The organism is Mediannikoviicoccus vaginalis, assembly GCF_928097925.1.
Taxonomy (GTDB): domain Bacteria; phylum Bacillota; class Clostridia; order Tissierellales; family Peptoniphilaceae; genus Mediannikoviicoccus; species Mediannikoviicoccus vaginalis.
The window spans coordinates 1,211,099-1,268,769 of sequence record NZ_CAKMRI010000001.1; the positions used below are offsets into that span (position 1 = coordinate 1,211,099).

59 protein-coding genes (1 of these 59 cut by a window edge) are annotated in these 57,671 nt (G+C 31.5%); 39 read left to right on the forward strand and 20 right to left on the reverse strand.

What is annotated here, in order from left to right:
- The 4 genes from fdhF to L6651_RS05650 all read left to right on the forward strand — a co-directional run.
- Positions 1 to 586: the end of a formate dehydrogenase subunit alpha gene (gene fdhF / locus L6651_RS05630; protein WP_255784639.1), read on the forward strand. 2,156 nt of this gene lie to the left of the window's left edge; only the last 586 of its 2,742 coding nucleotides appear in the window; its start codon lies off the left edge, out of view; its stop codon occupies positions 584 to 586.
- 116 nt (positions 587 to 702) lie between these two features.
- The gene (locus L6651_RS05640; RefSeq protein ID WP_237037018.1) at positions 703 to 1,008 is read left to right on the forward strand and encodes a hypothetical protein; all 306 of its coding nucleotides are present in this window, start codon (positions 703 to 705) and stop codon (positions 1,006 to 1,008) included.
- A 42-nt stretch (positions 1,009 to 1,050) separates the two neighbouring features.
- The gene (locus L6651_RS05645; protein WP_237037019.1) at positions 1,051 to 3,549 is read left to right on the forward strand and encodes a hypothetical protein; all 2,499 of its coding nucleotides are present in this window, start codon (positions 1,051 to 1,053) and stop codon (positions 3,547 to 3,549) included.
- Positions 3,528 to 4,364 (forward strand): ATP-binding cassette domain-containing protein, encoded by an 837-nt coding sequence (locus L6651_RS05650; protein ID WP_237037020.1) that lies wholly within the window; start codon positions 3,528 to 3,530, stop codon positions 4,362 to 4,364. The genes L6651_RS05645 and L6651_RS05650 overlap by 22 nt, the downstream gene beginning before the upstream one ends.
- Positions 4,365 to 4,395: 31 nt before the next feature.
- Here the strand turns inward: L6651_RS05650 and L6651_RS05655 are convergent, their stop codons facing one another.
- The 4 genes from L6651_RS05655 to L6651_RS05670 form a co-directional block, all read right to left on the reverse strand.
- Positions 4,396 to 5,601 (reverse strand): FprA family A-type flavoprotein, encoded by a 1,206-nt coding sequence (locus L6651_RS05655; protein WP_237037021.1) that lies wholly within the window; start codon positions 5,599 to 5,601, stop codon positions 4,396 to 4,398.
- 9 nt (positions 5,602 to 5,610) lie between these two features.
- On the reverse strand, positions 5,611 to 6,438 hold the full coding sequence (locus L6651_RS05660) for a tRNA 2-thiocytidine biosynthesis TtcA family protein (RefSeq protein ID WP_237037633.1): 828 nt from the start codon (positions 6,436 to 6,438) through the stop codon (positions 5,611 to 5,613).
- A gap of 91 nt (positions 6,439 to 6,529) precedes the next feature.
- On the reverse strand, positions 6,530 to 7,006 hold the full coding sequence (gene rlmH, locus L6651_RS05665; protein ID WP_237037022.1) for a 23S rRNA (pseudouridine(1915)-N(3))-methyltransferase RlmH: 477 nt from the start codon (positions 7,004 to 7,006) through the stop codon (positions 6,530 to 6,532).
- A gap of 3 nt (positions 7,007 to 7,009) precedes the next feature.
- Entirely contained in the window at positions 7,010 to 7,798 is a 789-nt protein-coding gene (locus L6651_RS05670; RefSeq protein ID WP_237037023.1) for an MBL fold metallo-hydrolase, read from the reverse strand.
- A 107-nt stretch (positions 7,799 to 7,905) separates the two neighbouring features.
- Between L6651_RS05670 and L6651_RS05675 the strand changes: the two genes are divergently transcribed.
- Together L6651_RS05675 and L6651_RS05680 are read left to right on the forward strand one after the other, a co-directional pair.
- Entirely contained in the window at positions 7,906 to 8,448 is a 543-nt protein-coding gene (locus L6651_RS05675; RefSeq protein WP_237037024.1) for a CinA family protein, read from the forward strand.
- A gap of 503 nt (positions 8,449 to 8,951) precedes the next feature.
- The gene (locus L6651_RS05680; RefSeq protein ID WP_237037025.1) at positions 8,952 to 10,049 is read left to right on the forward strand and encodes a family 43 glycosylhydrolase; all 1,098 of its coding nucleotides are present in this window, start codon (positions 8,952 to 8,954) and stop codon (positions 10,047 to 10,049) included.
- Between the two features lie 35 nt (positions 10,050 to 10,084).
- Here the strand turns inward: L6651_RS05680 and rsmG are convergent, their stop codons facing one another.
- From rsmG to rpmH, 8 genes are all read right to left on the reverse strand, one after another.
- A complete protein-coding gene (gene rsmG / locus L6651_RS05685; protein ID WP_237037026.1) occupies positions 10,085 to 10,792 on the reverse strand; it encodes a 16S rRNA (guanine(527)-N(7))-methyltransferase RsmG in 708 nt (235 codons plus the stop codon).
- Complete coding sequence (mnmG, locus tag L6651_RS05690) at positions 10,776 to 12,683, reverse strand: tRNA uridine-5-carboxymethylaminomethyl(34) synthesis enzyme MnmG (RefSeq protein WP_237037027.1); 1,908 nt, start codon at positions 12,681 to 12,683, stop codon at positions 10,776 to 10,778. The genes rsmG and mnmG overlap by 17 nt, the downstream gene beginning before the upstream one ends.
- A 1-nt stretch (position 12,684) precedes the next feature.
- The gene (gene mnmE, locus L6651_RS05695; RefSeq protein ID WP_237037028.1) at positions 12,685 to 14,049 is read right to left on the reverse strand and encodes a tRNA uridine-5-carboxymethylaminomethyl(34) synthesis GTPase MnmE; all 1,365 of its coding nucleotides are present in this window, start codon (positions 14,047 to 14,049) and stop codon (positions 12,685 to 12,687) included.
- 77 nt (positions 14,050 to 14,126) lie between these two features.
- The gene (gene jag / locus L6651_RS05700) at positions 14,127 to 14,972 is read right to left on the reverse strand and encodes an RNA-binding cell elongation regulator Jag/EloR (protein WP_237037029.1); all 846 of its coding nucleotides are present in this window, start codon (positions 14,970 to 14,972) and stop codon (positions 14,127 to 14,129) included.
- 12 nt (positions 14,973 to 14,984) lie between these two features.
- Positions 14,985 to 15,713, reverse strand: a complete 729-nt coding sequence (locus L6651_RS05705; protein WP_237037030.1) for a YidC/Oxa1 family membrane protein insertase — start codon at positions 15,711 to 15,713, stop codon at positions 14,985 to 14,987.
- Between the two features lie 14 nt (positions 15,714 to 15,727).
- The gene (gene yidD / locus L6651_RS05710) at positions 15,728 to 15,940 is read right to left on the reverse strand and encodes a membrane protein insertion efficiency factor YidD (RefSeq protein ID WP_237037031.1); all 213 of its coding nucleotides are present in this window, start codon (positions 15,938 to 15,940) and stop codon (positions 15,728 to 15,730) included.
- The gene (gene rnpA / locus L6651_RS05715; protein ID WP_237037032.1) at positions 15,940 to 16,278 is read right to left on the reverse strand and encodes a ribonuclease P protein component; all 339 of its coding nucleotides are present in this window, start codon (positions 16,276 to 16,278) and stop codon (positions 15,940 to 15,942) included. The genes yidD and rnpA overlap by 1 nt, the downstream gene beginning before the upstream one ends.
- Positions 16,279 to 16,306: 28 nt before the next feature.
- Positions 16,307 to 16,441, reverse strand: coding sequence for a 50S ribosomal protein L34 (rpmH, locus tag L6651_RS05720; RefSeq protein WP_055077886.1), 135 nt, complete (start codon positions 16,439 to 16,441; stop codon positions 16,307 to 16,309).
- A gap of 453 nt (positions 16,442 to 16,894) precedes the next feature.
- On the opposite strand from rpmH, the gene dnaA reads away from it, so the two are divergent.
- From dnaA to L6651_RS05795, 15 genes are all read left to right on the forward strand, one after another.
- Positions 16,895 to 18,283, forward strand: coding sequence for a chromosomal replication initiator protein DnaA (gene dnaA / locus L6651_RS05725; protein WP_237037033.1), 1,389 nt, complete (start codon positions 16,895 to 16,897; stop codon positions 18,281 to 18,283).
- 233 nt (positions 18,284 to 18,516) lie between these two features.
- Entirely contained in the window at positions 18,517 to 19,617 is a 1,101-nt protein-coding gene (dnaN, locus tag L6651_RS05730) for a DNA polymerase III subunit beta (protein WP_237037034.1), read from the forward strand.
- On the forward strand, positions 19,617 to 19,823 hold the full coding sequence (gene yaaA, locus L6651_RS05735; protein WP_237037035.1) for a S4 domain-containing protein YaaA: 207 nt from the start codon (positions 19,617 to 19,619) through the stop codon (positions 19,821 to 19,823). Before dnaN ends, yaaA begins: the two co-directional genes overlap by 1 nt.
- 9 nt (positions 19,824 to 19,832) lie before the next feature.
- Positions 19,833 to 20,948 carry a DNA replication/repair protein RecF gene (gene recF / locus L6651_RS05740; RefSeq protein ID WP_237037036.1) on the forward strand — a complete coding sequence of 372 codons (1,116 nt, stop codon included), beginning with the start codon at positions 19,833 to 19,835 and terminating at the stop codon, positions 20,946 to 20,948.
- Between the two features lie 11 nt (positions 20,949 to 20,959).
- On the forward strand, positions 20,960 to 22,873 hold the full coding sequence (gyrB, locus tag L6651_RS05745; RefSeq protein ID WP_237037037.1) for a DNA topoisomerase (ATP-hydrolyzing) subunit B: 1,914 nt from the start codon (positions 20,960 to 20,962) through the stop codon (positions 22,871 to 22,873).
- A 23-nt stretch (positions 22,874 to 22,896) separates the two neighbouring features.
- Complete coding sequence (gene gyrA / locus L6651_RS05750) at positions 22,897 to 25,317, forward strand: DNA gyrase subunit A (protein WP_334301422.1); 2,421 nt, start codon at positions 22,897 to 22,899, stop codon at positions 25,315 to 25,317.
- Between the two features lie 11 nt (positions 25,318 to 25,328).
- Positions 25,329 to 25,637 (forward strand): STAS domain-containing protein, encoded by a 309-nt coding sequence (locus tag L6651_RS05755; protein ID WP_237037038.1) that lies wholly within the window; start codon positions 25,329 to 25,331, stop codon positions 25,635 to 25,637.
- Positions 25,638 to 25,640: 3 nt separating this feature from the next.
- Positions 25,641 to 25,985 (forward strand): ATP-binding protein, encoded by a 345-nt coding sequence (locus tag L6651_RS05760; protein WP_237037039.1) that lies wholly within the window; start codon positions 25,641 to 25,643, stop codon positions 25,983 to 25,985.
- 5 nt (positions 25,986 to 25,990) lie between these two features.
- Entirely contained in the window at positions 25,991 to 26,773 is a 783-nt protein-coding gene (locus L6651_RS05765) for a SigB/SigF/SigG family RNA polymerase sigma factor (RefSeq protein ID WP_237037040.1), read from the forward strand.
- Positions 26,760 to 27,791: a cell wall-binding repeat-containing protein gene (locus L6651_RS05770; protein WP_237037041.1), complete on the forward strand. Its 1,032-nt coding sequence runs from the start codon at positions 26,760 to 26,762 to the stop codon at positions 27,789 to 27,791. Before L6651_RS05765 ends, L6651_RS05770 begins: the two co-directional genes overlap by 14 nt.
- Positions 27,792 to 27,811: 20 nt before the next feature.
- Complete coding sequence (locus tag L6651_RS05775) at positions 27,812 to 29,197, forward strand: aminopeptidase (RefSeq protein ID WP_237037042.1); 1,386 nt, start codon at positions 27,812 to 27,814, stop codon at positions 29,195 to 29,197.
- Between the two features lie 154 nt (positions 29,198 to 29,351).
- On the forward strand, positions 29,352 to 30,110 hold the full coding sequence (locus L6651_RS05780; RefSeq protein WP_237037043.1) for an acyl-CoA dehydratase activase: 759 nt from the start codon (positions 29,352 to 29,354) through the stop codon (positions 30,108 to 30,110).
- On the forward strand, positions 30,110 to 30,904 hold the full coding sequence (locus L6651_RS05785) for a 2-hydroxyacyl-CoA dehydratase family protein (protein WP_237037044.1): 795 nt from the start codon (positions 30,110 to 30,112) through the stop codon (positions 30,902 to 30,904). The genes L6651_RS05780 and L6651_RS05785 overlap by 1 nt, the downstream gene beginning before the upstream one ends.
- Positions 30,905 to 30,917: 13 nt before the next feature.
- Entirely contained in the window at positions 30,918 to 32,201 is a 1,284-nt protein-coding gene (locus L6651_RS05790) for a double-cubane-cluster-containing anaerobic reductase (protein WP_237037045.1), read from the forward strand.
- A complete protein-coding gene (locus L6651_RS05795; RefSeq protein WP_237037046.1) occupies positions 32,191 to 32,454 on the forward strand; it encodes a putative Se/S carrier protein in 264 nt (87 codons plus the stop codon). Before L6651_RS05790 ends, L6651_RS05795 begins: the two co-directional genes overlap by 11 nt.
- 27 nt (positions 32,455 to 32,481) lie before the next feature.
- Here L6651_RS05795 and L6651_RS05800 read toward each other — a convergent pair whose 3' ends face one another.
- Positions 32,482 to 33,201, reverse strand: coding sequence for a YoaK family protein (locus tag L6651_RS05800; protein ID WP_237037047.1), 720 nt, complete (start codon positions 33,199 to 33,201; stop codon positions 32,482 to 32,484).
- Positions 33,202 to 33,331: 130 nt separating this feature from the next.
- On the opposite strand from L6651_RS05800, the gene L6651_RS05805 reads away from it, so the two are divergent.
- Both L6651_RS05805 and L6651_RS05810 read left to right on the forward strand, forming a co-directional pair.
- Positions 33,332 to 34,084, forward strand: a complete 753-nt coding sequence (locus L6651_RS05805; RefSeq protein WP_237037048.1) for a DUF1287 domain-containing protein — start codon at positions 33,332 to 33,334, stop codon at positions 34,082 to 34,084.
- A gap of 52 nt (positions 34,085 to 34,136) precedes the next feature.
- The gene (locus L6651_RS05810) at positions 34,137 to 35,696 is read left to right on the forward strand and encodes an ABC transporter transmembrane domain-containing protein (RefSeq protein WP_237037049.1); all 1,560 of its coding nucleotides are present in this window, start codon (positions 34,137 to 34,139) and stop codon (positions 35,694 to 35,696) included.
- Positions 35,697 to 35,727: 31 nt separating this feature from the next.
- On the opposite strand, the gene L6651_RS05815 is transcribed toward L6651_RS05810, so the two are convergent.
- From L6651_RS05815 to L6651_RS05840, 6 genes are all read right to left on the reverse strand, one after another.
- On the reverse strand, positions 35,728 to 36,009 hold the full coding sequence (locus L6651_RS05815; protein WP_237037050.1) for a DUF5960 family protein: 282 nt from the start codon (positions 36,007 to 36,009) through the stop codon (positions 35,728 to 35,730).
- Positions 36,006 to 36,356: a hypothetical protein gene (locus L6651_RS05820; protein ID WP_237037051.1), complete on the reverse strand. Its 351-nt coding sequence runs from the start codon at positions 36,354 to 36,356 to the stop codon at positions 36,006 to 36,008. Before L6651_RS05820 ends, L6651_RS05815 begins: the two co-directional genes overlap by 4 nt.
- Positions 36,353 to 37,765: a Y-family DNA polymerase gene (locus tag L6651_RS05825; RefSeq protein ID WP_237037052.1), complete on the reverse strand. Its 1,413-nt coding sequence runs from the start codon at positions 37,763 to 37,765 to the stop codon at positions 36,353 to 36,355. Before L6651_RS05825 ends, L6651_RS05820 begins: the two co-directional genes overlap by 4 nt.
- A 20-nt stretch (positions 37,766 to 37,785) precedes the next feature.
- Positions 37,786 to 38,343, reverse strand: a complete 558-nt coding sequence (locus L6651_RS05830; RefSeq protein ID WP_237037053.1) for an ImmA/IrrE family metallo-endopeptidase — start codon at positions 38,341 to 38,343, stop codon at positions 37,786 to 37,788.
- A 28-nt stretch (positions 38,344 to 38,371) separates the two neighbouring features.
- A complete protein-coding gene (locus L6651_RS05835) occupies positions 38,372 to 38,785 on the reverse strand; it encodes a helix-turn-helix domain-containing protein (protein WP_237037054.1) in 414 nt (137 codons plus the stop codon).
- A gap of 462 nt (positions 38,786 to 39,247) precedes the next feature.
- Complete coding sequence (locus tag L6651_RS05840; RefSeq protein ID WP_237037055.1) at positions 39,248 to 40,240, reverse strand: helix-turn-helix domain-containing protein; 993 nt, start codon at positions 40,238 to 40,240, stop codon at positions 39,248 to 39,250.
- Between the two features lie 159 nt (positions 40,241 to 40,399).
- Between L6651_RS05840 and L6651_RS05845 the strand changes: the two genes are divergently transcribed.
- The 3 genes from L6651_RS05845 to L6651_RS05855 are packed head-to-tail and all read left to right on the forward strand — an operon-like array spanning position 40,400 to position 43,695.
- Entirely contained in the window at positions 40,400 to 42,154 is a 1,755-nt protein-coding gene (locus L6651_RS05845; RefSeq protein ID WP_237037056.1) for an ABC transporter ATP-binding protein, read from the forward strand.
- Complete coding sequence (locus tag L6651_RS05850) at positions 42,138 to 43,361, forward strand: ABC transporter ATP-binding protein (protein ID WP_331473708.1); 1,224 nt, start codon at positions 42,138 to 42,140, stop codon at positions 43,359 to 43,361. Before L6651_RS05845 ends, L6651_RS05850 begins: the two co-directional genes overlap by 17 nt.
- Before the next feature lie 43 nt (positions 43,362 to 43,404).
- Complete coding sequence (locus L6651_RS05855) at positions 43,405 to 43,695, forward strand: CD1845 family protein (protein WP_000583243.1); 291 nt, start codon at positions 43,405 to 43,407, stop codon at positions 43,693 to 43,695.
- A 320-nt stretch (positions 43,696 to 44,015) separates the two neighbouring features.
- Here L6651_RS05855 and L6651_RS05860 read toward each other — a convergent pair whose 3' ends face one another.
- A complete protein-coding gene (locus L6651_RS05860) occupies positions 44,016 to 45,185 on the reverse strand; it encodes an IS110 family RNA-guided transposase (RefSeq protein WP_002838080.1) in 1,170 nt (389 codons plus the stop codon).
- 284 nt (positions 45,186 to 45,469) lie between these two features.
- Between L6651_RS05860 and L6651_RS05865 the strand changes: the two genes are divergently transcribed.
- The 13 genes from L6651_RS05865 (at position 45,470) to L6651_RS05925 (ending at position 56,721) form a co-directional block, all read left to right on the forward strand.
- A complete protein-coding gene (locus L6651_RS05865) occupies positions 45,470 to 46,447 on the forward strand; it encodes a replication initiator protein A (RefSeq protein WP_237037057.1) in 978 nt (325 codons plus the stop codon).
- A gap of 14 nt (positions 46,448 to 46,461) precedes the next feature.
- Positions 46,462 to 47,319 carry an ATP-binding protein gene (locus tag L6651_RS05870; protein ID WP_202502806.1) on the forward strand — a complete coding sequence of 286 codons (858 nt, stop codon included), beginning with the start codon at positions 46,462 to 46,464 and terminating at the stop codon, positions 47,317 to 47,319.
- 14 nt (positions 47,320 to 47,333) lie between these two features.
- On the forward strand, positions 47,334 to 47,825 hold the full coding sequence (locus L6651_RS05875; RefSeq protein ID WP_004829707.1) for a PcfB family protein: 492 nt from the start codon (positions 47,334 to 47,336) through the stop codon (positions 47,823 to 47,825).
- Positions 47,826 to 48,013: 188 nt separating this feature from the next.
- On the forward strand, positions 48,014 to 48,217 hold the full coding sequence (locus L6651_RS05880; protein ID WP_019107276.1) for a hypothetical protein: 204 nt from the start codon (positions 48,014 to 48,016) through the stop codon (positions 48,215 to 48,217).
- A gap of 44 nt (positions 48,218 to 48,261) precedes the next feature.
- On the forward strand, positions 48,262 to 50,064 hold the full coding sequence (locus L6651_RS05885) for a VirD4-like conjugal transfer protein, CD1115 family (RefSeq protein WP_112889299.1): 1,803 nt from the start codon (positions 48,262 to 48,264) through the stop codon (positions 50,062 to 50,064).
- A 156-nt stretch (positions 50,065 to 50,220) separates the two neighbouring features.
- Entirely contained in the window at positions 50,221 to 51,084 is an 864-nt protein-coding gene (locus L6651_RS05890; RefSeq protein WP_058259928.1) for an Abi family protein, read from the forward strand.
- 190 nt (positions 51,085 to 51,274) lie between these two features.
- Positions 51,275 to 51,598, forward strand: a complete 324-nt coding sequence (locus L6651_RS05895; protein ID WP_002842079.1) for a single-stranded DNA-binding protein — start codon at positions 51,275 to 51,277, stop codon at positions 51,596 to 51,598.
- Entirely contained in the window at positions 51,599 to 51,814 is a 216-nt protein-coding gene (locus tag L6651_RS05900) for a Maff2 family mobile element protein (protein ID WP_002838961.1), read from the forward strand.
- 1 nt (position 51,815) lies between these two features.
- The gene (locus L6651_RS05905; RefSeq protein WP_237037058.1) at positions 51,816 to 52,679 is read left to right on the forward strand and encodes a VirB6/TrbL-like conjugal transfer protein, CD1112 family; all 864 of its coding nucleotides are present in this window, start codon (positions 51,816 to 51,818) and stop codon (positions 52,677 to 52,679) included.
- Between the two features lie 17 nt (positions 52,680 to 52,696).
- Positions 52,697 to 52,954: a hypothetical protein gene (locus L6651_RS05910; protein WP_050198402.1), complete on the forward strand. Its 258-nt coding sequence runs from the start codon at positions 52,697 to 52,699 to the stop codon at positions 52,952 to 52,954.
- On the forward strand, positions 52,954 to 53,292 hold the full coding sequence (locus L6651_RS05915; protein ID WP_002838958.1) for a PrgI family protein: 339 nt from the start codon (positions 52,954 to 52,956) through the stop codon (positions 53,290 to 53,292). The genes L6651_RS05910 and L6651_RS05915 overlap by 1 nt, the downstream gene beginning before the upstream one ends.
- Positions 53,289 to 55,784: a VirB4-like conjugal transfer ATPase, CD1110 family gene (locus tag L6651_RS05920; RefSeq protein WP_237037059.1), complete on the forward strand. Its 2,496-nt coding sequence runs from the start codon at positions 53,289 to 53,291 to the stop codon at positions 55,782 to 55,784. Before L6651_RS05915 ends, L6651_RS05920 begins: the two co-directional genes overlap by 4 nt.
- Complete coding sequence (locus L6651_RS05925; protein ID WP_036764311.1) at positions 55,756 to 56,721, forward strand: DNA-methyltransferase; 966 nt, start codon at positions 55,756 to 55,758, stop codon at positions 56,719 to 56,721. The genes L6651_RS05920 and L6651_RS05925 overlap by 29 nt, the downstream gene beginning before the upstream one ends.
- Positions 56,722 to 57,671 lie beyond the last annotated feature (950 nt).

The following is a 57,671-nucleotide window of genomic DNA, read 5'->3' on the forward strand; positions in this document are numbered from 1 at the left end:
AGCTGCAGTATCCTATGCAGGTATGACCTATGAAAGAATAGACAAAAACGGTCTACAATGGCCATGTCCAACAGTTAAACATCCTGGAACAAAATATCTACACAAAGGTATCTTTGCAAGGGGCGTTGGTAAATTAATGCCAGCAGAACACAGGGACCCTGCAGAATTAGTTTGCGACGAATATCCAATCTTACTTGCAACAGGTAGAATGTTATATCACTACAATGTTATGACTAGAAAGTCAGACACATTAAACAACATCAGGCCATGTGAACTTGCAGAAATTCATCCAAAAACTGCTAAAGAATATGGACTAGTTGAACATGATGTAATAGAAGTTAAGTCAAGAAGGGGTAAACTTTGGACAAGAGTTACAGTTACAGACAGAGTTAAACCAGGTATGCTTTGGATGACATTCCACTTCTGGGAATCTCCAGTTAACGAACTTACAAACGACGCATACGATCCAATTACAAAGACTGCAGAATATAAGGTTGCAGCGGTAAATATTAAAAAGTCCGATCATGAACCAGACAATTTAGTATTACCAGATTATTTGGACGACGTTGAACTTGTAACAGAATAAAATAAAACTGTCGGGAATCTTCTCGACAGTTTCGTTTTATTATTTGATAAATTTTATTTATTATGATAAAATTTAATTAATGGTAGTGAGTAGGAAGTATATATAAGGAGAAAAAAATGAAATCTAAATATAAAATTTTATTATTAGCTGCAATACTGTTATTACCATTGCAAACATTTTCATTTGCTGGTGAAACAACTCTTAACGAAAATAAATCTGCTACTGCAGCATATCAAAAATGGATCGTTGTAGAAAAAACATATAGAAAAGGCACAAAGATTCCTGAATATATAAGCTATAATGATGGATTTCTTGCAGGTAGATTAAAAAGACGAAACATAGTAAATTTAAATAATACTTGGGTTACTTACAAATTTAGTGGTTACTGTCACTGTATAAGTGATTGTCCAAGTATGAGATAGTATATTTAAACTTCCTACTCTTACCACCAATAAGGAGAAATTATGATTGCAAAAAGATTTTTTCAAAACAAGCTACATATCTATCTTCTAATAATATCTGTTATTTTAAGTTCTTTTGTGTTCACTTTAGCAAAAAATAATTTTGCTTCTAAAGAAAGCGAAGTCTATTTATTATTAGAAATTGAAGTTTATAATTTCCTTCAAGAAAATCTGTCCCAAAATGATTTAAACTCCATTGTCTTTGAGCAATATGAAAATGTTATTCCTGACTACAAAAAAGAAGATAGTAAAACAATTGAACAAATAGATTATTATTTAACTCTAAAAGAGATGTTATCAAATATTCAATCCTCTTTTTCTGGTGAGGAAGTTCCTGAGTCTAAATTTGCTGATGCTGTTCCAGCATCGGATATGGATAAGGAAGATTTCATAAAGGGACAAGAAAAGCTTATTAATCTTTACAAAGATACTTCTAAAAAAGATTATAATATTCTTGATGCAAGCTTTATGGACTTTGTCATAAAGAGATATGACAATCTAGAATCAAATGATTTTCAAGTTATTGATGAGAATAAATTATACTTTAACTCATTGATTGCTTCAAAATCTAATAAAATATTTAATATCCCACTTTTAATACTATTATCATTGATTGGCGCCTATGTGTTGAATCAAGACAAAATTTCACTAAGGCTTAATAATAATTTGTTTTTACTTAAACTGAAATCCCTAATATTTTATATAATTACACTTATTTTGTTTAGCTTAAGTGTGTTGTTTTTTATTCTAATTTTGACATATATTTTTGGAGATGGACTTGGAAAATTTGATTACTACTATTTTAATCCACAGAGTATAAATGGAAGCACTGTGTACATAACCGAAAAACCATTTCATATATTTTTATATAAAGGGACAATATTCATAATTTTTACCACTATCTGTTCAATATTTCTTAACTTCCTTTTTAAACTTTTAAATAAACTATATTTTAAAGTTTTGGTTTTGATTTTTTCAGCTTTAATAGCAATTGAACAGATATCCAAATCTAAGTTACTGAACTTTTCTTTAATCAAACTAAATCTCTTTAATCTTTCGAATAATTATAATTTTTCAAGTTTGAGTAGAGGAGATATTATTACTATTATTTTATGCTTTACTTTTGCAATAATCATCTTATTTGTATCTGTTAAGCTTGAAATTAAAGACTTTATGTCAAACTTAAAGGGCATTTATTTGAAGAATCCTTTTACCTTAAGTTATTATATAAAATATCCTATTGTTAAAAGTTTTCCATATTTGTTATTAATATCCCTTCTTTTTATACGAGGAGTTTCTTTAAATAACGAAAAATATATTGAAAACTTCAACCATTACTTTAAAATAAATTTTAAACTTTATAATAATACCTATAATAATGAAAAGAAAAATCTTGATAATTATCATGAATTATTCAACTCTTCTCGTAATCTAACTGATGAAGAAAGAGAAAATCTTGATGAATATAGCAAATTGGAATTGGATTACTATGAAGAAGGTGAAATACAAACTCAAAAAGCTATAGTAGAAGATTCAAAAATGAGTCTGGATCATTATTTATCTTTTAAAAATCGATTTAATGACCCAAAAAAGTATTATTATATGGAAAAGGTCACATTGAATAAAGATTCTAATAGCAAATTTAACCCTTATTTAAAAGATATGACTTCTTCTGAGCATACTCTAAAATTAAATGAAAGTTTTGTTAGCGAATATGAGAAGAGGAAAGCTCCTGTTCCTGATACATTTTTAACTCCAATATTTTCTAACTTTGACTCTAATAGGTATTTGAGTTTAGATTATTTATTTAAAGATTATTTAGACTATGGTACTATTAAGGATAATTCTTCCTTTGGAAATCTTTATAATTTTTACCATCTAAAGCTAAGCTTGTTATTAGTACTAACTATTCCTCTGTTTACTTCCATATTTTTATGGAGAAAGAATCATATAGTCTTCAACATCTCTTTGAAAAAAGATTTTACAAAAAGTTATGTAGAAGCTTTTGTTGGAAGTTTTATTCCTGGAGTTGTAATATATTTTATCATTATGGGATTAATATTTATATTATCAGGAATATTTTATAAAATAGGATACTTTAATTATCCTGTAGCAATAACTTTTAAAGACAGCTTCAAATTTTATTCTATTGGAAAGTACATCTTGCTAAATGCTTTATTTTCCACCATAGTAATTTTAGCGATTAACTCATTGCTTGTATTTTTTAGCTTAATTTTTAATAATAAAACTACTATTGGAATCTACTTTTCCATAGTTCTTATTGGGATAATTATAAGCTTTTTAACAAAATATTCTCTTATACTGCCTACAACTTACTTAGATAGTGACTTTGTCCTTTCAGGTTTCCTAAGATCATATCATGGTACAAATGGATATAGTTTTATTCTAGGTTTGATTATACTTATATTTTGTTCAGCTTTATTGAATCTACTTAGCATTAAAAAATTGAGGAGAAATGTATGCTTGAAATTAGAAATTTAAATTTTAACTATGAAAATAAAAAAGTTTTGACAAATGTATCTTTTAATTTAGATAAAGGTATTAAAGCTCTAGTAGCTCCAAATGGCGCAGGTAAAACAACATTACTAAACTGTATCTCTCAGAAACTTTCAGCTAAGGGAAATATTATGATTGACGGAAAAGACTTTAACAATAGAGAAATCCTAAAGCATTTGACTTTTTTAGGTGACCATACAATTTTGGATAGGGAAATGACTTTATATGATTATTTGAATTATATTGCTAAGATCTATGGAATATCTAAAAATAAAATTAAGGAGATAATGGACCTAACAGATGTATCACATTTTTGTAATGATAAGATTAAAACCTATAGTTTAGGCATGAAAAACCGATCTATGATAGCATTGTCAATTCTTCCAGATACAAAATTTGTTTTATTGGATGAACCTCTTTCTGGTCTAGATCCAGGATCTGTAAAGAAAATGAAATCTCTATTGCTAAAATTAGCTGAAACTAAAGGAATAATTTTATCCTCACATATTTTAGATGATGTAAATGATTTAACTGAAGATATACTTTTTTTAAAGGATGGAGAAATAATAGAATATCACTCTTATGCATTAGATTCTTTAAAATTAATTACAGATAATGATTTAAAAGCTATTGATTTGCTTAAGTCAAAGGATTTGTTGAAAATAGGAAATGAATTAATAATAAGTAATAAGAATTTAAATGATGTATTGGGGATACTTGTCGAAAATAATATTGAAATTTCTAGTATTTTAAATCTAAGAGACTCTTTAAAAAATGAATATTTTGAAATGTTTACTTAGGGAGATAGCGATTATCTCCCTAAGTTTTTTATTATTTTTCAAGAACTTTTTCAGCCATTTCCTTAGCCATTTTTCTTAGTCCTTCTAGGTCTTCTTCGTGCATTGTTCCTCTTGCTTCTACAATGGTTTCTGTTAAGTCAAAAGCACTTCCTTCTGCAAAAGCCTTTAGGTCCTTAACTGCTCCACCGCTCCATCCATATGAACCGAATATTCCAAGAGCATGGTTTTTAATCTTATTGTGTTTCAATAGATTTAGTAGATTGTACATATTTGGATATACTGAGTTGTCATATGTTGCTGAACCTAGTATAAGTCCTTTGTACTTCCAGATTTCTGAAATTATATACGAGAAGTGAGTCTTTGAACAGTCGTATACCTGTACATTTCTAACTCCTTCTTCTGCTAAGAACTGTGCAAGGTGGTCTGCCATGGATTCTGTATTTCCATACATTGAACCATAAACTATAACAACTCCTTCTTCTGTTTCGTAGTTTGACCATTTTCTATAATCTTCTATGATTATTTCTGGGTTCTTTCTCCATACGAAACCATGAACAGGACAAATTATATCAATATCTAGTCCTTGAACTGCCTCCACTGCCTTTGCAGCAACCATTGAATACTTTCCAACGATATTTGCATAGTATCTTCTTGTTTCTGATTGGTAAACTGAATAGTCCGCTTGGTCGTCAAATATTGCTCCGTCCAATGTACCAAATCCACCAAATATATCTTGTGAGAACAGCACTTTGTCAGTTGGTTCATAACTTACCATGGACTCTGGCCAGTGTACCATTGAAGTCATTACAAAGTTAAGTTCTCTCTTACCAAGTTTTAATACGTCTCCATTATTTACTTCCATAAACTTTTCGTCTGAAAGTTCTAGTTCTAGTAAATCGTATAACATTGTTCTAGTTCTCTTATTTCCAACGATTACAACATCGGGATAAGCTTCCAAAACTTCTTTAATGCAACCTGAGTGGTCAGGTTCCATATGTTGCACTACAAGATAGTCTAGGGTTCTTCCATCTAAAATATTTCTAATATTTTCAATGAATCCACCGGACTTATTAATTCTAATAGTGTCTAAAAGAGCTGTCTTTTCATCTTTAATCAAATAGCAGTTATATGATACCCCTCTAGGTAGTGGTAACATATTTTCAAATAACTCTGTTTCCCTATCGTTTGCACCTATATAGTACAAATCTGATAGGATTTCTTTGCATATACTGTTCATAATACCCTCCTAATAATTATCTAAAAATGAATGTTTTCCATCTTCATTTATATACCCAAGTATTCTGTCCATATCTACATTTTCGCAAGATCTAAATATATTTATTGCAACATTTGTGAAGCCGTCATCCTCAAGTTGTTTAATAAGATCTTTAATTTTATGTCTTGTTGAACCAATCTTTTTTGCAGCCACCATACATGCACAGTTCATTGGCATAAGGCCTGTATAGGTCATCCATCTTATAATACTCTCTTCTCTTACAAGGTACATTGGCCTTATAATTTCCATATCGTCAAAGTTTTGAGCCTTTAGTTTTGGCATCATCGTCTTAAAATTACCTGCACAGAGTATGTTTAACATATTTGTCTCTATAACGTCGTCAAAGTGATGTCCCAGGGCAAGTTTATTGCATCCAAGTTCCTTTGCCTTTGCATATAGTGAACCCCTTCTCATCCTTGCACACATGTAGCATGGATAGTCTGAAGAGATTTTATCTGCCACCTTGAAAATATCCGAGTCGTAAATAGTTACAGGAATATTTAGGTATTTGCAATTTTCTTCTAAAAGAACTCTTATGTCCGGATGATATCCAGGGTCCATTGCAAGAAATTCCAGCTCAAAGTTGTTCTTACCATTCTTTTGTAACTCTTGAAATAACTTTGCCAAGAGCAAGCTGTCCTTTCCACCGGATATGGCAATGGCGATTTTATCATTGTCCTGAATTAAATCGTATTCCTTGATTGCCTTAATAAACTTGGACCATATATGTTTTCTGTATCTTTTAATAATGGCTCTCTTTATGTCTTCCAATGATTTTAACTCTTCCGTTACAACCATTTGAGGACAAAAGCCATTTTGTAAACCATTTTCTGCCAAATTAACACCTCAACATTAGTATACCATGAATTGTTGCTTAACTAAATAAGCCCTACTTGTGGTAGGGCTCGTTTTTAGAAATTTTAATCCATCTATAAATTTGTTCAAATAATATTAGCTTCATCAACTGATGTGGAAAAGTGAACTTAGAAAAAGATAGCTTTAAATCGGCTCTATTTTTGATTTTCTCACTTAGTCCATATGATGAACCGATTATATAGACGAAGTCGTTATAACCGTCAATTTTAAGCTCCTCAAGCTTTTTAGAAAAATCTTCGCTGTCATATTGCCTTCCTTTAACATCCAGTGCAATAACATAGTCTCTGTTGTTAATCTTTGATAATATTTTTTCAGCTTCGTCATCTAATGCCTTTTCAATATTGGAACTACTTTCATCAGTTATTAATGTTTCTTTTAATTCAATTTCCTCTAGATTAGCATATGACTTAATTCTCTTTTTAAACTCAGCTATACCATCTTTTATATAGTTTTCCTTTATGCTTCCAATTGTGATTATTTTAACATTCATATTCTATAACTCAATCCTATTACTAACACCATTTCTATCTGCAACATTTAAAGAAATATCTCTATTTATATCTAGTCCTAAATCAGTCAAATGATCTGAAACCGTGTTATAGGCTATACTTGCTGTATTATTTTCTCCACTTAAATGTGCAAGAATCACTTTTTCTCCATTTCCAGTAAGAACCTCTTCAAGGGTGTATGCGCAGTCTAAGTTTGAAAGATGCCCTTTTGTTGAAGCAACCCTTCTCTTTAAAGCTGGTGTATAAGGTCCATTCATAAGCATAATCGGATCGTGATTTGACTCTATAAACAGTACATCTGAACCAAGCAGCTGTCTCTTTATCCGTTCATTTACAGTACCGGTGTCCGTCATTATAGAGATTTTCTTTTTCCCATGATTAATTGCAAAGCCACAGCTGTTGGCAGCGTCATGAAAAGTACTAAATGGATGAATATCCAAATCTCTTAGAGTAAAATCATAATCATTTTTAAAGACTAAAATATTATTGTCTTTAATTGGACCTATCTTTTTAATCATAGCTATCCAAGTCTCTTCATTTGCAATAATCGGTATGTTGAAGCGTCTACTCATAACGCCAGCTCCCTTTATATGATCATTGTGTTCATGAGTTACAAGGATTGCATCTATTGTCTCAGGTAGTACACCTGCATCTTTAATTAAAGCTTCCAGTCTTTTTCCTGTAAAGCCTGCGTCTACTAAAATTCTTGTTTTATCAGTTTCAATTAATAAGGAATTTCCTGAAGAGCCACTGGAAAGTGATGTAAACTTCATTTGTATCAACTCCTATTTTGTCCATTCACCATTATATAACATGCCAGTCAATATAACAAAGGTTTTTAAATTAAAAGAACTGAGTTATAATCTAATTGGGTGATAAAATGAAATACACAATATTAAAGGAAATAAAAGAATTTGAAAGTTCATTAAATTTAGAAGAATCTTTTGTTCCTTTTTTAATAGATAATAAAATAACCGTTTCAACGGGAGAGTCATTAACCGCAGGATTAATAACAGCTTCCATAGCAAATATTGCTGGAGCAAGTAGTGTATTGGAAATGGGAGCTATAACTTATACAGAAGAAGTTAAAATGAAACTATTAAATGTTTCACGTGAAACATTAGAGAAACATACTGCTGTAAGTTTTGAAGCTGCCGTAGATATGTTACGAGGACTAACTGCAATCTCTAAGTCTACTTTAAATATTGTTGCAACAGGATATGCTGGACCTGGTGAAAATAGTGGATTGGTATATCTTGGAATAGGATATAAAGACTCAGAAAATATTTATCGACTAAGGATTAAAGGGTCGAGAAATGAAGTAAGAAGAAAAGTTGTTAATCTTTCTTTTTATTTAAGTGAAAAAATAATAAAGAATTATGAAGGAAGTAAATTAAATGTAGGCAAAGTGTTTCTTGTCTAATCTATTTATGTTTCACGTGAAACATTTGGTGGAGAAAATTAATTATTGTTTCATGTGAAACATTTAAATAATTTTTATATACTTTTTGTTTCATGTGAAACATTTTTTTAAATTAAGAAAATTATTCTAAAATGCAAAATATTATCTTTCAAGTTTTAATCTTTTTATCTAACTTCTGATTTTTATCCACAAATTTGATGTATGTAAAAGGTAATTATCCACATAAAAATAAATGTGAATCTTAGTCAAAATAAATCAAATTTTTTATCGTTATTTTTACGATTATCACAAATGTGTATTTTTAGCTCTTTGTAGCTCCTTTTATTTAATTGAAATTATAATCAGTTTTTATATGTTTGAATCACACTTATCAACAAACTTATCCACATAGTTATCCACATGGTTATGCCTTGATTATCCACATACTTATCCACAATTTAATCTTAATAATTTTGTAATATCTTAAAACATCAATATATGATATCCTTTAATGGGTGATACATTTGAAAAAGAAAAGATTTTTATTTGTCGGAGCTCTATCTCTTATAATTATAGCTGGCTCCCTTTATATAAATAAACATGATTCAATTTATGATAAGAAAAATAAAATAGTTAATGTTGATTCAAGTGAATCAAAAATTGAACCTACCAATGTTTCTCCAACCGAAGAAAAGGATTATGTAGGATCTAAATTAGTCAACGAGGGTCTTTTATTAAATGCTTCTAATCATTTAGATATTCCAACTTATGTGGAGACAGACAATCAGTCTATACATCCGTCAATTATCCACGATGGAACTCGAAAATTTGGTTATGAATACATTATGGCATTTACACCATATAGTTTTTTAAATGACTCTACTGAAAACCCAAGTATTGTGGTGTCTGATGATGGGGTGAACTTTAAACCACTTCCCAATGTGAAAACACCTCTTGCAATGCCAGGACAAGACTGTCATCTTTCAGATGTTTGTCTATTTGAAAAGGACGATACTTTAGAGCTTTGGTATAGGGAGTCTAATAAGAAAACGAGACTTTCAAGAATTTTAAGGATGACTACTAAGGATTTAAAAAGTTTTACAGATCCTGAAGTTATAATGGACTTTGGTACAAGTGGCTATGGCCTTGGAGCACCTTCTATCATATACGAAGATGACACTTACAAAATATACTATCGTAAGAATATGAATATAGGGGAGGATGCCTATGTCTATACTGAGTCCAAGGATTTAAAAACTTTTACTCCCGTTGTTCCCATGAATATGGAAAAGGGGTCTTGGACTAACTATAATCCTTGGCATTTGGAAGTACAAAAGATAGGGGATACCTACTACTGCTTAACCATGGATTGTCCCGATGGAAAAATGGATACATCTGCATTATTTGTCCTTACATCGAAGGATGGAATAAATTTCACAAATCCAATTAAAATATTGGAACCTTCTGAATCGGGTTTTGATAACTGGCTTATATATAAATCTACTTTTATGGTAAAAGACGATACAGTATATTTATATTATTCATCCATTGATAAGTTGAAGCGTTCTTTTATTTCACTGCTTAAGGGACCTGACTTCAAACATCTTTCTCCCATAGAATAAAATAACCCTCAAGGGCACGCCTTTGAGGGTCTTTTTTATAATGGTTTATTTTTTGGTTTTCCTCCACCTCGTGGATATTTCTTTGGGGTAGGGGATATCTTTTTTATTACTACAAGAGTTCTATCCGAGTCTTCATAGTCAAGTTGATACTCTATTATATCTGCAATCTCTCCACCTAATAATTTTATAGCATTTTTCGCTTCTTCAGCTTCTTCCTTTCCACTTGGCCCCTTCATGGATATAAAGTATCCACCAACTTTTACAAATGGTAAACTATACTCTACCAATGTATTAAGTCTTGAAACTGCCCTTGATATGGCGTAGTCATACACTTCACGATACTGTTTTTGTCTACCAAGTTCTTCAGCTCTTCCATGGATTGCTTCTATATTCGATAATTCCATTTTATATATAGTATCTTTTAAAAACTTTATTCTTTTATTAAGTGAATCTAAAAGTGTTATATCAAGATCCTCTCTATAAAATTTCATAGGAAGTCCTGGAAATCCTCCTCCAGTACCTATATCAATAACTTTGGCATTTTCCTTAAATTCTATTTTCTTCATTGGAAGAAGGGAGTCTAAAAAGTGTTTATAATTTACTTCTTCCTCTTCGGTAATTGAAGTTAAATTTAAATACTTATTGGTTTCAAGAAGAGTCTGTCTAAACTGTTCAAACTTTTCTGCGCATTTATCTGTTAGCTCTATGCCTTCACTTTCCATTACTTTAATTAGGCTGTTCATTTTTGTTCCTCTTTCTACTTTCAAGATATATAAGGATTACATTTATATCTGCCGGGCTAACTCCAGAAATTCTGCTAGCCTGTCCCAATGAGTCTGGTCTTATTTGATTTAACTTCTGTACAGCCTCGTTGGAAAGCCCCTTTAGCTCAGAATAATCATTAATAAAGCTTATATCTTTTCTCTCAAGCTTTTTAAATCTTTCGATTTGTTGCTTTTGCTTTTCAATATAGCCTTCATATTTAATATGGGTTTGCACTTGAATCTTTATTTCCCTATCAAGTTCAGGCGCTTTTTTGTCAAAGACTCTTACCTTTTCATAATCAAGCTCTGGTCTTCTTATAAGCTCTGTTAAGCTAAGGGATTTTTGAAGTTTTGTAGAACCAAGGCTTTCGATTATTTTATTATTTTCTTCACTTGGGTTTACCCTTATGGAGTCAAGCCTTTTAAGTTCGTCTTCAACTGCCTTAAGTCTACTGTTGGTCTTTTCCATTCTCTCTTCTGAAACAAGGCCTATGTCATAGCCATACTTGGTAAGTCTAAAGTCTGCATTGTCCTGTCTAAGTGTTAGACGATACTCCGCCCTTGATGTCATCATTCTATATGGTTCGTTGGTTCCCTTTGTAACTAAGTCGTCAATTAAAACTCCTATATAGGCATCGGAGCGGTCTAATATAAATGGTTCTTTGTCATTTAACTTTAAATATGCGTTTATTCCAGCCATAAGTCCCTGTGCCGCCGCCTCTTCATATCCTGATGAGCCATTTATTTGTCCAGCAAAGTACAGTCCATTTATATCTTGGTGTTCCAAAGTTCTCTTTAAGATTGTAGGGTCGATGCAATCGTACTCTATTCCATAGGCAGATCTCATAAATTTCATATTTTGAAATCCTATAATGGTCTTATACATCTCTTTTTGAACATCTTCTGGTAATGTTGAAGACACACCTTGAATATACATTTCCTTAGTATCAAGGCCTTCAGGTTCAACAAATACTTGATGCTCGTCCCTTTCGCTAAATCTAACGACTTTATCTTCAATTGATGGACAATATCTTGGTCCAACTCCCTTTACAATACCTGCATACATTGGGCTTCTATGCAAATTGTCCTCAATTATCTCCTTAGTTTCCTTTGTGGTGTAAGTTAAATAGCAATGCTCTTGCTCTCTACTCATATCTTTGCCAAAGTTCATAAATGAAAATGGTATTATCTCTTCATCTCCCGGCTGAACTTCCATTACAGAAAAGTCTAAACTATCTCTGTGAACCCTTGCTGGAGTTCCCGTCTTAAATCTTCTAAGCTCTATGCCTAGTTCTTTTAATGAATCGGAAAGTAGCTTTGAAGATTTTAAGCCATGGGGTCCCGACTCTGTTTGAAGTTCTCCTTGGAGAATAAGTCCCTTAAGATATGTGCCCGTTGCAAGGATTACTATCTTTGTTTCATAAATGGCACCATTTAGTGTCTCCACTGAAACAACTCTTTTATCTTCCACATTTATCTTGGTGATTTCCCCTTCCACAAGGTCTAAGTTCTCTGTGTTTTCAAGCACCTTTTTCATTTCTCTATGGTAGGCTGGTTTATCAGCTTGCACCCTCAAGGAGTGTACCGCCGGCCCCTTTGAGGTGTTTAACATTCTAGACTGAATAAAGGTCTTATCTATAATTAGAGCCATCTCTCCACCAAGTGCGTCAATTTCTCTAACTAGATGACCCTTGCCAGTACCACCTATATTTGGATTACATGGCAGGTCCGCCACGGAATCCAAACTCATTGTCATTATTACCGTTTTAAGTCCAAGTCGTGCCGTTGCAAGGGCTGCTTCCGTTCCCGCATGGCCTGCACCTACAACAATCACGTCTACTGGTTCTTCTTTATATTTTTTTATTTCCATCTTATTTCCCAATACAAAAATCTCTAAATATTTTATCTAATACGTCATCTTCAATGGTTTCTCCAGTGATTTCTCCAAGAATTTCCCATGAAGATCTCAAATCAAGTTCTATACAGTCAATTGGAACTTCCATCTCCAAGTCATCAAGGGATGACTTTAAATAGTCCATTGCCTTTTTAATTATATCCCTATGTCTTACATTGGTAACCAAAAGGTCTGCAGAGGATTTAATATCCCCTTGGTAAAACATATTAATAATCTCTTTTTCCAATTCCTCAATTCCCTTGTTTTCCTTAATGGAAACTTCAACCACAGGAATATCACTGTCAATATCTAAATGCTCTATGTCGAACTTTCTTTCCAAATCCGACTTGTTTAGTAGAACTATGGATCTGCGTTTTGAAAGTAATTCCATAATTCTCTTGTCGTCTTCTTCCACCTGCTTTGAAAGGTCAAATATTGCAATTATAAGGTCCGCAGTCTTAGCATAGTCCAAAGATCTATCCACACCGATTTGCTCAACAATATCTTCACTGTGTCTAATACCTGCGGTGTCTGAAATTTTTAACATTATGCCATCAAGGTCAATGTACTCCTCAATAACATCTCTTGTAGTACCTGGAATATCTGTAACTATGGCCTTGTTCACCTTTGCCAGGGAGTTTAGTAGTGAAGACTTACCAACATTTGGCTTTCCTATAATGGTGGTGTTAATACCATCCCTTATAATCTTTCCCTTATTGGATGAATTATATAACTTTTCAAGTCTTTCTAAGACTTCCCTGCCCTCTTTTAAGATAATATTTTTGTCCGGCTCTTCCTGCCCATCTTCTGTAAAGTTTATGGTGTATTCCACCCTTGCAAGTTGATCTAGTATCTTATCTCTAATTTCCTTAATCTCTTTTTTTAGAGAACCTCCCAGCTGGTTCATAGAGGCTTCGTAGGACTTGTCGGTCTTTGCCTTAATCAAATCTATAACCGCCTCCGCTTGTGATAGGTCAAGTCTTCCATTTAAAAAGGCCCTTTTAGTAAATTCGCCTCTATCCGCAATTCTTGCACCTTCTCTAATGGTTAAGTCAAGCACCTTTCTAACGGCGATAATACCACCATGGGTGTATATTTCAACCATATCCTCTCTAGTGTAAGTTGAAGGTCCCTTCATAAAGCTGATTAGTACTTCGTCTATAATTTCGTCTTTGTCATAAATATGACCATAAATAAGTTTTCTATTTTCAAAATCTCTATTTGTAGACTTAGGTTTAAAAATTTTATTAGCTACTTCAAATGCCGTTTTACCGCTCATTCTTACAATTCCAATGCCCGCTTCTCCAGTAGCTGTTGAAATAGCTGTAATTGTATCTTCCATTTAGTCACATCCTTTTTTATGATTATACCATATGAAAAAGGCTAAAAGAAAAGCCTGCAATAGCAGACTTATCTTTTCTAATCTCTTTTTATTTTAATTACCACTCTTCTGAAAGGTTCATTACCTTCACTCACAGTGTAAATTCCATCAAAGGACTGAAGACTTGAGTGAATTACCCTTCTTTCAAATGGATTCATAGGTTCCAATCTCATATTTTTATTGTACTTAATAGCCTTGTTAGCCATTTTTCTAGCTAGAGATTTTAAAGAGTTAATTCTCTTGTCCCTATAGCCATTGCAGTCCACAGAAATCCTAATGTATCTGTCAGTGTTTCTGTTGGCAACAAGGTTTGCAATATATTGGATGGCATCAAGAGTTTCCCCTCTTTTTCCAATAACAATTCCAATATCATTTTCATTCACAGGAATTATATTAAATTTGATACCAAAGTCATCAGTAAAAGTTTCTATATTTGATTCGATACCCATCTTTTGAATAACAGAATTTAAAAATGACTTAATCTTTACCTTAAATTCTTCGTCTATTTCAACAGGTTCTATCTCTTCATCTTTAACCTCTTCAGTTGTTTCTACCTTTGGCTTTTCAACTGGTTTTTCAGTTTTTGAAACTTCAACAGGTTCTTCTTTTTCTTTTCTAGAAGCTCTTTCTGGTTTAGTATCCTTTTTAATATTATTTTCAACTTTGGAGCTGTTATCTAATATAACTTCATCTAAAAGTTTACTTATATCTTCTTCACATGAAACTCTAACCATGGCATCTTTTGAACCAAAAAGTCCAAATATCCCGGATTTAGGTTCCTCTATTACTTCTATAACAGCTTCTTCCTTTGAACAATTTAGTTCCTTAATAGCAAGTTCAACCGCTTCATCAACGGTTTTTGCCACTTTAACTGTCGATTTCATCTAAGCTCCTTCCTATTTCTTACCTTTCTTAATTTCCTTATTGCTTTCTACTTCCTCGTCCTCGTTTCTGTTGATGAAAAATCTAAATATCATTTCAATGATATTACCAGTTATCCAGTAGATGGATAGGGCTGGTTGATAATTTCTTGCAAAGAAAAAGAACATTATAGGCATTGCATATTGCATTGCAAAGTTCATTCCTTGCATAGGATTTTTTTCATCCTGAGGCATTTTTGGAGTCATCATCTTCGTAAATAAGAACTGAGTAAGAGCCAGTGCTATAGGAAGGATTAAATCTCCTGAATTAGCAACTGTAATGTCCTTAATCCAAAAGAAATTAAGGTTTATATCCTTACTTAACTCCAAATACTTAAGAGGTTCTCTCATTACAGGGAAAAGTGCCCAAATAATAAGAATTTGTATAAGCATAGGCAAGCAGGAAGCTAGCGGATTATAACCCATCTCCCTTTGAAACTCCATAACCTTTTGTTGATAGAGTTGAGGATCATGTTTATATTTCGCTTCAAGCTTTTTAAGTTCCGGTTGGAACTTTGCATTTAGCTTTTGCATTTTAATATTGGAAATTGTAACCGGAAGCATTACCAACTTGTATATCAATGTAAGTATAAGAATTGATATTGCAAAGTAGGAAATATTCTTTGGCTCATTTCCAATTTTCGATACAGTAAGATAAATTACTTCAAGTATCTTACCAATTATCGAACTCAGTAATTTTGTCATATACTCTCCTAATCTTATTTTAATGGATCATAGCCGCCCTTACTGAAAGGATTACATCTTAAAATTCTCCATACAGATAATAAAGTGCCTTTGAATACACCATATTTTTGATAGGCCTGTATGGCATAGTTTGAACATGTAGGATAATACTTACACTTGTTTTGTCCTAGATATGGCGAAATAAATATCTGATATAGTCTAATTAGAAAAATTGGTATTTTTCTCACTACTTCACCTTCTTTGATATTTTCCTTATAAGATGCATACAAGATTTTTCAAGCTCTATATAACTTAACTCTTTAGTGTTTTGTTTTGGTATTACTACAATGTCGTAGCCTTGAATCAAAGAGTCAAAATTCAGTCTGAAAATCTCTTTAAGTCTTCTCTTCATCTTGTTTCTAGTAACGGCATTTCCAAATTTTTTAGTAATGGAGAAACCAACACGAGATCCAGGTAAATTATTCTTTTTTACAATAAAGGTGAAGTTTCTGTTGAAATATCCATCGCCCTTTTTGTAAACACTTCTAAAATCCCCATTACTTCTCAATCTTTTATCTTTTTCCATAAATAAATTAAAAGACCATTAAAATGGCCTAAGCTGAAATAACTTTTCTACCTCTTTTTCTTCTTCTTGCTAAAACTCTTCTACCACCCTTAGTAGACATTCTCTTTCTAAATCCGTGGTCTTTACTTCTTTTTCTTCTATTTGGTTGATATGTTCTCTTCAACTTCTTCACCTCCATAAAATAATACAAAACACTATGATGATTATATAGACGAGAGGCGAAACTGTCAAGAAAATCATGAAAAAAATAGTACTTTTTAATCAATTTTTATCTTTTCGTCAAATCATTGTGGATAAATCAAATATTCATTGAAAAATCAATACCTTAACATAGTTTTTTATTTGAAGTAAAACCTTCTATTTGATATAATAATAGCAGTAAAAAATAATTTTAATTCACAATTTTAAAAAAGCTTTTGTGGATAACCCCACATTGAAAAGGGAATTTGTACAATTAAAATGGCTAATTCTCTCTTTTTTTAAGTAATTTTGGCTTTTTTCTATTTTTTTTTGTGGATAACTTCATGTTTTTGTGGACAAGTATACGTAACATGAAAATAACAATGAAAAGTTATCATAATATTGTGGATTAATATGTGTATAACGGAGGTGAATAATGGATCTAAATACCTTATGGTCTGAATTGCTTTCTGTTCTTGAAGTAAATATGGATGCGGTGGTCTTTGAAACTTGGATAATGGCATTAAAGCCAATAAAACTTACATCTTCTGAACTTGTACTCTCCGCTCCCAATGGTTTTACCAAAAAGATGATTGAAAAGAGATACTTAGATGATATTGTGGAAATACTTAGTTTTATAATGAAAACTGAAGCTTCTATAAAAATTGTGCTTCCAACCGACTCAAACTACAGTCAATATCAAGTTAAAGTTCAGCCTGGAGGCCAACAGTATTTCTATGACAATAAACAGGAAGTAAGCACTACCAAAGAAGATATTGAAAAACTTAAAATAGAACAGATGCTAAACCCAAAATATACATTTGAGTCCTTTGTAAAGGGAAAGAGTAATGAGTTTGCACTTTCTGCGGCAATGGCAGTTGCAAAAAATCCTGCAACAGCTTACAATCCATTATTTATATATGGTGGTCCAGGACTTGGAAAGACCCACTTGATGCAGGCCCTTGCCCATGAGATTATGGATAACTATCCTGAACTGAAAGTGATGTATATAAGTAGTGAAAAATTTACAAACGAACTTATTTCATCAATAGGTGATAAGTCAAGTAAAAAAAATATTCAATTTAGAGATAAATACAGAAATATAGATGTGCTTCTAATTGACGATATACAGTTTATTGCTGGAAAAGTTGGAACACAGCTGGAGTTCTTCCACACATTTAATGATCTATATGCTCAAAATAAACAGATAATACTATCTTCCGACAAACCTCCTAAGGAGATTGAAACCTTGGAAGAAAGACTTGTATCACGCTTTGAGTGGGGACTTATGGCTGACATTCAAATGCCCGACTACGAAACAAGAGTTGCAATCCTTAAGGCAAAACTAAATATGGAACATGCCTATGTGTCAGACGATATATTGGAGTATATTGCAATGAATGTGAAATCCAACATAAGGGAACTTGAAGGTGCGCTTATGACGGTACTTGCCCATGCACAGCTCTTAGAAGGGGAAATAGACTTAGACCGTGCAAAGCTTGCACTAAATAAAGTTATAGAAGAAAGTGAAAAGAAACCAGTAACTTTAGAATACATTCAAGAAGTGGTATGTGAAAAGTACAACCTTGAAATGAAGGACATGTCATCAAAGACTAGGGCAAGGCAAATTGCATACCCAAGGCAAATTGCGATGTACTTGTGTAGACAACTTACGGATCTTTCACTAATTATGATTGCAGAGTCCTTTAACCGTGACCACTCCACAATTATGCATGGGGTTGATAAAATAACTAAAGATATTAGCGAAGATATGTCTTTTGCTGAAGAAATAAATAGTTTAGTTCAAACTATAAAGGGTGAATAATCCACATTTTTATGTTGATATCTATGTGTATAAAATGTTGATAAGTCCAAAAAATTATTTTTATTATTTTTTCTGTGGATAATGTTCATAACTTCCAAATTATGAAGATTTTATTCACAGGGATATAAATATCAAAAAACAATTAAATATCAGTAAAATCACACTTATCCACATAATGCACAGTACTACTACGACTACTACTAAATTCTTATTATTGTTATTAGGAGAAAAAAATGAAATTTGAAATAAACCAAAGAGAATTATTAAAACATATTAACATTGCTCAAAAGGCAATTTCTGCAAGAACAACTCTTCCTATATTAGAAGGAATTCTATTTGAAGTAAAAGACAACAAATTAACTCTTAAATCAACTGATTTAGAGCTTGGAATAAAAACTACTACAGATTGTATTGTAGAAGAAGAGGGAAATATTGTTATAAATTCATCCATGATTGGAAATATAGTCAGAAAGCTACCTGATTCTACTATAAAATTCAATATTACCGGTGAAAATATACAAATTCGTTGCGCAAACTCAGAATTCAACCTTATTGGCTTCGATTCCTACGATTATCCTCCACTTCCAAATATAGATGTGGAAAAAAAGATAGAAATTCCTGTGGAGGTTATGAAAAAGGCCATAAGAAATACGGTATTTGCAGCTTCAATAGACGAATCAAGGCCTTCACTAACTGGAGTTATGATAGAAGTTGAAGAAAATTACTTGAACTTTGTTGCACTTGATGGCTTTAGAATTGCTCTTATGAGATATGACAGTGAAATAACTGAAGAGATAAAAGAGATTGTGCCTTCAAGATCATTAAATGAATTAAGTAAAATAATGCCAGAAGATGGAGATATTACTCTTAGTTTTGTAAAAAACAATATAGTATTTGACTTAGGCGACACTTTAATCTATTCAAGACTTTTAGATAGAAACTTCTTTGACTATAAGGGAATAATATTTTCACCTTCAACTTGCAAGGTTGATGTATCAAAAAAAGATTTTCAAGATGCCCTTGAGAGAGCTTCACTATTAGCAAGGGAAGAAAAGGCAAATCTTGTAAAAATGTCCATAACTGACAACAACATACACATTACATCAAACTCTGAATATGGAAATGTGTCTGAAAATATATATTGTGAAAAAGATGGAAACGACTTGGAAATAGCTTTCAACGCCAAGTATCTACTGGATGGATTAAAGGTAATTGACTCGGAAGAATGTACACTTAATTTGAACGACAGTTTAAAACCTTGTATCATCAATCCTTTAGATTCTGAAGATGAGTACTCATATTTGGTACTACCGGTTAGATTGGGGAGACAGTAATGGAAGAAGTAAAAATAGAAACTGAATTTATAAAACTTGAACAGTTATTGAAGTATGTAAACATAGCTTCTTCAGGTGGCATTGCAAAGGAAATAATCCAAAATGGAGAAGTTTACGTAAATGGCGAAGTTGAAACCAGAAGGGGAAAAAAATTAAGACAGGGAGATAAGGTTCAGTACGAACAATATGTCTATGTAATAAAATAGGTGAAAGTTTTGAAGATAAATAACTGTTATCTTTTAAATTTTAGAAATTTCGACAATTTAAATATTAAATTTTTAGACAAAATAAATATAATAACGGGATCGAATGCAGTTGGAAAGACGAATATATTAGAGGGAGTCTACTTCAGTGCCAAGGGAAAATCATTTAAGGCGGTAAACCAAGAAAATCTTATAAAGTTTGATAAAGACGAGAGCTTTATAAGAACGGATATAAACTCTGACGGACTTGAAGAAAAGATTGAAGTGAAACTGTCTAGAAATGGACAAAAGGTTATAAGGATAAACGAAAACAAAATAGATACAATGAAGCAGCTGCGTACTTTTTTCGACATAGTAACCTTTACTCCTGAAGATATAAAAATCATAAAGGAGACTAAATCCTATAGGCGCAATTTCGTAGATGAAGTGATTTCAGGAATACTTCCAGGTTTTAATATTGCCCTTATAAAATACAACAATATTTTAAATCAAAGAAATCTTTTACTAAAAAATCAAAATAGAGAGAAGTATTTTAAAGAACAGATTATTGCATCAACTAGGCAAATGGCAGAAGAAGGTGCAAAGATATTAAAAGTTAGATCCAAATATATAAGGATTATTGAAGAGTTTGCAAAGACAATTCACATAAGACTAACAGATGAAAGTGAAGAGTTAAGCATTTTATATAACGGACAGTGGGAGGACTGTTATAATGATATGGAAAATAATTATAAAATGCTTATGGAAAAAATGTTAAATTCTCTGGAAAAAGACCTATATAGAGGTTTTAGTTCCGTGGGACCACATAGGGATGATATAGAAATACTAATAAACAACATGGATTCAAGAGTATTTCTATCACAGGGACAACAGAGGACGTTAATATTAACATTGAAACTCGCACAACTTAAAATGTTTCATGATATTAAAGAGATAGGTCCTGTAATACTTTTAGATGATGTCTTTTCAGAACTTGATGAAAATAGGACAGATTATCTTTTAAATGAAATTAAAGATTATCAGAGTATAATAACTGCAACATCTGAATCTTTTATAGATGGATACGATGGAGAGTATAGAGTTTTTGAACTGCAGGATAGCAAACTTAAAGTTAAAAAGTATAGATGAAAGGAAAATATATGACTCAAAATAGAGATTATGGCGCTAAGAACATAAAGGTTCTAGAGGGACTGGAACCGGTTAGACTTAGACCAGGGATGTATATAGGTTCAACGGGACCAAAGGGACTACATCATCTAGTTTATGAAGTAGTTGACAATAGTATTGACGAAGCATTAGCGGGAGTTGCAGATACCATAACCGTAATTATTTACGAAGATGGATCTGTTTCCGTTGAGGACAATGGATCAGGTATTCCTGTTGAAAAGCATCCTCAAACTGGAAAGTCAACCCTTGAAACAGTACTTACCATACTTCACGCCGGTGGTAAGTTCAACAATGATGCATATAAAGTTTCTGGAGGACTTCATGGTGTAGGTGTTTCTGTAGTAAACGCATTGTCATCATGGTTAAAAGCTACAGTTAAGAGAGATGGATATGTATTTACACAAGAGTTTTCAAGGGGTAAGGTTACAAAGGAAATAAAAAAGGGCGAAAAGACAAAGGAAACTGGAACAAAAATTCAGTTTATGCCCGATGAAGAAATTTTTGAAACCATTAATTTTGAAAAAGAAGTTCTAATAAATAGATTTAGAGAGATGGCATTTTTAAATGGTGGAATAAAGATAGTCTTTGAAGACAAGAGGGACGACACCAAGATAGAGTTTCACTACGAAGGTGGAATAAACTCATTTGTAGAGTACTTAAATAGAAATAAAAATGTATTACATCAAAAGCCAATCTACATTACAGGGGAAAGAGAAAAGAGTACAGTAGAAATATCTATGCAATACACAGACTCCTACTCTGAAAATGTACTGCCTTTTGCAAACAATATTCATACAACAGAAGGTGGAACACATTTAGTAGGATTTAGAACTGCACTTACAAGATCCTTAAATGACTATGGAAGAAAATACAATTTAATAAAGGAAAAAGATCAAAATCTTCAAGGTGATGACACTAGAGAAGGTCTTACTGCCATAGTTTCAATAAAGCTTTCAAACCCACAATTCGAAGGGCAAACCAAGTCAAAACTTGGAAACTCAGAGTCTAGAGGAGATGTGGAAACTACGCTTTACGAAGGACTTTCAATCTTTTTAGAAGAAAACCCTGCAGTTGCAAAAATCATAATTGAAAAAGCACAGTCTTCAGCAAGAGCAAGGGAAGCCGCAAGAAAGGCCAGGGACTTAACTAGAAAGAAATCAATTCTAGATAATACCACTTTGCCAGGTAAACTTGCAGACTGTATAGAATCAGATATTTCTGTAAATGAAATATACCTAGTGGAAGGGGACTCCGCCGGTGGATCTGCAAAGGGTGGAAGAGATAATAAATACCAAGCCATATTACCACTTAGAGGTAAGATTTTAAATGTGGAAAAGGCAAGACTCGATAGAGCTCTTTCTTCAAATGAAATAAAGGCAATGATAACTGCATTTGGTACTGGAATTGGAAAAGAGTTCGATATTTCAAAACTTCGTTATGGAAAGATAATTATCATGACGGATGCGGACGTTGACGGTGCCCATATAAGGACTTTACTTCTAACATTCTTCTTCAGATATATGAAGGACTTAATAAAAGATGGCCACGTATACATTGCCCAACCTCCACTTTATGGAATAATCAGAGGTACTAAGGTTGTAAGGTATTGTTACACAGAAGAGGAACTAGAATCTTCCCTTAATGAACTTGGAAGAGGTTCAAATTTAAAGGTTCAAAGATACAAAGGTCTTGGGGAAATGAACGCGGACCAACTTTGGGAAACCACAATGAACCCTGAAAATAGAATGCTTTTAAGAGTAACTATTGACGACGAAGAGCTTGTGGAAATTGATGAGACATTCAATATCCTTATGGGAGACAAAGTTGAGCCTAGAAGAGAGTTCATTGAAGAAAATGCAGTATATGCACAAAATATTGATGCATAGGAGGTGGTAAAGTGAGTGAATTAATAAAAGGACATGACAATGTTATAGATGTTGATATAGATAGAGAGATGAAAAAATCCTATTTGGATTATTCAATGAGTGTTATAGTTTCAAGAGCTTTACCGGATGTTAGAGATGGACTTAAACCCGTTCATAGAAGAATAATATACTCTATGCAACAACAAAGTATGTTCCCAGACAGAGGATTTACAAAATCTGCAAGACTTGTAGGGGATGTAATGGGTAAGTTTCACCCCCATGGTGACTCGGCAATCTATGACGCAGTAGTAAGACTTGCACAAGACTTCAACATGAGATATCCACTTGTACAGGGCCAAGGTAACTTTGGTTCAATTGACGGTGACGGAGCGGCGGCACCAAGATATACAGAACTTAGAATGAACAAACTTTGCCTTGAGATATTAAGGGATATTAATAAAGAAACTGTAGATTTTCAAGAAAACTACGATGGTAGAGAACTTGAACCAGTAGTGCTTCCATCAAGATTTCCAAACCTAATTGTAAATGGTTCTTCAGGAATTGCAGTAGGTATGGCAACTAACATGGCTCCTCATAACCTTGGAGAAGTTATAGATGGTATAGTTTCATACATTGACAACAGAGATATAACAATAGACGAACTTAGGGAACATATAAAAGGACCTGATTTCCCAACGGGAGCACATATTATGGGAAAACAGGGGATTACCGATGCATACAACACAGGTAGAGGAAAAGTTGTACTAAGAGCGGTTGCAAATATAGAAGAATATCACAAGAAGGAAAGAATTGTAATTACAGAAATTCCTTACCAAGTAAATAAGTCCAATCTCATTATGAAGATTGCAGAGTTAGTAAAGGACAAGAGAATAGAAGGCATTTCAGATTTAAGAGACGAATCAGACAGAAAAGGTCTTAGAATTGTAATTGAATTAAAGAGAGATGCAAATGCTCAAATAGTTCTTAACAATCTATATAAATATAGTCAGATGCAAGTTACCTTTGGTATAATAAACCTTGCACTTGTAAATGGAGTTCCAAAAGTATTAAACTTAAAAGAACTTATTAAGTACTATGTAGAGCACCAAGAAGAAGTAATTACAAGAAGAACAGAGTTCGATCTTAAAAAAGCCAAAGACAGAGCCCACATTGTAGAGGGACTTTTAAAGGCAATAGACAATATTGACGAAATAATAAAAATAATAAGAGAGTCCTACTCAGACGCTCTAGAAAGACTTATGGAAAGATTTGGATTTAGTGAAGTTCAAGCTCAATCCATTCTAGATATGAGACTTAGAAGACTGCAAGGCTTGGAAAGAGAAAAGCTTAAGGATGAATACGAAGAGTTAATAAAAGAGATTGCAAGACTTGAAGATATACTTTCAAATAGAAATTTACTTCTTGATATAATTAAGAATGAACTTATAGAGATAAAAGAAAAGTTCGGTGACAGTAGAAGAACAAAGATAAAACCTAACTACGACGAAATAGACATAGAAGAGCTTATTGAAGAAGAGGATGTTCTTATAACAGTAACAAAACATGGTTATGTAAAGAGAACCCCTGCAAGTTCTTACAGAGTACAAAATCGTGGAGGAAAGGGTGTAATCGGACTTAATCTAAAAGACGGTGACTATGTTGATTCACTATTTGTAACATCAACACATAGTAACATTGCATTCTTTACAAATAAAGGTAGAGTTTATACTCTTAAGGCCTACGAAATTCCAGAAGGAAGTAGACAGGCGAGAGGACAGGCCCTTGTAAATCTAATCCAGATTTCAAAGGGAGAAATTGTACAAGCTGCAATACCATTTGACGAGGATGAAGATGATAAATATCTACTAATGGCAACAAAATCTGGACTTATTAAAAAGACTAAGATAAAATTGTTTAAAAATCTTAGAAAATCTGGACTAATAGCAATAGTTTTAAGAGATAATGACGAACTTATTTCAGTAAGGTCGATTGGAAAAGATGAAGAGGCCATGATTGTAACTAAAAAGGGACAATGTATAAGATTTAAAGTAAAGAACATTAGACCTATAGGAAGAGCGGCCCAAGGTGTAAAGGGAATCACTTTAAATGAAGGTGATGAGGCCGTTTCCATGGATATTTTAAAGGACAACGAATATTTATTAATCGTTTCAGAAAATGGATATGGTAAAAAGACTTTAGTAGATAAGTATAAGGTTCAAAATCGTGGAGGAAAGGGAGTTATAACCTACAAGATTTCAAAGAGAACTTCAGACATTGTATCTGCAAAACTTGTAAAGATTGATGACGAAATAATTTTAATGTCTGCAAAGGGAGATGTTATCAGACTTAAAGTTAGACAGGTTTCAACAAAGGGAAGAGACACCATGGGAGTTAAAATCAGAGAAGTAAATGACGAAGGTGACAAGATTGTTGCAGTTGCAAAATATATTGAAGAAATCGAATAATGGAGGTACAAATGGGTTTAAATTACGATATTAACGAAGAAAAAGATCTAATTAAAATTTCCTTAGATGGAGATTTAGATGCCTATTCAAGTGACGAATTCAAAGATGCAGTACTAAAACAATTACCTGGTTCAAAAGACATACTAATAAATGCAAAAAAATTGAATTTTATTGACTCTACAGGACTTGGTAGTTTAATTAGTATTTACAACACTATAAAAGAACAAGAAAAAACCATAAGTATTGAGGAGATAAAACCAAATGTCAAACAGATATTTGAAATAACTGAACTTGACAAACTCTTCAATATTAAGGAGTAAAATATGGAAAAATATTATTTATCATTTGAATACACTCCAGAAAATATTGCCCTTGCAAGACTAAATGTGTCATTTATTGCAAATAAAATTGGATTTGACATTGAAGAAGTAGAAGATATTAAAGTTTCACTTAGTGAAGCTTTAAATATCTTACTTGGAAGTGCAAAAGAGGTTAAAATAGTATTTTTATCATCAGAAGACAGACTAGATATTGAAGTTGTAGCAATAAGACCAAATGGCAATAAAAAAGAAATAAATAAATTTGCTAAAATTATCTTAGAAACTCTTATGGATGAAGTCACAATAGAGGAAGGACTAATTAAACTTAGTAAAACGCTTAAGGATTAGAAATTATGACCAGAGATAAAAAAGAACTTAAAAATATTGATACAAAAGAACTTTTTAAAGAATATGATAAAACTAAAGACATGGCCATAAGGACAGAACTTATAGAAAGACATATCTATATTGCGGAAATCCTTGCGAAAAAATATGCCAACAGAGGAATAGAGTACGACGATTTATTCCAAGTTGCAAGCCTTGGACTAATCATGGCTATAGACAGGTTTGATGTATCTAGAGGATTTGAGTTTTCAAGTTATGTTACCCCTACAATAGTCGGGGAAATAAAAAAGTACTTTAGAGACAAGGGATGGGTTATTAGAGTACCAAGAAGAATCCAAGAGATGTCAAAAAAAGTTAATAATGCAAAGACTCAACTTTCACAACATCTTCAAAAGACTCCTACAATTGGAGATATTGCAGACTATCTGGAGGTTTCAGAAGAAGAGGTAATAGAAGCCATAGAAGGTAGTAAGGTCTATGCACCTTCATCACTTGAACTGACTTACGACTCACAAAATGATGATAAGGAAGTAAATATTCAAGAACTAATCGGAGTTTTAGACGAAGATTATGAAAAAATTGAATTAAAAGATTTGATAGACAGAGTTATGGAAAGACTTAATGAAGTTGAGAAAAAAGTTATCATAGAGAGATACTTTGAAAAAAGAACTCAAATTTCCATAGCAAATTCGCTGGATATAAGCCAAATGTCCGTTTCTAGAATTGAAAAGAAGGCTTTGGAAAAGTTTAGAGAAGAATTTGAAAAGGATGGAATAAATGATAAAGAATAAGAAAATTTTATTATTACTCTTAGTTTGTCTAATGAGTTTACCTACAAAAGCTCTTGCAAACAACAAGGTATATCTATACAGAATTTCTGAAAGAAGTAGATATGGTACAGCGGTAGAAACCAGTAAAGTAGCTTATAAGAAGACGGTAAATGCAGTTTTAGTAAGTGGAGATAACTTTGCAGATGGACTTGCTGGAGGAGTATTAGGTTCTGTATTAAACGGTCCAGTTCTACTTATGTCAAAGACAGAAGTACCACAGGAAGTTAAGCAAGAACTTAAGAGATTACAAGTTAAAAATGTATATATCGTTGGTGGAACAAGTGCAATTTCAGAAAGTGCTTTAAAAGGACTAAATGGGTATAATGTAAAGAGAATTGCAGGTAAAAACAGAGTGGACACTGCAGCAAAAGTTGCAACATTTATAAAAACATCAGGTAAAAACTACGACAAGAGATATTTTGCAATTGCAAATGGACAAAACTTTGCTGACTCACTTTCAGCAAGTGGATACCTTGCAACAACAAGAATCCCACTACTACTAACAGGTGGAAACACTTTAGAAAAAGAAAATCTTGGCTATATACAAAATTCTGGAAGCACAAAGGGAATTATTGTAGGAGGAAAGGGTTCTGTTAATCCTAATATTTTATCTAACAATAGTCTCAACAAGATAGAAAAGACCAATTTTTCAGGTAAAAACAGATATCTAACCTCTTTAGATGTAGCTAAAAAGGGCTTTAGTGATGTTCGTACAGTAATTCTTGTTAGTGGCGAAGACTTTCCAGACGCACTTTGTGCATCAAATGTTGCAAAGTATGTAAGTGGACCAATACTACTATCATCATCAAAGGCAATAGATAAAGAGATAGTAGATTATATTAAAGGTGGCGACATCACTAGATTAATTGTAGTTGGTGGAACAAAATCACTACCTGATAAATTGTTAGAAGTAATAAACAAAGATCAAATAAGAGGGCCGGAAGAAATAGGAAATCCTAAGGAAGATCCGGTAGGTTAGAGAATAGAAAGAAGGTAAAGATGAATTTAAATTATGAAAAGAAAAATATCTGGGAAGAACTTTCTGAAAAAGAAATCGAAGAAATCTTTGAATATGGTGAAAGATATAAAAATTTCTTAGACCATGCAAAGATTGAAAGAGAAGCTACAGTTACAATAATTGAAAAAGCTAAAGAAAATGGATTTGTAAGTCTAGAAGAAGCTCTAAAGGGCAAAATAAAAAAAGGTGACAAAATCTATTTAAACAACAAGAACAAATCAGTTATTATGATGGTTGTTGGAGAAGACATAACCGAAGGTATGAATATACTTGGTTCCCATATAGATTCACCAAGACTAGACTTAAAACAAAATCCTGTTTATGAAGAAGGGCATATGGCATACTTCAAGACCCACTACTATGGTGGAGTTAAGAAATATCAATGGGCTACAATTCCTCTAGCGCTTCATGGAACAGCCTTCACAAAAGATGGAAAGAAGCTAAATATTGTAATTGGAGAAAAAGAAGATGATCCAATATTTTATATTTCAGACCTTCTAATTCACCTTTCAAAGGACCAAAGAAAGAAGACAATGGACGAAGGAATTACAGGAGAACAATTAAATGTAATCATCGGCCACAGATCATATAAGACTAAAGATGAAGACAAGAGTCCTATTAAAGACAGTATTTTAAAATACCTAAACAAGGAATATGGACTTGTGGAAGAAGACTTTTTAGTTGCAGAACTTACAATAGTTCCTGCAGGAAAAGCAAGAGATGTTGGATTTGATAGATCTCTAATAGCTTCATATGGTCATGATGACAAAGTGTGTGCATATGCATCCCTTGAAGCAATGTTAAAAGTTGAAAGCCCTAAGAGAACAGCAGTTTCACTATTCGTTGACAAAGAAGAAATAGGTTCCGTTGGTAATGCATCCATGGGAGCAAACTACTTCCACAATATGGTTGCAGAAATATTAAATAATCAATTTGAAAACTATTCAGATGTACTTTTAAGAAGAGCATTTGCAAATTCAAAGGTTCTTTCAGCAGACGTTACAGTTGCATTTGACCCTAACTTTGCAGAAGTTACAGAAAAGAATAACGTGGCACTTATGGGCCATGGAGTGGCAATTGCAAAATACACTGGTTCCGGTGGAAAGTTTGGATCAAACGATGCAAATACAGAATTTTTACAAGAACTTAGAACGCTATTCAATGAAAATGGAGTAATTTGGCAAACTGGCGAACTTGGAAAGATTGACCAAGGTGGCGGTGGAACAATTGCATTTATCCTTGCAGGATATGGAGCAGAAGTTGTTGACATTGGAACAGCAATGCTTTCAATGCACGCACCTATAGAGCTACTTTCAAAGGCAGATGCGTATATGACTTCAAAGGCATATGAAGTATTTGTAAAATAATAATAGACCCTCTTTCAGTCTATGGAAGAGGGTTTTCTTATGTAATAAATTAAATGAAAGATAATTGACAGGGATTATAAAAAATAATTTATTAAAATTTACAATGATTTTCCAATAATCAACATTTAATGGTATAATATAGATGGTGATGCATATGTATAATGTTGGAATCGATATAGGTTCAACAGCTTCAAAAGTTGTTGTACTAGATGATTCAAAAAAAGAAATAGTTTTTAAGAAAGTCATGCCTACTGGCTGGAGTTCAGTCCAAGCAAGTAGAGATATTGAAGAATGGCTTTTAGCAAATGGAGTAACTGAAGACAACAGAAAAGTTGTTGCTACAGGATATGGTAGAGTTTCTGTACCTTTTGCTGACAAAGTTATAACAGAAATAACTTGTCATGGAAAGGGAGCTAGTTTCTTTAATCCTGGAAAAGATATCACAATCATAGATATTGGTGGACAGGATACAAAAGTTATAAGCTTTAGAGACAACTTTGTAGATGACTTTAAGATGAACGACAAATGTTCAGCGGGAACAGGAAAGTTTTTAGAGGTAATGGCAGGTAGACTTGGTGTGGACCTTGACGAAATGTTTGCGCTTGCAAGAAAGGGAAAAGATATAAAGATATCATCCATGTGTACAGTATTTGCAGAAACTGAAATTATTTCGTTAATAGGTAAGGGAACACCAAAGGAAGACATTGCATGTGGAGTTATTCACTCAATAATCAATAAAGTAATAATTCTAGTAAATAGAATTCCAAAATCAGACCAATACTTCTTAACAGGTGGTTTTGCAGGCAATGACTACATGGTAGAACATTTACAAGAGCTTTTAAAAGCGGATGTTAGCACCCATGAAGACGGTAGATTTGCAGGTGCCATAGGAGCTGCAATGCTTGCAAAGTAATGGAATATTTAGATATAAGAAAAAATGCATATATTGAAGCACTAACTTTAAGTGAAACAGAAAAAGTTATTTCGCTTTGGGGGAGAGTTCCATGGGAGATAGTAGAAAGCTTTGGCTATAAAGGAATATACTCCTATGGAATTGACAGACATGTTACTGAAGGATATGACGACAACAACTATTGTGACATGTTAAACTCTTCCTTTGCATATTTGGAACTTGGCAAATGTCCATTTATGTTCTCTTCAAAGTTTTTCATAGTTGATGACAGCTGTAAAATAAGATACGAAAAATTAAAAGAGAAAACAGACAAAGAAGTTTATCTTTATAAGGACAACGATTACAAATCCCTAATTAAGTTTATGGAGGAGAAGTCAAAAGAGCCTTTTAATATGGATAAATTTGTGGATATTGTGGAAAAATCTAAGCAGATTTCAACTGCAATAGGTAAGCTTCGACAATGTGATATTGACGTAAAAAGGATATACGAAGTAGAATACTTTTCTAAGTTTATTTTTGATGTAGATGAAAGACTTTCATTTATAAGGGGACATATTGATGAAAGTTTTAGAGAGAAGAAAGTAGCAAAAATACAAGCGGGAGCTGGAATTTATAAAAAAGTACTTCAATTAATCAATGAGGGTTACTTTTGTGAAGGAGAACTTCATAAAGACTACGAAAGTAGTGGTTTTGAATTTATTGAAGAAAAATATGGAAAATTTGATTTAAAACCCGACTACATAATTCGAGGCTGTAACCAATTTGATATTGAAAATAGATCCATTGAATATTAAGGGGGAATAATTCATGGCAGATTACAGAGAAATGTGGGAAAATTTAGGAATGGATGTAGAAACACATGATGTTTTATGTGAAGTTCTACCACAAGCATTTGGTGATGTTTATCTATCACAAGAAAACAGACCAGAAAAAATGGACTACTTCAACATGGTTGTTGCAGAAATCCACGGAATAAGACCAGCAGAACTTATTGAGTTCCAAAAAAACGGCGGAAAAGTAGTAGGAACATTCTGTATCCACGTTCCTGATGAAGTTGTATTTGGTTGTGGAGCAATTAACACTGGACTTTGCTCAGGATCACAATTCTGGGTTCCAGGAGGAGAAAAACATCTTCCAACAGCAACTTGTCCACTAATAAAAGCATCACTTGGTGCAAGATTTGAAAGAACTTGTCCTTTCTTCAGAATAGCAGACCTATTCGTTGGAGAAACTACATGTGACGGTAAGAAAAAAGCATGGGAAATCCTATCAAAAGATGCCCCAATGTACGTTTTCGACTTACCACAAATGAAGAGAGATAAAGATGTTGAGTTCTTTAAGGACGAAGTTTATAGATACATAGACAGAATCGAAGAACTTACAGGAAATAAACTTACTGCTGAATCACTACATGATGCAATTGTTCTTATTAACAACAAGAGAAGAGCAATGCAAAGACTTTGGGAATTTAGAAAGTTAGACAATGTGCCAATAAGCGGTAAAGACTGTCTACTTATTTCACAAATTGCATTCTATGACGACCCAACAAGATTTGCACAAATGGTTAATGAACTTTGTGACGAACTTGATAAGAGAAAAGAAGAAAATGTTTCTGTTTACAAGAAAGGCGCTACAAGACTTATGCTTACAGGAACACCACTTTCAATTCCAAACTGGAAACTACATCACATCATAGAAAGCAGCGGAGCAGCTGTAGTATGTGAAGAAATGTGTACAGGTTCAAGATATTTTGAACTTACAGTTGATGAATCTGGCGAAACTATAGATGAAATGGTTTCACATCTAACAGATAGATACATGAAGGGAATCAACTGTGCATGTTACACTCCAAACCACGAAAGAATTGAAGACATTATAAGACTTGCAAAAGAATATAATGTAGATGGAGTTATAGACGTTAACCTTAAATTCTGTAACATTTATGATACAGAAGGTCACCTAGTTGAAAAAGAACTTAAAGAAGCTGGAATTCCTGTACTTGGAATCGAAACAGACTACACTGATGAAGATGCTGAACAATTAAAGACAAGAATCGAAGCATTCGTTGAAATGATTGAAAATGAAAAGTAAACAAAACTATATTCTATTTGAAGATGTACAAAATGGTCAAAAACTCTATAGTTTAATAAAAGAAAATAATATTAAAGCAACTATCGCACCAACACCAAGGGTTCTAGATGTGTGTTGTGGAATATCAATTCTCTATGACAACATAGAAGACAAGGAAAAGATAGAAGAAATCATCAAAGAAAATGATATTATCATTAAAGGATTTCACGAAATAGAAAGAGATATTGACCCAAGTAGAATGAAATTTCTATAAAAAGACACCGGCCATAAGGTCGGTGTTTTAATGTCCTCGAGGTTTTCTATTAAACATTTCCCTTTCAATTACCCTATCTGCATAAAAAAGATTTATAAAGATAATCAAAAGTAAAATACAAGTTACCCAAATTGACTTATACTCAAAAAATTTAATGCTTACAGTTCCAAGTACAGTTCCCAAAATAAAATAAAAAATCATAGAGCCGTGAATCTTTAATTTATTTTTAGAGTAGTCATCTTTCTTTCTTAAATAAACGGAAAAATTTGAACCAACTTGGCGGATGTGATTTGTTACAAAAGTTGTAGCTGCCGGTGTTCCACGAACTTGGCGAAAGGTGTTAAACTGCATTGAACAAATGAAATTTAACGCAACCTGACATATTTGGTCCGGTGCAGACTTTGGAAGTAAACCTAAAATAAATACAATTATGATTTCAATTCCAATTAATAAGGTATCCCATCGTAAAAAGAAAAATTTCTTTATGGTTTTTCCCAGATGTTCCGACAAAAAGGAACCGAAAAAGTAAACAGAAATTGGTAAAAGTAAATGTAAGGCCCTGGTCCAATCAGCCTTACCAAGGGCTATGGCAAAAAGCACCACATTAGCAGTTTGGGCATTACAAAAAACTCCACCACGAAGTATAAAAGTATATGCTCCAAAAAAGCCTCCCACAGTGATTAATAGTTTATATATAAAAGGTTCTTCACATGTTAAGTACACATCTTCTAAATTATTTTCATCCATAAAAATCTCCTCTAATACATTCTACATCTAATATAAAAACATTAAAAGGGTGAGAAATTGTTACAATATGTCAAAGTTAGTGAAATATAATGAAATAAAGTATAAAATAGAGCTAAGAAAAGGTGGCGACATGAAAACAGAAAAAAGATATATTATAATACCCGTTTTAATAATAGCAGCTTTATTTATACTATTTCTTTACAAAAGTGAAGAAGCAAGGGTGATTTTAAATGGACCAATCTTTAATAGATTTTTATTTGAAGATGGAAGAAATAAAGAATTTAAAAAATTAAATATAAAATCAAACTCCGACTACAATGAAAATGGGATAGATGACTACGAAGACTTTGTGAATGGCGCAAGAAAAGATGCTAAAAACCATCCAAAATATGTTCCCGACTATGTAAAAGATAACAATGGCTATCCAGATAAATATAGCGGCGTTTGTACCGATGTAATCTGGCGAGCATTTAGAGAAGCAGGTTACTCCCTAAGATCCATGTTAATTAAAGACATAGAAAGGTCCCCACAGGACTATCCAATGGTGGAAAATCCCGACAATAACATCGACTTTAGAAGAGTTAAGACATTAAGACCATTTTTTGAAAAGTACTGTACAGTCTTAACAAATGAAGTAAAAGATCCAAAGGACTTCCAACCAGGAGATATAATAATCTTTGGACCAAATGACTTTCATATAGGAATGTGTTCAGACAATAGAAATGACGAGGGATTTCCATTTATATTTCATAATGGAGGACAGCTTAAAAGAGAAGACGACTATATTAAACGCTCCCCAATAACTGGACATTACAGATTTGAAAGGGAAAATATTCCAGATGATGTAATAGTTCCATGGGATGAAGATGAATATAAAGAGTAGAATATTCGAAACTATATAAAGGTATATGATTATATAGTTAAATGAGGAAATTATGATAAGAGATAAATACAAAAATAATTTTTCTAAAATTTTATTACTATTTTTAACGGGGATAGTCGTAGGAAGTTTAAGTATACTTCCTATGATTTTCATTCAAAAGGTAATAGATTACTTAACAATGGGTAATACAAGTGATTTTATAAAAAACATAATATTTTATTCACTGGTATATATTTTTGTTAATATGTTTAGGATTTTCCTAGTCAACTTTGGTTCAAAATTTGAACTTAATTTGAATAGAGATATAAGGAATGAGATTGTTGCAAGCATTCTTAGCACAAAGATTGATCTACTAGAAAAAGCTGGTCAAAGCAATGTTTTTAACGTTCTTATTGATGATTTAAAATCCCTCGATGACAAACTTATACCTCTTGTTTTTGAATTAGGTTTTTCAATATCAAGTTTTGTAATCGGATCGATTATAATAATAAAATATGACTATATTATGTTATTTGCTATGATTTTAATTTCTGCAATTTCAACTATTGTAATTCAAAAGATTTTAAAGAATTCGGAAATAGCATCTAAAAATAGTCAAATTCAAAGACTTAATGTTATAAATAAATTTTTTGACATAATTGTAGGTGCTAGGGACATTAAATTATTTAACAAAGAGAAAGTTTTTACCAGTGAGTTTCTCAAAGAAAACAATGAGTTAAACAAGCTGGATAAAAAAATCGTAAACATTAAAAATGTATCTCAAGCACTTGTCAGTTTACTGTTTAATCTTATTATGGCTATTTTAATCTTTATTGGAGGCATGCGTGTTAGCCAAGGTAGTTTGTCTGTTGGTGCATTAATTGCAATCATTTTATATGCATCAATGATTACTGATCCAATATTTAACATAATAGAAAATCAAAAAGAAATTTCTGCTTTTAAGAATTCCGTTAAGAGAATAGATGATACCTTTGAAATCATAGAGAAAGAGAATATAAATTTAATTGACGATTTTACTACAATTGAATTTAAAGATGTTTCATTAAATTATGGAGATAATCACATTTTAGAAAATTTTAATTTAATCATAAATAAAGGCGATAAATTAAAGATAAATGGAAGAACGGGATCAGGTAAATCAACCATTGCAAAATTAATCACAAATATGTACAAACCAACTACTGGCAATATATATATTGATGGAAAAGAAAATAAAACAATATCTTTGTCAGCAGTTTTTCAAGAAAATAAATTATTCAACATGTCGATTGTAGATAATATTACATTTAAATCCAATGTGGATGAAGATAAATTGCATCAGATTATTAAAATCTGTAGATTAGATGAAGTTATTAAAAAATATTGTACGAACAACATCGGATTTGATAATAGTACTCTGTCAGGTGGAGAAAAGACAAGGGTTTTATTAGCAAGGGCATTGTATAAGGACTGTGAATTATATATCTTTGATGAAATAAGTACAGGACTCGATGAAATTCTTTTCTATGAAATATTTGATGATATTATGAAATACCTAGAATTAAAAACTGTCATTATAATCGACCATAAAAATATTAGCGAAAATTACTTCACAAAAAGTATTTCCATATAAAACCCACCTTATCGGTGGGTAATTTTTTACTCTATCTACATTGATGTCCTAAGTAAGAGTATACTATAATATTTTTATTTTCTTCAATATGATTTCTCTTGAAGAAAAAGTAATGTTCTTTTTTATCCTTTGAATTCTTATTGTTAAGCATAAAGTAATTTTTATTGGATGAGCTTAAGCAGTGTAAAATATCATCAACCAAAAAAGTAAGGGGAATGTTTGTATCTACAAATTCATAAAAATCTTTCTCAAATTTCTCATAATTATTTGAAAAGTAATCAAATTGAATACTGTTTTTTTGCAATTCATTCATGATTCATTCTCCAAAAGTTTTAATCTAATAATATTTTTACATAGAATCTTTTTAACTGCCGATTCAGTTCTAAAGTAGATGTTTAAATTTTCCATATCTATTATTTTACCAATATAGGGCTTGTAATTTTCATTAGTATATAAAGCAATTTCTAGATTGTTTAAATAAACCTGCCCCAAGAGCATAAGGATTTCTTCTTCCTTCATCTTTTTTGAAAAATCTATTTCATTTCCCATTTGTAATAGGGCAGTGGTGTGTTCAGAAATGAAAAAACCCATCCACTTTACCATTCCTCTATCCACATACTGTCTTGCTGATTCATATTTAAGATAATCCCTTACAATCATATAATACCGTCCATTCCACCGGCATGACCACCGATTAATTTACTTCTTTCAATAACTCTTGATCCTTTCATTAGTGAAAATCCAGGAAGGACAGAGGTATAACCAAATTTATCTCTTATTTCATCAAATGTCTTATCCAAAATTTCTTGTTTTTGTAATTCTCGTACATCATCTAAAAGAGTGTAATTAAAAAAGCTGTCATCCACTAATTTGCCATAGGTTACACCAATATTTCTAACGGCGCCACCTCTATACCTTTCTCTAAATAGTCTTATTACTTCATTTGATAAAGCCTTAGTAGAATTTGTTGGATTTATACTCCTTTGAGCCTTAATAGACTTTATGTCTTCCTTATATGAAAAACCGATGTAAATGGAAATTCGACCAGTTTTTTTATTCTTTTTTCTAATTCTTGTGGCAACTTGCTCTGCCATTTCCCTTAAAACTATTTCAATTTCACTTTGACTGTGGTAGTCCCTTGGTAGTACTTGTGAATTGCCATAACTTTTTGATCTTGCTATATAGGGAACATTTACTTTAGACTCATCAACGCCATTTGCATGAAACCAAAGTTGCACACCGATTACACCAAATTCCTTTTTCAAAATATCCACATTATAATTAGCCAGGTCCCTAATGGAATAAATTCCAAGTTTATTTAGCCTTGCAGCCGTTCTACTTCCAATTCCCCAAAAGTCCGTAAGATTTTTAATATTCCACACCTTAGCTTCCACATCTTCATAGGACCAGTTTGCCCTCATTTGCCTTGTGGTCTTAGCCTCGTTATCAAGGGCCAACTTAGCAAGTAATGGATTGGCATTGCTCATTCCAACTGTTGAATAAATACCAGTTTCCTTCCAAATTTCATTTTGAATTTTTGCAGAAACACAGTCCAATTTATCCTTCTTAGTCATGTTCCTATTAGGTACAAAATAATTTAAAGACCCAGTTAAATCAAGAAATGACTCATCAATAGAATAGGGATGTATTTCATCCTTTGGAGCATAATTTTGAAAAACTTTTTGGATTTTTAAGTTTTCTTCAATATATAAGCTCATTCTTGGAGGGACTATCAAAGTCTTTTCAGCCCATCTTTCCACATAGTCAATGTATTCCTTTGTAATATCCAACTTTTGATTTTTTGCATTCTCAAATGAAAACTTTCTCGTTTGTATATCAAAGGGGAGATCCCTAGCTCTACCAACATTTTTCTTACCAAAAACCCTTTTAAAAGTGGGGCTACTGGCAAGGGTAAGCCCAGAAGCGTTGTCAGAGTTACTCATTACACAAAGGGATGTAGTAAGAGGATTTAGATTTCTTTTAACACATTCAACACTGGCATAAAAACTTTTCATATCAACAAAAGCAATATCAGATTTCGGTTCTAAAGAATAATCAATAATACCCATAACCCCTCCTTCTACTACTTTTAAAAAATCTCTTCGTTTCCCTTATCAGTTCCATCAATTTTAGTAAAAAATTGATTATTATTAGGCAAATCAAGACGATTAATTGGATAGCCCATTCTATACATTTCATTTAATTTAAAGATCATTAGATTGATGTTTACATTGAAAATTTTTGAAAGAGTTTCATAGTCTTCGCCAAGTAAAATATGTTCCATAAGCTCCTCTTCATCAATTAATAGATGGGCAGCAAATAGATTTGCCTCAAGCTCAGTAGAGTTAGTTATATTGAAAAGTTCGTATTCAAAAATTTCCTTTTTCCTAGCAAGATTCCCATGATAAACATTGTGTCCAAGCTCATGGGCAAAGACCATATTTAAAATCCTTTCATCCACATATGGATTGTAAAACACAAATTCATTCCTAAGAATAACCTTGTACATTCCTAATAACTTTGTTTTTTCTTTGAAGGGAATAAGCATTACATTTCTTTCTTGCAAAATAATTTGAGGGTCCCTAGTACCATGCAAGCTTATTAAATTTTGAACATCATCATATATTGTTGATATTTGATTACTCATGAAACCCTCCTTTCGTTAAAATCCAATTTTATTCTTCTTCAATTCTAAATTTCTTTGGAGTATACTTCTTATTTTCCATTTTTGCCATATAAAAAGCTTCTTGCATAGCATCTAGTATTACTGCCTTATCCTCTTCTGGAAGTTCACCACCAGCCATTAGTCCAATTACGCCATTGACTATGTCCTCAGCATCCTTTGCACCCTTATAGCCAAATTCTTTTTTAACATTAAGTAAAAAATTGGTCTCTTGAGATAAAAAATAGTCCGCTTCAACATCAAGAGCCTTCGCTAACATTTCATAATACTTTTCAGAACGGGGAACAGTTTCTCCCAGTTCATATCTAGATATAGATTTTATAGAGATACCAGATTTTTTAGCCAGTTCTTCTTGAGTTAAATTCTTTTTTATTCTTAATTCCTTTAATTTTGTGGCAAAGTTCATACTCATCCTCCTTTATGGTCATTTAAAGTCCATATGTTTCTAAAATATAAGTCACTTAACGACTTAACAATACTTAATAAGACTTTTAATGACTATATTATACTTTTAAAGTCCTATTAAGTCAATTAAGTTTAAAAATATGTATAGTTATGGATGAAGATGGATGGGAATAAAAAAGTTAAGTTGAATTATGGTAGTAATTTTATTGATTAAAAATAAATATTTATAGAATTAAACCAGGAAGTATTTGAGAGAGTTTTAAAATAAAATAATAGAAAAAAATGGAGGTTGAAAGATATGATTTAATATTGATAAATTTAGCTATTTTTAGCATCAGACTAAGAGGCCCATGAATTAAAGGTCTTATTTATTGTTCCTAATAGGGTAGAGTTACACACCAATATATATATATATTTAGACGCACATAAGATATGGGTGTGTAACTGGTAAACTAAATTTTTATTAATCACAGTACTCGCATTTTAAATTATGATGATTGCAAGTTAAACCACGTACCTCGCTAGGAAGCTTTCCCTTGTATCTTTTATAATAAATAGAAAATTTGCTATGGGATGTGTATCCAACAGATTCTGCTATCTCTTTTATAGGAAGTTCGGTATTTAACAAAAGAGTCTCAGCCACATTCATTCTTTTTCTTTGGGTGTATTCCGTAATGCTTTGACAATATTTTTCTTTGAACAAATTTTTTAATTTTGTTCCACTCATTTTGGATATTTTTTCAAGGGTTTCTTGATTTACATTCATGGCGAAATGATCATCCAAGAATCTTGCCACATCTTCAAGTGCTTTATTATCATCAGATTCAATTTTATATTTTTTCCTATTTAAGTAGGTGTCGATTACAATACTTACCCATTCATTTGCTTTGGCTTTAAAGAAAAAATCAGCGGCTGGAGAGTCCATCTTACAATTTAATATTTCCATTGCCACTTTTTCTAAGGATTTTGTGAGAATTATTTGATTCGGTTGAAGTAAAGCCCCATAAAATGACTCTGGATTAATGTTAATAGATGAAAGATGTTTTTCTATTAGCTCTTTTTTAAAACCAATGGAAACAGCAAGATAACAACAATTCTCGTGTAATAAAAAAACAAAATCGTCTTTTATATTGTCAAAGTCAAAAGTACATAATGAGTTTGCAGTAAGTGTTTGATATGGATTAAACTTTTCTCCATTTGCACTGACAATGTAGCTTGTGTAAATTGAAACATAATCTGCCATACTATAGGTACTGTTTTGAACTACTTCCTCTCTGATATAAAAATCATGGATATCAATAATAAATCCATCTCCTTCATAAAACCAATAAAGTCCCTCCGCATAAGTTGAATCATCTTTACTCCAACAAAATGTGTGCCCTGCACTTGAATATTTCCTATTGTTTTTACATTCATCAACTTTCATATATTCTCTTACAAAATCATAATAAGTCATAACACACTATCCCTTTTAGACAATATTCCAATTAGCCTTATATTTAGCAAGTTATTGCATTACTGATTATAGCAGATGTATACTGTAAAAGCAATGATAATTAATATCATTAGATGAAAATCAATCTAAAAGGAATATTAAAAGAAAGGAGATATGATTATGAAGATTTACAAAAAATTATTTACTTATGTACAGGATAAAAAACATCTTGGGATTTTAGCTATGGTTTTTTCTGCTATATCTGCGGTACTTACGGTATATGGATATTATTTAATCTACAGATTTTTAGATAATTTAATAATTAATTCAGACTTATCCGGTACAGAGAGCCTAGCATTAAAATCGGTCGTTGCATTAACAAGTGGAGCTATATTTTATATTGTTTCAGCAACATTTTCACACGTTTTGGGATTTAGGCTTGAAACAAATTTAAGGAAAAGAGGGATTGATGGCTTAGAAAAAGCAAGCTTTAGGTTCTTTGACTTAAATCCATCTGGTCAAATAAGAAAGATCATAGATGATAATGCCGCACAAACACATCAGGTTGTAGCTCATATGATTCCCGATAGCTCTCAGGCAATAATCACACCTGTGCTTGTACTAGCACTTGGCTTTATAGTAAGCATAAGGGTTGGCATTACCTTACTTGCTCTTACAATAATTGGAGGCTTAATTTTAGGGGCGATGATGGGCGAACAAAAATTTATGAAGATATACCAAGAAGCTTTATCTAAATTAAGTGCCGAAACTGTTGAATACGTTAGAGGAATGCAAGTTGTAAAAATATTTAGAGCAAATGTCGAGTCATTTAAAAGCTTTTACAAGGCGATAAAAGATTACTCAAAATATGCTTATGATTATTCACTATCTTGTAAAAAACCTTATGTTTTGTATCAATGGTTATTTTTCGGATTGATTGCAATTTTAATTATTCCTATAGTTTATTTTATGGCTAGCCTAGGCAGCACCAAGGTGATTTTACTTGAACTTATCATGATTTTATTTTTATCTGGAGTTCTCCTTGTCTCATTTATGAGAATGATGTGGTACTCCATGTATATTTCTCAAGGCAATTATGCAGTAGATACTTTAGAGGCTCTTTACGAAGATATGCAAAAAGACAAATTAGTGCATGGTAATGTCAATAATTTTAAAAACTATAATATAGAATTTGAAGGTGTAAGCTTTGCTTACAATGATAAAGCTGTCATTGAAAATTTATCCTTTAAATTAGAAGAGGGAAAGTCCTATGCACTAGTCGGTTCATCTGGATCAGGCAAATCAACGGTAGCAAAACTTATATCAGGTTTTTACAATGTTAACGAAGGAAGCATAAAGATAGGTGGGATACCAATAAGTGAATATTTCGACGAAGCCTTAATTAAAGCCATTTCCTTTGTTTTTCAAGATTCAAAATTATTCAAGAAAAGCATTTATGACAATGTAGCTTTAGCTAATAAAGAAGCGACAAGAGATGACGTTATGAAAGCCTTAAAACTAGCAGGATGCGATTTGATACTAGATAAATTCCCAGAAAGAGAAAATACAGTCATAGGCTCAAAAGGAGTTTATTTATCTGGCGGAGAAAAACAGAGAATTGCAATTGCTAGAGCTATTTTAAAGGATTCCAAAATTATTATTATGGATGAGGCATCGGCATCAATTGACCCAGATAACGAGTATGAACTACAAAAAGCTTTCAAAAATCTTATGAAGGATAAAACAGTTATCATGATAGCACACAGGCTATCTACAATTAAAGATCTTGATGAAATTATTGTGATGGATAGTGGGAAAATTATAGAAAGAGGCTCTGACAAAGAATTAATGTCAAGAGATACAAGCTATAAGAGACTGCAAGAGATGTTTAACAGTGCAAATGAATGGAGGGTTTCAAATGAAGGAGTTTTATAAAAAAAGATTTGCTCTTACAGATAAGGGAGCAAGAAATCTAACTAAAGCAACACTGTCCTCATTTTTCGTTTATTGTATAAACATGCTTCCTGCCATATTACTTATGATTTTTGCTCAGGAAGTTTTGGAAAATATGGGCAAAAGCAAGGGATTTTATATAGTATTCTCAGTTTTGACTTTGATAGCAATGTATATTTTGCTTTCTATCGAATACGATAAATTATATAGCACAACCTATCAAGAAAGTGCGGATTTAAGAATAAGGACAGCGGAGAATTTATCAAAATTACCTCTATCATACTTTTCTAAACATGACATTTCCGACCTTTCACAAACAATCATGGCTGATATTGAAGGTATAGAGCATGCAATGAGTCACTCAATACCAAAGGTGGGCGGCATGGTATTATTCTTCCCATTAATATCCATCATGATGCTAATAAGCAATGTGAAGATGGGTTTAGCTGTAATTATTCCAACGGTTCTAAGTTTTATATTTATACCACTATCTAAAAAACATTCAGTTAAGGGAGAGAAAGAATATTATAATGCTTTAAGAGAAAACTCAGAAAGCTTTCAAGAAAATATAGAGATGCAAATGGAGATTAAAGCATATGGCTTATCAGAGGAAATGAAAGAAAAGCTATATGAAAAAATGGATAAAAGTGAAAAAGTCCACTTAAAAGCAGAAAATGTAAATATCTTAATTATGTCACTATCATCAATATTTAGCTTTATATCTCTTGCTGTTGTAATATTTGTTGGCGTAAATCTAATGATTAATAAAGAGATAAGTGCCCTCTACCTTTTAGGATATTTATTAGCGGCTATAAAGATAAAAGACTCTCTTGATGCATCTAAAGAGGGAATGTTGGAGATATTTTATTTAACACCAAAAATTGAAAGGATTAAAGAAATTCAAAATCAAGAATTACAAGAAGGCGATGATTATAGCTTAAAAAGATTTGATATTGATTTAAAAAATGTTGAGTTTGCCTACAATAAAGACGCAAAAGTTTTAAATGGCGTAAGCTTTAAAGCTAAGCAGGGAGAGGTTACTGCTTTGGTAGGTGCAAGCGGCTGCGGGGACAGTGATATAATGATGACAGATACAATAAATCCATTAAAATCAAAGTTTAAAGGCTTCCACAAAACTTTTAAACAAGACGATTTAGGATTAAGTCTGTCATCTTTTTTATTAAATTAACAAAAAAGAAAAGAAAACATAAGTAATAAGGATTGAAGAGAATATGATAATATTTAGAGTTTTTTTCAAAATCATATTGTTTCCTATTAGGATAGCGTTAAGTATCATAATTCTATTTTTAACGTTTGTATTAGGACTCAGCACAATATTTTTCAAACTGATTTCATTTATCGCTATTATGGGATTTTTAGGATCTGTTTATCATGGAGAAAAAGCACTTGCTATAGATGCGTTTATACTAGCATATCTTTTTAGTCCTTATGGTTTACCAGTGCTAGGATATTTTATTATAGAAGTGATAGAAGGGGTGAATGAAAGAATAAAAGTAATTTAAATATAAAAATAAATAGATTAAAACGATGAAAAAGAGATAGCAAAATCAAAGCTATCTCTTTTTATATGAAAAGAAAGACTAACTATTAAAAGTCAAGAGGTGAAACAAAGAAAATATAAGTAATGATATTGATAAAAACTGAATAAAAATAAGCATGAAAAAGCACCCTAAAGTTTAAGATTAAAAATAGGGTAAGTAAAGTTTTTGCCTTTTAAATAGTAATTTTTTCAAAAGAACCTGTAAATGGTAAAGGCTCCGCCCGAGCAAAGCTCGCCATTTACAGAACCTTTATCAAAAATTTGTAAACAGTTAAGCAAAAACTAACTCTGCACTTGATAAGGTTCATTCTTAGTAAGGACAGCAAAAATAGTATGACAAAGCTTTCTAGCAACAGCGTTTGTAGCAACTAAATGATGCTTGCCTTCACTGATTTTCTTCTGATAATAATCAGAAAAAACAGGGTCACAAAATTCAGCTCTAAGAGCGGATTGAAAAAGAGCACGCCTTAAGTAAGGAGAACCTCTTTTACTCATATGATTGTAAGTAGATTCATATTCTCCAGACTGAGAAACGCTAGCATCCAAACCAGCATAAGCGACAAGTTTTGAAGGATTAGAAAATCTTTTAATATCACCAATCTCACCTAATATAGTAGCAGCATTAACAGAACCAATACCTGGAATAGTAGTAATTGGAGAATTAAGTTTTTCAAGTAAAACCTCAATTTCATTCTCAACATCAGAAACCTGATTTTGAATAAAAGAAATTTGCTCAATAAGCATTTTGATTTGAAGACTAAATGAGTCCAGACAGAAATTAATACCAAAAGAAGAAGAAGCCTTTTTAGAAAGCTCATCAATCTTCTTAGAAGCATAGTTTTTCCTAGTAACAGATTCAAGAAAAGTATTCAAATCATCAGAATTAATATCCTCAAAATCAGAAGGAGTAGAGAAATTTGAAAGAATTTCCTTAGAAGTCTTCCCAAAAATATTACTAAAAGAAGAGGCATATTCAGGGAAAACTTGATCTAAAAGCGCAATAGTTTTTCTTTTAAGATCGCCAATAGAAGAAATAAGGTAGGACCTAAATCTGGAAAGATTCCTCAAAGACAAATAATCTTCATTAGAAAGTGAAGTCTCAACGAAATCTCCATATCTAAGAAGATCAGCTATTAAAAGAGAATCAATAATATCAGTTTTTCTCTTTCTAATCTCAATACCTTGTCGCCAACCGTCAGTTTGGATAGGGTTGATAACACGAACAGTAAAGTTTTTTTCAACAAGATATGAGTATAGAGATAACCAATAATGACCTGTAGCTTCCATACCAACTTCAAGTTCATTTTTGAAAGCTTCTAGTTTAAGGATTAAACTTTCAGCACCATCAATGGAATTTGAAAAAGAAAAAGCCTTAAAGATAACTTTTTTCTTGTCATCAACTAATGAAGCAACATGAGTATTTTTACCAATATCGATACCTAAATAAAACATTTGAAACCTCATAAAAAGTATTTTAGATAGAACCTTCTAAATCTAATAACGTTACTGCCTTATGGGAGATACGAAGTACTGAAAATCAGTCAACATCTAACTTATACGTAAACAGTTAAAAGATTAGAGGACTCACTCTTTCAAGTACGAGATTAAATCTCAAGGAGGGGACGAGTACACTCTATCTAATAACAATATTATACAGTAAAACTGAATAATACTTAGTCGATAAAGGGTTATAGGTTACCTTTAACAACCTAAATACATTATATAAGGGGGTTATGATGAAAGAAATAGTTAAATTTGAATACTATTATGGCAATGAATCAGAACAATATTCATTTTTTAGGATTCCCAAAACTTTATTCACCGACTTAAATTTTAAAAAACTATCCGTAGAAGCAAAAATTCTTTATGGAATTCTACTCGATAGAATGAGCTTGTCAATTAAGAATAAATGGTTAGATGAAGAAAACAAGGTATACATTATCTATACCATAGAAGAAATTATGGAAGTATTAAATTGGGGGAGAAATAAATCGGTCAAAGTAATGAAAGAAATTGAAGAGATAGGATTATTAGAAAAAAAGAGGTTAGGACTTGGAAAGCCAAATTTACTTTATGTAAAGAACTTTATTTACACAGAAAATAATAAAACTACAGAAGTTTCAAAAGCAAACCTCAAGAAGTTTAAAAAACAAACTTCAGGAAGTTTAGAAAACAAACCTCAAGAAGTTTCAAAAGAGGACTCTAATAATACTAATATTAATAATACTGAAACTAATAATACTGATTTTAATAATACCACCCCCATATCCCCCTTAGAAAAGCTAGGAGAAAAATCAAAAAAAACTTTGGAGGAGGAAGAATTAAAAGAAACTATAAAAAAGAATATATCTTATGAAACCTTTGAAAAAGTAAGAATAGAAGAAAAGAAGCAAGTAGATGTAATGATAAATGTACTTGTAAAAGCCTTAACTAGCTTTACAAACATTAAAATAGGAGGGAGGCATATATCCAATGAAAATTTTAAAGAAAAATTTCTAAGTCTTAACTATAAACACATAGACTATGTTTTGAAATACCTAAGAGAAAATGCTCCAAAGGATATTAGAAACATTAATGCCTATCTACTGACTCTCTTATACAATGCAGATGAAAATATTAGAAACATAGAAGTCATAAAGAGAGAAAATCAGAAAAGAGAAAACTTTGACTATAGTAACGATGAGGATATATGGAGAGAAATTTTAAATACTTGATAGGAGAGGAGCATATGGAATTAATAAAAGAAATCCTAGAACAGAAAATAAAAAATGCAGAAACAAATAGTCCATCAAAAGATGAAGAAAATAGGAGTTATATAGATCAAGAAACAGGATTAAAATATTGTGCAAAATGTAAAACACCAATTGAAAAAGAAATAGACTTCTTTGGAGAAATAAAAAAAGTTGGTATTTTATGTCAATGTAAAAAAGAAAGACAAAAATTAGAGGAAGAAAAAAGAAAAGAAAATAAAATGCTTTTAAAAATTGAACGCTTAAAAAAAGAGTGTTTTTCTGATCCTATCCTATTAAATTGGAATTTTAAAAATATGGACAAAGATAGTGAACATGAAAAAGTAGCAAAAAACTATGTGGAAAAATTTGATGAAATATATGAAAATAATATAGGATTAATTCTTACAGGGAATGTGGGATGTGGAAAAACATATCTTGCAAGTGCTATAGCAAATGCTTTACTAGAAAAAGAAATATCAGTCAAAATGACAAATTTTTCAGTAATTTTAAATGATATGACTAACTTTGAGATTGATAAGAGTAAGTATATAGATAACCTAAATCATAAGAAACTATTAATTATTGATGATTTTGGAATGGAAAGAGATACAGATTTTGCAGCTGAGCATATCTTTAACATAATAGATAGTAGATATAGAAGTGGGAAACCTCTAATTATAACAACAAACTTAAATATATCAGCTTTAACTAATCCTGAAACTATAAAAGATAAAAGAATTTACTCAAGGATACTTGAAATATGCAGTCCAATTATATTTACAGGAGAAAATAGAAGAATAGAAAAAATGAAGGAGAAATCAAAATTAGCCTATGAAATATTAAAAAAAGAATGAAAGTAGGTGAGTGAATGCAAAATGATGATATAAATAGCAGAACAATAGCCATAGTAAAAAAAGCAAGTATAGTAACAGCCAAGCAAGTTATAAATTTGATGAAGAAAATATTAGAAATAAATAAACATAAAGCGCAGACAGAACAGTCAAGACCCTTAGAAAAATTTAAAAAAGTAAAAGTAAAAGATCTTGTAAAAAAAGGTAAAGTAGAAACCTTAGAATTAAATGACATAGACTTAAAAGCATTGAAAAAAGAATTAAAAAGATATGGGGTGAAATTTTCCATAAAGAAAGATTTAGAAAATGGAAACAACATTATCTTTTTTCAAGCAAAAGATATAAAAGTAATGGAACAAGCTTTTAAAAAGACAGTCCAGAAATTTACTAAAGATAAGTCAAGAAAAAGAAAATCTTTAATAGAAAGGCTTAATAACTTCAAGGATAAAGTCAAAGATACTATTGACAGAGATAAGGTTAAACATAAACATCAGGAACAAAGTTTATAATAAAAGAACTTAGATATATAATATATATGATGAGAAGGCATGAATAGCTGTATTGTTGAATACTATGAAAAAGAAGATTGGAATCATCCAGTAGAAGAATTTCTCTTATCTATAGATAAAAAATGAGAGCAGAAGTATTAGGAAAGAAACTAAAAGCTACCTTTGAAAGTAAAGTATAAGTGTATGAAATGAAGAAAAATATTTGCCCAAAATGTAAAAGAAAGATGAAACAACAATTTATAGGCCTACTACATTGCAAGTGTGGTATAAGCTACCATAAAGATTTAGGATATTTTAAAAGAAATGAAAATATGATTTTTGTCTTGGAAAGAAAAAAGATAGGTAAAAAAATAAAACAAGTTCCAGTAATAAGATATAAAAAAGATAAATAAAATACTAATGGGTAGAGAAATCTACTCTTTTTTATGGAGAGGAAGTGATTAATTCGAAAATACTAAATGAAATAATAAAAGATATAAAAAATGTTTTTAAGATAAGAGATAAGAAGAAATTTGTATTAGAAAATCTTCCTTACCTCTTATTTTTTTATATAGGAAATATCTTTGCAAGCCATGTCAACTCTTATGTAGGAGGAGATATAATAGATAGAATTCTAGTAGCTTTTAGTCAAATAGATACTTTAAAATATATTCCATCATTAAAAATAAAAAACCTTATACCCAGTCTAATTCTATCAGTAGTTATTAAGTTAATCCTTATACAGAAAAAGAAAAATGCAAAAAAGTTTAGAGAGGGCAGAGAATATGGATCGGCAAGATGGGGAAATGAAAAAGACATTGAGCCATACATTGACAAGAAGTTTGAAAACAATGTGCTACTAACTCAAACTGAAAGACTTACCATGAACAATAGACCTAAAAATCCAAAATATGCGAGAAATAAAAATGTAATGGTAATTGGAGGTTCTGGTAGTGGTAAAACAAGGTTTTTTGTAAAGCCAAATCTCATGCAAATGCACTCTTCATATGTAGTAACCGATCCAAAAGGAACATTAGTCTTGGAATGTGGGAAAATGTTGGAAAGAAATGGATATGAGATAAAAATATTAAACACAATAAACTTTAAAAAATCCATGAGATATAATCCCTTTGCATACTTGAAAAGTGAAAAAGATATTTTGAAATTAGTACAAACAATAATTGCAAATACTAAGGGAGAAGGAGAAAAATCAACTGAGGATTTTTGGGTGAAAGCTGAAAAACTCTATTACACAGCACTTATAGGATATATCTGGTATGAAGCTCCTAAAGAAGAACAGAACTTTACAACTTTACTTGCTATGATAGATGCAAGTGAGGTAAGAGAAGAAGATGAAAATTTTAAAAATGCAGTAGACTATATGTTTGAAGCATTAGAAAAAGAAAAGCCAAATCATTTCGCAGTAAAACAATACAAGAAATACAAACTTGCAGCAGGAAAAACAGCTAAATCTATTCTTATTTCATGTGGTGCAAGACTTGCTCCTTTTGATATTCAAGAACTTAGGGACTTAATGAAAGAAGATGAACTGGAGCTTGATACACTTGGAGAAAAGAAAACAGCTTTATTCGTAATAATATCGGATACAGATGATACATTTAACTTTGTAGTATCAATAATGTACTCACAATTATTTAATCTATTATGTGATAAAGCAGATGATGAATATGGTGGAAGACTTCCTGTTCATGTGAGATGCCTACTTGATGAATTCGCAAATATCGGCTTAATTCCTAAATTTGAAAAGCTGATAGCAACTATTAGAAGTAGAGAAATATCAGCTTGTATAATATTACAAGCACAATCACAACTAAAAAGTATCTATAAAGATAATGCAGATACCATAGTTGGCAATTGTGATTCTACATTATTTTTAGGAGGCAAAGAAAGAACAACATTAAAAGAATTATCTGAAAGCCTAGGCAAAGAAACCATAGACCTATATAACACATCAGAAACAAGATCGAATCAAAAGAGTTTTGGACTAAATTATCAAAAAACTGGTAAGGAACTTATGAGTCAAGATGAAATAACTGTAATGGATGGTGGTAAGTGTATTTATCAGTTAAGAGGAGTAAGACCTTTCTTATCTGATAAATTTGATATTACAAAGCATAAGAATTACAAGTTATTGGAAGATTATGATAAGAGAAATATATTTGACATAGAGAAATACCTACAGAGAAAAGATGAGGTTAAGTTAAAAGAGAGTATGGTAGTTGAAATATTAGATGAATAAATTTAAAATTAAATAAGAAGTAAGATAGATATTTAGGAAAGATTAAAAGAAAATACTTGACAAAAAATATTCTATAACATATAATAACGTCAACAGCACCCGACACGCCTCTTAACAATGCGGACCAAGTCGGGTCATTTGATTTTAGGAGAAAAAATGAAAAAAATCTATCAAGAACCGATTAGTATAGAAAATCAAGTAAAAAATTTAATAGACTTAGGACTTTTAGTGGAAGATAAAACTTATGCTAAGAAAATTCTTGGAAGAATATCCTATTATAGGCTGATTAAAGCTTATAGTATCACATTAAAAAAAGATGGAAGATATATATCAGGAACAAGTTTTGAAGATATTGTAAGTTTATATAAATTTGATAGAGAACTTAGACAGCTTATATTTGAAACAATAGAGCATATTGAAGTTTCTTTAAGAGCAGTTATCACAAACTATTTTTCTTTAAGATATGGGAACTTTTCATATAAAGATATGAATAATTTTGAGAAACAAAAGGAACAAGAAAGGGTACTAGAAGAATTAGCAAGGGAAGTTAAAAGAAATAGACGCTCACCATTTATAAAAAACTTTAAAGACAATTATGAAGGTGGAGAAATTCCACTCTATGCAGTGATAGAAGTAGCAAGTTTTGGAACTTTATCTAAAATGTATAAGAATATGAAAAATGAAGATAAAAGTAAAATTGCAAAAGTCTTTCATACAGACTACCATTACTTTGAATCTTGGATAGAAAATTTTGCCTATATAAGAAATATATGTGCCCATTATGGCAGGCTATATGGAGCAAAGCTTACAAAATCACCAAAGCTATATAAAGAATATTTAAAAAATAATATTTCAAACAATACAATATTTGCTACATTAGTTAATCTTAAAATAGTTTCTGAAGAAGAAAATTACAAAAAATTTTATCATGATCTAACAGCACTAATAGCAAGATATGAAAATATTGAATTAAGACATGTTGGCTTTATAGAAAACTGGAAAGAATTACTAAAACCATAAAATTAAATAGAGAAATCTACACCGAAAAAAACATTTCGGTGTTTTTTTATGCCCAAAGGAGGAATAATGAAATATATACGAGATGAGCCGAAAAAATAAGATACAGATAAAAATGAAATATTAATGAATTAGAAGTAGAAGCGATAGAGAAAACTATCGCTTTTTTTATGGAATAAAGGAGATAGAACAAATGGAAAGAGAAATGCTAAATATTAATGGAAATCTAGTAGGAGAAATAAAAACAACTGCAATAGATACAAAGGAAGGAGAAAAAGAGGTAGCTAACTTCACAATAGTTAGAAAGAACAAAGAAGAAGGAAAGGTTAAAAAAGAATATATCTACTGTAATCTCTACGGGGAAAAGGCAAAAAGTGTGAAGGAATTTAAAAGTGGAGAATACATCCATATTTTTGGATATTTTAAGGAAACAAAAAAAGAAGACAAGACATTTAAAAATTTTATCGTAAAGCACATAAATAAAATTAAAAAAGAAGAAAAAGAGGAGGAAATATAAATGGAATTTTTTACACAAGCAGTAAATGTATTAAAAATATTAGTTACAGCAATTGGTGCAGGGCTTGGAGCATGGGGTGTTATCAACCTGATGGAAGGTTATGGGAATGACAACCCTGGTGCTAAATCTCAAGGTATTAAGCAGCTTATGGCTGGAGGGGGAATTGTACTCATAGGTTTAAAACTAATACCGCTATTAGCAAACGTGTTAAAATAAAATGTTTAATATAGTAGATAAGATCAAAGAGTTTTTTTCGGAGATACTTATTGATATGATCAAGGAAAATTTAAGCGGAATGCTCCTTGATATAAATGATAAAGTATCAACGATAGCAAATGAGGTAGGAAAGACTCCGAGTGGATGGAACTCGGAGGTTTTCCACTTCATAAAGTCTATTTCAGAAAATGTTATACTTCCCATAGCAGGTCTTATCATAACGGCTGTACTATGTATTGAATTAGTTCAAATGGTAATGAACAAAAATAATATGCATGACACAGATACCTTTGATTTTTTTAAATATATGATAAAAATGTGGATAGCAGTATGGCTTGTATCTCATGCTTTTGACTTTTCTATGGCAGTATTTGATGTGGCACAGAATTTAATAGGAAAGGCAGCAGGTGTGGCAAATGCTAGTGCAAAAGTTTCTCCAGGTGATATAGCTAATATGGTAGATAGCCTAAAAGGAGAGTCAATAGGAAAATTAATGACTATAGTACTAGAGACATCAATTGTAAAGATGATAATTCAAGGGATATCAATACTAATTACAGTTATTCTATACGGCAGGATGATAGAAATATATATTTATACTTCAGTTTGCGCCATACCTTTTGCCACAATGGGCAATAAAGAATGGGGAAGTATTGGAACAAACTATATAAGAGGGCTCTTCGCACTTGGCTTGCAAGGTTTATTCCTACTTATATGCGTAGGAATTTATGCCGTACTTGTTAAGACTTTAAATATATCAGACATACACAAAAGTATTTTTGAATTACTAGGATACACCTTAATACTTGGTATAACTATGATGAAATCAGGAAGTATTGCAAAATCAATTTTAAATGCTCATTAATAAAAAAGGAGAAGATGATGAAAATTAGAAGAAAAAAGGACAAAAAAATTAATTTTAAAACACTTGGAACAATAGGACTCCCAATACTTTTAATAGGGGGATATATTACAAGAGAAATACAAAATAGAATGATTATAAGAAAAACATCGGAAGTTTTAGATAATAGAGAAGAAACGAATGAAAAAGTCTTAGAAATAGCAGTGAATATGGGAAAATCATTAGAAGATCTGAACAGAGAAGACATATATGGCTTTTACTTAGAGGGTTTAGAATAATGGCTTATGTAAATGTCCCAAAGGACTTAACAAAAGTAAAAACAAAGGTAGCTCTAAATCTAACAAAAAGACAATTAATTGGCTTTACAATTGCAGGTCTAATAGGCTTTCCAGTATATTTAATGGTAAAAAAAGTGCTGCCTAATGACCTATCTATGTTAATTATGATAGGTGTGTCTTTTCCTATAATATTTGCAACTCTTTATGAAAAGGACGGGATCTATTTTGAAAAATATTTAAAGTATATTATAGATAAGAAAAGACAGACAAGTATAAGGATATACAAGACAGAATGTATTTATGATATAAAGAAACAAAGAAAGGAAAGGAGTAAATGAATCAAATACAGAAAAAACAACAGAAAAAATTAAATCAAGAAAAAAGAAATTTAAAAAAACAAAAAGAAGATTTAAAAAGCATTAGTATAAGTCAAAAAAAGATGAAAAAAGCAAATATTTCTAAAGAAAAAGGAAAGCCCAAAAAGAGGCTTTCCTTTTTTGGTGGGAAGAAGAAAAAGAGCGTTCAGGAAACAATCCCTTATTTAAGAATGTTGAGAAATGGGATTTGCCAAGTTGAGAAGAACAAATTTAATAAAATGATACGTTTTTTAGATATTAACTACCAGCTTTCAACAGAAGAAGATAAGGAAAGTATATTTAATGAATTTTCAAGTTTTTTAAACTATTTTGATCCAAGTGTTGATATAGAACTTTCATATATTAATCGCATAGGAAAAAATGAAGAAGTAGAAAAAAACATCAATGTTCCGGATAGAAACGATTCATATAATGAAATACGAAAAGAGTACAGGGAAATGCTAAAAAATCAGAGTCAAAAAGGAAATAATGGACTTACTAAATATATGTATATCACCTTTAGCTTACAAGCACAAGATTTAAAAGAGGCAACTACAAGACTTGAAAGAATGGAAATGGATATATTAAATAACTTTAAGCAGATGGGAGTAAAAGCTTATGTATTAAGTGGATATGAAAGGTTAAAGGTTATTCACGATATCTTAAATCCGAATAAGAATTTTGTTTTTTCCTTTGAAGACCTAAAATATAGTGGACTATCTACTAAGGATTATATAGTACCAGCATCATTTAACTTTTCATCTCACAATCAATTTAAAATTGGAGAATACTTTGGAGAAGTAAACTTTCTGCAAATTCTAGCACCTGAATTATCAGATAGATTATTATCAGAATTTTTAGGGGTTGAAGAAAATATGATTGTAACATTTCATATAAATTCCATTGATCAAACAGAAGCTATAAAGATGATTAAAAGAAAAATAACGGACTTGGATAAAATGAAAATTGAAGAAAATAAGAAGGCTATAAGATCAGGATATGATATTGATATTCTTCCAAGCGATTTAATTACCTATGGTAATGATGCTAAGAAACTATTGGTAGAACTTCAAAATCATAATGAGAGAATGTTTGTCATAACTATTTTGTTTACAAATATGGAAAAAAGTAGAAAGAAATTGAGTAATATAATCTTTCAACTAAATTCAATAGCAGGTAGGCATAATTGTGTATTGAAAAATCTTAACTATAGACAGGAACAAGGACTAATTTCCTCCCTACCACTTGGAAAAAATGAAATCGAAATAAAAAGAGGACTTACAACTAGCTCTACAGCAGTCTTTATTCCTTTTACAACAGAAGAGTTGTGCTTAGAAGGAGAGAGCTTATACTACGGCTTAAATGCTTTAAGTCGTAACATCATTATGACAGATAGAAAGCTTTTAAAGAATCCAAACGGTTTAATACTTGGAACGCCTGGTAGTGGTAAATCTTTTTCGGCTAAAAGAGAAATTACCAATGCTTTTTTAATCACACAAGATGACATCATTATATGTGATCCGGAAGGGGAGTATGGAAATTTAACTAAGGCACTAGGTGGAGAAGTTATAAAAATATCGCCAACAAGTAAGGATTATATAAACCCGTTGGATATAAATGTAGACTATGCCGATGAAGACAATCCCTTATCTTTAAAGTCTGATTTTATTCTTTCACTGTTTGAACTTGTAGTAGGAAAGGAAGGATTAAGTGCAGAAGAAACTTCAGTAATTGATAGATGTCTTCCAATATTATATAAGGATTACTTCGACAATCCAATTTCTGAAAATATGCCAATTTTAGAAGATTTATATAATTTACTTTTAAAACAAGAAGAAAATGTAGGGAAAAAATTAGCTGTAGAAATGGAAATTTATGTCAAAGGCAGCCTCAATGTATTTAACCATAGGACTAATGTAGATACAGGAAATAGAATTCTTTGTTATGACATTAAGGAATTAGGAAAGCAACTTAGAAAAATAGGTATGTTAATTGTTCAAGATCAAGTGTGGAATAGAGTAACTATTAATAGAAATAAGAAGGAAACCAGATATTACTGTGACGAATTCCATTTGCTTTTAAGAGAAGAACAAACAGCCTCATATTCCATAGAAATTTGGAAGAGATTTAGAAAATGGGGCGGGATTCCAACAGGATTAACACAAAATGTAAAGGACCTTTTAGCCAGTCCCGAAATAGAAAATATATTTGATAATACAGATTTTATCTTAATGCTTAATCAAGCTAGTGGTGATAGGGAAATTTTAGCTAACAAGTTAAATATATCTCTTTATCAGTTATCTTACGTCACAAATTCCAATGAGGGAGAGGGATTACTATTCTACGGAAACACAATAGTACCTTTTGTAGATAGATTTCCTAAAGATACAAAATTGTATAAGTTAATGACAACTAAACCAGAAGAATTAAAGGAAGGGATAGAAATTGATAGACATAGAGAAGTTAAAAACTAATTATATTATTAATTTAGATGCAATTTCTGCTCTAAAGGAATTTCCAGATAAAACATTTGATTGCTGTATTACATCTCCTCCATATTATGGACTTAGAGATTATAAAGCAGAAGGACAAATTGGAAGAGAAGAAAGTCCAGAGGAATATTTAAATAAATTAATTGAAGTCTTTAGAGAAGTAAAAAGAGTATTAAAAAAAGAAGGAACACTTTGGGTAGTTATTGGAGATTCTTATGCAGGTACAAGAAGCAAAAAAGAATATAAAGATCCTAAAAACATAGAAGGAAGAAGTGGTCAAAAAGAGTCTATTACAGAAAAACTCAGTGGCTACAAGGCAAAAGACTTAATGGGGATACCTTGGCAACTAGCTTTAAAATTAAGAGAGGATGGTTGGTATTTAAGAAGCGATATTATTTGGCATAAGGAAAATGCCATGCCTGAGTCTTGTAGGGATAGACCATCAAGGTCTTATGAACATATCTTCCTACTATCAAAAGCAAGAAAGTATTTCTATAACTTTGACGCTATGAAAGAACCAATAAAAGAAATAAGCAAGAAAAGATATATGAGGGCAAGAGGAAAAGATAATAAGTATTTACAAGAAGGCACAGGAGCTAAAAGACAGAGCATAAATGAAGCAAGAGAGTATGGAGAATATATAGGAGATAATGTCCCTAAGTTTAGAAACAATAGAGATATTTGGACTATTAACACCAGTGCGTTTAAAGGAAAACACTATGCGGTATTTCCACCAAAACTGGTAGAACTTTGTATAAAAGCAGGATGTCCTAAAAAAGGCTTAATTCTTGATCCCTTTATGGGTTCAGGAACTGTTGGAATGGTAGCTATTAGGATGGACAGAGAATATATTGGAATTGACATAAACAAAGACTACTGTCAAATAGCTAAAGAAAGGATAGAGAAAAATATGAAATAGGAGGTATATATGAAAAAGAAAGGGAAAGTAAACCCAAGAGATGTACCAAAGACCAAACTTATATCAGAAAAGAAAGAAGAAAGCAATGAAAAATTCAGTAGTACAGAGAGAAAATCAGATTTTTCAAAAAAAGAAATTAATAAAGTAAAAAGCAGGAATAACATAGACAATAATGATGAAAACTCTAAATATTATTCATCTCATTTGCAAGAAAATAGTCAGGATTTACTCAACGAAAAAGATAAGTCAAATAGAGGAAGAAGACAAAGAAAAAACCATGAGGAAAAATTTGCAGAAGCCTCCTATCATAATGAATATCAGCCAGAATATTCGCAACAGCAGCATAGAAAAATGGAAGAAAATGAGGAAAGTAGATATGGTGAATATTACGGGCAAGAAACAGAATACAGGCTAAGTAACTTTAAAGAAGATTTTAATGATAGACCAAATTCAACTAGCTCTAATTTAAAAAGTAGCACTTCTCCCCAAAAAAATTACAAGGGGAATAGTAATTTAAAATGGAAGAAAAACGTTGAGAGTGAAAGTTTTAATGGAGTGCAAGAGAAAAAAATAAGGAGATTTAGAAAAGAAGAAGATAAGGATTTTAATATAGAGGTAAGTTCAACATATGATCCCTTATCGCAGGACTCAGATAATGATGGTGTCATAGATCGCTATGACATGAACTTTAGTGATAGCAATGTATCATATAGGGACACAAGAGATGACTATAAGTATTTACCATCTTCTGATGTGCAAAGAAAAAATTGGGATGGTTATTCTATTCTTGGTGAGAAAGGGAAAGAAAGCTTTCAAAAAAACACCTTTAAAAAACTTTATCAATCTCAAAGTCAGTTTAAGGATAAAGGGGAAAAAGTAGAATTAAAATCTTTAAATGGGAAGTTTAGAAGAAAATATCTATCATATAAGGCAAATGAAGAAGATAAAAA

Coding starts and splice junctions, on each gene's coding strand:
- L6651_RS05640 (WP_237037018.1), top strand. CDS start 703: ATGAAATCTAAATATAAAATTTTATTATTAGCTGCAATACTGTTATTA.
- L6651_RS05645 (WP_237037019.1), top strand. CDS start 1,051: ATGATTGCAAAAAGATTTTTTCAAAACAAGCTACATATCTATCTTCTA.
- L6651_RS05650 (WP_237037020.1), top strand. CDS start 3,528: ATGCTTGAAATTAGAAATTTAAATTTTAACTATGAAAATAAAAAAGTT.
- L6651_RS05655 (WP_237037021.1), bottom strand. CDS start 5,601: ATGAACAGTATATGCAAAGAAATCCTATCAGATTTGTACTATATAGGT.
- L6651_RS05660 (WP_237037633.1), bottom strand. CDS start 6,438: ATGGTTGTAACGGAAGAGTTAAAATCATTGGAAGACATAAAGAGAGCC.
- rlmH (WP_237037022.1), bottom strand. CDS start 7,006: ATGAATGTTAAAATAATCACAATTGGAAGCATAAAGGAAAACTATATA.
- L6651_RS05670 (WP_237037023.1), bottom strand. CDS start 7,798: ATGAAGTTTACATCACTTTCCAGTGGCTCTTCAGGAAATTCCTTATTA.
- L6651_RS05675 (WP_237037024.1), top strand. CDS start 7,906: ATGAAATACACAATATTAAAGGAAATAAAAGAATTTGAAAGTTCATTA.
- rsmG (WP_237037026.1), bottom strand. CDS start 10,792: ATGAACAGCCTAATTAAAGTAATGGAAAGTGAAGGCATAGAGCTAACA.
- mnmG (WP_237037027.1), bottom strand. CDS start 12,683: ATGGAAATAAAAAAATATAAAGAAGAACCAGTAGACGTGATTGTTGTA.
- mnmE (WP_237037028.1), bottom strand. CDS start 14,049: ATGGAAGATACAATTACAGCTATTTCAACAGCTACTGGAGAAGCGGGC.
- jag (WP_237037029.1), bottom strand. CDS start 14,972: ATGAAATCGACAGTTAAAGTGGCAAAAACCGTTGATGAAGCGGTTGAA.
- L6651_RS05705 (WP_237037030.1), bottom strand. CDS start 15,713: ATGACAAAATTACTGAGTTCGATAATTGGTAAGATACTTGAAGTAATT.
- rnpA (WP_237037032.1), bottom strand. CDS start 16,278: ATGGAAAAAGATAAAAGATTGAGAAGTAATGGGGATTTTAGAAGTGTT.
- dnaA (WP_237037033.1), top strand. CDS start 16,895: ATGGATCTAAATACCTTATGGTCTGAATTGCTTTCTGTTCTTGAAGTA.
- dnaN (WP_237037034.1), top strand. CDS start 18,517: ATGAAATTTGAAATAAACCAAAGAGAATTATTAAAACATATTAACATT.
- yaaA (WP_237037035.1), top strand. CDS start 19,617: ATGGAAGAAGTAAAAATAGAAACTGAATTTATAAAACTTGAACAGTTA.
- gyrB (WP_237037037.1), top strand. CDS start 20,960: ATGACTCAAAATAGAGATTATGGCGCTAAGAACATAAAGGTTCTAGAG.
- L6651_RS05755 (WP_237037038.1), top strand. CDS start 25,329: ATGGGTTTAAATTACGATATTAACGAAGAAAAAGATCTAATTAAAATT.
- L6651_RS05760 (WP_237037039.1), top strand. CDS start 25,641: ATGGAAAAATATTATTTATCATTTGAATACACTCCAGAAAATATTGCC.
- L6651_RS05765 (WP_237037040.1), top strand. CDS start 25,991: ATGACCAGAGATAAAAAAGAACTTAAAAATATTGATACAAAAGAACTT.
- L6651_RS05770 (WP_237037041.1), top strand. CDS start 26,760: ATGATAAAGAATAAGAAAATTTTATTATTACTCTTAGTTTGTCTAATG.
- L6651_RS05775 (WP_237037042.1), top strand. CDS start 27,812: ATGAATTTAAATTATGAAAAGAAAAATATCTGGGAAGAACTTTCTGAA.
- L6651_RS05780 (WP_237037043.1), top strand. CDS start 29,352: ATGTATAATGTTGGAATCGATATAGGTTCAACAGCTTCAAAAGTTGTT.
- L6651_RS05785 (WP_237037044.1), top strand. CDS start 30,110: ATGGAATATTTAGATATAAGAAAAAATGCATATATTGAAGCACTAACT.
- L6651_RS05790 (WP_237037045.1), top strand. CDS start 30,918: ATGGCAGATTACAGAGAAATGTGGGAAAATTTAGGAATGGATGTAGAA.
- L6651_RS05795 (WP_237037046.1), top strand. CDS start 32,191: ATGAAAAGTAAACAAAACTATATTCTATTTGAAGATGTACAAAATGGT.
- L6651_RS05800 (WP_237037047.1), bottom strand. CDS start 33,201: ATGGATGAAAATAATTTAGAAGATGTGTACTTAACATGTGAAGAACCT.
- L6651_RS05805 (WP_237037048.1), top strand. CDS start 33,332: ATGAAAACAGAAAAAAGATATATTATAATACCCGTTTTAATAATAGCA.
- L6651_RS05810 (WP_237037049.1), top strand. CDS start 34,137: ATGATAAGAGATAAATACAAAAATAATTTTTCTAAAATTTTATTACTA.
- L6651_RS05815 (WP_237037050.1), bottom strand. CDS start 36,009: ATGAATGAATTGCAAAAAAACAGTATTCAATTTGATTACTTTTCAAAT.
- L6651_RS05820 (WP_237037051.1), bottom strand. CDS start 36,356: ATGATTGTAAGGGATTATCTTAAATATGAATCAGCAAGACAGTATGTG.
- L6651_RS05825 (WP_237037052.1), bottom strand. CDS start 37,765: ATGGGTATTATTGATTATTCTTTAGAACCGAAATCTGATATTGCTTTT.
- L6651_RS05830 (WP_237037053.1), bottom strand. CDS start 38,343: ATGAGTAATCAAATATCAACAATATATGATGATGTTCAAAATTTAATA.
- L6651_RS05835 (WP_237037054.1), bottom strand. CDS start 38,785: ATGAACTTTGCCACAAAATTAAAGGAATTAAGAATAAAAAAGAATTTA.
- L6651_RS05840 (WP_237037055.1), bottom strand. CDS start 40,240: ATGACTTATTATGATTTTGTAAGAGAATATATGAAAGTTGATGAATGT.
- L6651_RS05845 (WP_237037056.1), top strand. CDS start 40,400: ATGAAGATTTACAAAAAATTATTTACTTATGTACAGGATAAAAAACAT.
- L6651_RS05850 (WP_331473708.1), top strand. CDS start 42,138: ATGAAGGAGTTTTATAAAAAAAGATTTGCTCTTACAGATAAGGGAGCA.
- L6651_RS05855 (WP_000583243.1), top strand. CDS start 43,405: ATGATAATATTTAGAGTTTTTTTCAAAATCATATTGTTTCCTATTAGG.
- L6651_RS05860 (WP_002838080.1), bottom strand. CDS start 45,185: ATGTTTTATTTAGGTATCGATATTGGTAAAAATACTCATGTTGCTTCA.
- L6651_RS05865 (WP_237037057.1), top strand. CDS start 45,470: ATGAAAGAAATAGTTAAATTTGAATACTATTATGGCAATGAATCAGAA.
- L6651_RS05870 (WP_202502806.1), top strand. CDS start 46,462: ATGGAATTAATAAAAGAAATCCTAGAACAGAAAATAAAAAATGCAGAA.
- L6651_RS05875 (WP_004829707.1), top strand. CDS start 47,334: ATGCAAAATGATGATATAAATAGCAGAACAATAGCCATAGTAAAAAAA.
- L6651_RS05880 (WP_019107276.1), top strand. CDS start 48,014: ATGAAGAAAAATATTTGCCCAAAATGTAAAAGAAAGATGAAACAACAA.
- L6651_RS05890 (WP_058259928.1), top strand. CDS start 50,221: ATGAAAAAAATCTATCAAGAACCGATTAGTATAGAAAATCAAGTAAAA.
- L6651_RS05895 (WP_002842079.1), top strand. CDS start 51,275: ATGGAAAGAGAAATGCTAAATATTAATGGAAATCTAGTAGGAGAAATA.
- L6651_RS05900 (WP_002838961.1), top strand. CDS start 51,599: ATGGAATTTTTTACACAAGCAGTAAATGTATTAAAAATATTAGTTACA.
- L6651_RS05905 (WP_237037058.1), top strand. CDS start 51,816: ATGTTTAATATAGTAGATAAGATCAAAGAGTTTTTTTCGGAGATACTT.
- L6651_RS05910 (WP_050198402.1), top strand. CDS start 52,697: ATGAAAATTAGAAGAAAAAAGGACAAAAAAATTAATTTTAAAACACTT.
- L6651_RS05915 (WP_002838958.1), top strand. CDS start 52,954: ATGGCTTATGTAAATGTCCCAAAGGACTTAACAAAAGTAAAAACAAAG.
- L6651_RS05920 (WP_237037059.1), top strand. CDS start 53,289: ATGAATCAAATACAGAAAAAACAACAGAAAAAATTAAATCAAGAAAAA.